Source organism: Delftia sp. ASV31 (genome assembly GCF_016428765.1).
Taxonomy (GTDB): Bacteria; Pseudomonadota; Gammaproteobacteria; order Burkholderiales; family Burkholderiaceae_C; genus Comamonas; species Comamonas acidovorans.
Genome location: NZ_JAELTK010000047.1, coordinates 1 through 46588, shown reverse-complemented (window position 1 = coordinate 46588; position 46588 = coordinate 1). Strand labels below are relative to the sequence as shown.

The 46588-nt window shown below is 69.4% G+C and carries 42 protein-coding genes; 14 read left to right on the top strand and 28 right to left on the bottom strand.

Annotated features, from left to right (window positions below; all coding sequences use genetic code 11):
• A partial coding sequence (locus JHD82_RS17415; protein ID WP_199137782.1) for a LysR family transcriptional regulator occupies positions 1-615 on the bottom strand: 615 nt, incomplete at its 3' end.
• Positions 616-763: 148 nt separating this feature from the next.
• On the opposite strand from JHD82_RS17415, the gene JHD82_RS17410 reads away from it, so the two are divergent.
• On the top strand, positions 764-1747 hold the full coding sequence (locus tag JHD82_RS17410) for an aldo/keto reductase (protein ID WP_043780739.1): 984 nt from the start codon (positions 764-766) through the stop codon (positions 1745-1747).
• A 22-nt stretch (positions 1748-1769) separates the two neighbouring features.
• Here the strand turns inward: JHD82_RS17410 and JHD82_RS17405 are convergent, their stop codons facing one another.
• From JHD82_RS17405 to JHD82_RS17395, 3 genes are read right to left on the bottom strand one after another with little or no spacing between them, the layout of a single operon-like run.
• The gene (locus tag JHD82_RS17405; RefSeq protein ID WP_199137780.1) at positions 1770-2099 is read right to left on the bottom strand and encodes a DUF1840 domain-containing protein; all 330 of its coding nucleotides are present in this window, start codon (positions 2097-2099) and stop codon (positions 1770-1772) included.
• 33 nt (positions 2100-2132) lie between these two features.
• The gene (locus JHD82_RS17400) at positions 2133-3461 is read right to left on the bottom strand and encodes a class I SAM-dependent methyltransferase (RefSeq protein ID WP_199137778.1); all 1329 of its coding nucleotides are present in this window, start codon (positions 3459-3461) and stop codon (positions 2133-2135) included.
• Positions 3462-3485: 24 nt separating this feature from the next.
• Complete coding sequence (locus JHD82_RS17395) at positions 3486-4094, bottom strand: hypothetical protein (RefSeq protein WP_192367323.1); 609 nt, start codon at positions 4092-4094, stop codon at positions 3486-3488.
• A gap of 22 nt (positions 4095-4116) precedes the next feature.
• On the opposite strand from JHD82_RS17395, the gene JHD82_RS17390 reads away from it, so the two are divergent.
• Positions 4117-5400: an aminopeptidase gene (locus JHD82_RS17390; protein WP_199137769.1), complete on the top strand. Its 1284-nt coding sequence runs from the start codon at positions 4117-4119 to the stop codon at positions 5398-5400.
• Here the strand turns inward: JHD82_RS17390 and JHD82_RS17385 are convergent.
• The gene (locus tag JHD82_RS17385; RefSeq protein WP_199137767.1) at positions 5352-6779 is read right to left on the bottom strand and encodes an ATP-binding protein; all 1428 of its coding nucleotides are present in this window, start codon (positions 6777-6779) and stop codon (positions 5352-5354) included. The two genes, JHD82_RS17390 and JHD82_RS17385, sit on opposite strands and share 49 nt — an antisense overlap.
• Positions 6772-7446, bottom strand: a complete 675-nt coding sequence (locus tag JHD82_RS17380; RefSeq protein WP_012203074.1) for a response regulator transcription factor — start codon at positions 7444-7446, stop codon at positions 6772-6774. Before JHD82_RS17380 ends, JHD82_RS17385 begins: the two co-directional genes overlap by 8 nt.
• Before the next feature lie 135 nt (positions 7447-7581).
• Between JHD82_RS17380 and JHD82_RS17375 the strand changes: the two genes are divergently transcribed.
• Positions 7582-9333, top strand: a complete 1752-nt coding sequence (locus JHD82_RS17375; RefSeq protein ID WP_199137765.1) for a phosphoethanolamine transferase — start codon at positions 7582-7584, stop codon at positions 9331-9333.
• Positions 9334-9357: 24 nt separating this feature from the next.
• Here the strand turns inward: JHD82_RS17375 and JHD82_RS17370 are convergent, their stop codons facing one another.
• From JHD82_RS17370 to JHD82_RS17345, 6 genes are all read right to left on the bottom strand, one after another.
• On the bottom strand, positions 9358-9882 hold the full coding sequence (locus JHD82_RS17370) for a nucleoside deaminase (RefSeq protein WP_081816314.1): 525 nt from the start codon (positions 9880-9882) through the stop codon (positions 9358-9360).
• Between the two features lie 14 nt (positions 9883-9896).
• The gene (locus JHD82_RS17365; RefSeq protein WP_012203071.1) at positions 9897-10664 is read right to left on the bottom strand and encodes an ABC transporter permease; all 768 of its coding nucleotides are present in this window, start codon (positions 10662-10664) and stop codon (positions 9897-9899) included.
• Between the two features lie 16 nt (positions 10665-10680).
• Entirely contained in the window at positions 10681-11523 is an 843-nt protein-coding gene (locus JHD82_RS17360) for an ABC transporter ATP-binding protein (protein WP_012203070.1), read from the bottom strand.
• A 68-nt stretch (positions 11524-11591) separates the two neighbouring features.
• Positions 11592-12629: an ABC transporter substrate-binding protein gene (locus tag JHD82_RS17355; protein WP_199137763.1), complete on the bottom strand. Its 1038-nt coding sequence runs from the start codon at positions 12627-12629 to the stop codon at positions 11592-11594.
• Positions 12630-12683: 54 nt separating this feature from the next.
• Positions 12684-13199: a nucleoside deaminase gene (locus tag JHD82_RS17350; protein WP_034390074.1), complete on the bottom strand. Its 516-nt coding sequence runs from the start codon at positions 13197-13199 to the stop codon at positions 12684-12686.
• Positions 13200-13209: 10 nt separating this feature from the next.
• Positions 13210-14238, bottom strand: a complete 1029-nt coding sequence (locus tag JHD82_RS17345) for an ABC transporter substrate-binding protein (protein ID WP_043780730.1) — start codon at positions 14236-14238, stop codon at positions 13210-13212.
• A gap of 606 nt (positions 14239-14844) precedes the next feature.
• Between JHD82_RS17345 and JHD82_RS17340 the strand changes: the two genes are divergently transcribed.
• On the top strand, positions 14845-15867 hold the full coding sequence (locus tag JHD82_RS17340) for an isopenicillin N synthase family oxygenase (protein ID WP_199137761.1): 1023 nt from the start codon (positions 14845-14847) through the stop codon (positions 15865-15867).
• Positions 15868-16094: 227 nt separating this feature from the next.
• Here the strand turns inward: JHD82_RS17340 and JHD82_RS17335 are convergent, their stop codons facing one another.
• From JHD82_RS17335 to JHD82_RS17320, 4 genes are all read right to left on the bottom strand, one after another.
• Positions 16095-16349, bottom strand: a complete 255-nt coding sequence (locus tag JHD82_RS17335; protein WP_012203065.1) for an acyl-CoA-binding protein — start codon at positions 16347-16349, stop codon at positions 16095-16097.
• Positions 16350-16475: 126 nt separating this feature from the next.
• Positions 16476-17255 (bottom strand): ABC transporter ATP-binding protein, encoded by a 780-nt coding sequence (locus JHD82_RS17330; protein WP_199137760.1) that lies wholly within the window; start codon positions 17253-17255, stop codon positions 16476-16478.
• A gap of 61 nt (positions 17256-17316) precedes the next feature.
• Positions 17317-18525 carry a M20 aminoacylase family protein gene (locus JHD82_RS17325; protein WP_043825815.1) on the bottom strand — a complete coding sequence of 403 codons (1209 nt, stop codon included), beginning with the start codon at positions 18523-18525 and terminating at the stop codon, positions 17317-17319.
• Positions 18526-18551: 26 nt separating this feature from the next.
• A complete protein-coding gene (locus JHD82_RS17320) occupies positions 18552-19709 on the bottom strand; it encodes an ABC transporter substrate-binding protein (protein ID WP_013804370.1) in 1158 nt (385 codons plus the stop codon).
• A gap of 197 nt (positions 19710-19906) precedes the next feature.
• Here JHD82_RS17320 and JHD82_RS17315 point away from each other — a divergent pair, with 197 nt between their 5' ends.
• Positions 19907-21985: a molybdopterin-dependent oxidoreductase gene (locus JHD82_RS17315; protein WP_199137758.1), complete on the top strand. Its 2079-nt coding sequence runs from the start codon at positions 19907-19909 to the stop codon at positions 21983-21985.
• A gap of 90 nt (positions 21986-22075) precedes the next feature.
• A complete protein-coding gene (locus JHD82_RS17310) occupies positions 22076-23851 on the top strand; it encodes an AarF/ABC1/UbiB kinase family protein (protein ID WP_199137756.1) in 1776 nt (591 codons plus the stop codon).
• Between the two features lie 206 nt (positions 23852-24057).
• On the opposite strand, the gene JHD82_RS17305 is transcribed toward JHD82_RS17310, so the two are convergent.
• The 3 genes from JHD82_RS17305 to JHD82_RS17295 form a co-directional block, all read right to left on the bottom strand.
• Positions 24058-25032: a tripartite tricarboxylate transporter substrate binding protein gene (locus JHD82_RS17305; protein ID WP_016446620.1), complete on the bottom strand. Its 975-nt coding sequence runs from the start codon at positions 25030-25032 to the stop codon at positions 24058-24060.
• 81 nt (positions 25033-25113) lie between these two features.
• Entirely contained in the window at positions 25114-26127 is a 1014-nt protein-coding gene (locus tag JHD82_RS17300) for a TraB/GumN family protein (protein ID WP_199137754.1), read from the bottom strand.
• Positions 26124-27146, bottom strand: a complete 1023-nt coding sequence (locus JHD82_RS17295) for a fumarylacetoacetate hydrolase family protein (protein WP_034390060.1) — start codon at positions 27144-27146, stop codon at positions 26124-26126. The genes JHD82_RS17300 and JHD82_RS17295 overlap by 4 nt, the downstream gene beginning before the upstream one ends.
• A 126-nt stretch (positions 27147-27272) precedes the next feature.
• Between JHD82_RS17295 and JHD82_RS17290 the strand changes: the two genes are divergently transcribed.
• The 8 genes from JHD82_RS17290 to JHD82_RS17255 all read left to right on the top strand — a co-directional run bounded on the left by JHD82_RS17290 (position 27273) and on the right by JHD82_RS17255 (position 36756).
• Positions 27273-28052, top strand: coding sequence for an IclR family transcriptional regulator (locus JHD82_RS17290; protein ID WP_016446622.1), 780 nt, complete (start codon positions 27273-27275; stop codon positions 28050-28052).
• Entirely contained in the window at positions 28045-29220 is a 1176-nt protein-coding gene (locus JHD82_RS17285) for a DUF3108 domain-containing protein (RefSeq protein ID WP_199137753.1), read from the top strand. Before JHD82_RS17290 ends, JHD82_RS17285 begins: the two co-directional genes overlap by 8 nt.
• 205 nt (positions 29221-29425) lie before the next feature.
• Positions 29426-29719 (top strand): DUF3567 domain-containing protein, encoded by a 294-nt coding sequence (locus JHD82_RS17280; RefSeq protein WP_199137751.1) that lies wholly within the window; start codon positions 29426-29428, stop codon positions 29717-29719.
• A gap of 242 nt (positions 29720-29961) precedes the next feature.
• Complete coding sequence (locus JHD82_RS17275) at positions 29962-31410, top strand: nitrate/nitrite transporter (protein ID WP_199137749.1); 1449 nt, start codon at positions 29962-29964, stop codon at positions 31408-31410.
• Positions 31411-31423: 13 nt separating this feature from the next.
• Entirely contained in the window at positions 31424-32965 is a 1542-nt protein-coding gene (locus JHD82_RS17270; protein ID WP_199137747.1) for an FGGY family carbohydrate kinase, read from the top strand.
• Positions 32962-34644, top strand: coding sequence for a glycerol-3-phosphate dehydrogenase/oxidase (locus JHD82_RS17265; protein ID WP_199137745.1), 1683 nt, complete (start codon positions 32962-32964; stop codon positions 34642-34644). Before JHD82_RS17270 ends, JHD82_RS17265 begins: the two co-directional genes overlap by 4 nt.
• Entirely contained in the window at positions 34638-36188 is a 1551-nt protein-coding gene (locus JHD82_RS17260) for an FAD-binding oxidoreductase (protein WP_199137743.1), read from the top strand. Before JHD82_RS17265 ends, JHD82_RS17260 begins: the two co-directional genes overlap by 7 nt.
• Before the next feature lies 1 nt (position 36189).
• Positions 36190-36756: a glycerol-3-phosphate responsive antiterminator gene (locus JHD82_RS17255; protein WP_012203049.1), complete on the top strand. Its 567-nt coding sequence runs from the start codon at positions 36190-36192 to the stop codon at positions 36754-36756.
• An 8-nt stretch (positions 36757-36764) separates the two neighbouring features.
• Here JHD82_RS17255 and JHD82_RS17250 read toward each other — a convergent pair whose 3' ends face one another.
• The 9 genes from JHD82_RS17250 to JHD82_RS17210 all read right to left on the bottom strand — a co-directional run.
• The gene (locus JHD82_RS17250) at positions 36765-37859 is read right to left on the bottom strand and encodes an AbrB family transcriptional regulator (RefSeq protein ID WP_199137741.1); all 1095 of its coding nucleotides are present in this window, start codon (positions 37857-37859) and stop codon (positions 36765-36767) included.
• Between the two features lie 71 nt (positions 37860-37930).
• On the bottom strand, positions 37931-38509 hold the full coding sequence (locus JHD82_RS17245; protein WP_199137739.1) for a hemerythrin domain-containing protein: 579 nt from the start codon (positions 38507-38509) through the stop codon (positions 37931-37933).
• Positions 38506-40959 (bottom strand): adenosylcobalamin-dependent ribonucleoside-diphosphate reductase, encoded by a 2454-nt coding sequence (locus JHD82_RS17240; protein ID WP_199137737.1) that lies wholly within the window; start codon positions 40957-40959, stop codon positions 38506-38508. The genes JHD82_RS17245 and JHD82_RS17240 overlap by 4 nt, the downstream gene beginning before the upstream one ends.
• Before the next feature lie 55 nt (positions 40960-41014).
• Positions 41015-41692 carry a carbonic anhydrase gene (locus tag JHD82_RS17235; RefSeq protein WP_016451950.1) on the bottom strand — a complete coding sequence of 226 codons (678 nt, stop codon included), beginning with the start codon at positions 41690-41692 and terminating at the stop codon, positions 41015-41017.
• Between the two features lie 14 nt (positions 41693-41706).
• Entirely contained in the window at positions 41707-42528 is an 822-nt protein-coding gene (locus JHD82_RS17230; RefSeq protein ID WP_199137727.1) for a peptidylprolyl isomerase, read from the bottom strand.
• A 91-nt stretch (positions 42529-42619) separates the two neighbouring features.
• Entirely contained in the window at positions 42620-43357 is a 738-nt protein-coding gene (gene narI / locus JHD82_RS17225; RefSeq protein WP_012203043.1) for a respiratory nitrate reductase subunit gamma, read from the bottom strand.
• Entirely contained in the window at positions 43354-44067 is a 714-nt protein-coding gene (gene narJ / locus JHD82_RS17220; RefSeq protein ID WP_199137725.1) for a nitrate reductase molybdenum cofactor assembly chaperone, read from the bottom strand. Before narJ ends, narI begins: the two co-directional genes overlap by 4 nt.
• An 11-nt stretch (positions 44068-44078) precedes the next feature.
• Positions 44079-45620, bottom strand: coding sequence for a nitrate reductase subunit beta (narH, locus tag JHD82_RS17215; RefSeq protein ID WP_199137723.1), 1542 nt, complete (start codon positions 45618-45620; stop codon positions 44079-44081).
• A gap of 18 nt (positions 45621-45638) precedes the next feature.
• Positions 45639-46588: nitrate reductase subunit alpha (locus JHD82_RS17210; protein WP_199137721.1), on the bottom strand; the 950-nt coding region annotated here is incomplete at its 5' end.

Sequence of the window (46588 nt, the reverse complement as noted above, 5' to 3'; positions counted from 1 at the left end):
GGCGGGCAGGTGGGCATGGTTGTCGTCCCAGCCGATGAAGGCATCGCCCTCGAACGGGTCCGAGCCTTGGGTGCCCGCGCTTCCGTTTCCGCCGGCGCGGCCTTGCACGTAGCCGGCCGATCCATACAGGCCGAAGCCCAGCGTACCCAGGCGCCGTATCGTGAGGTGGCCGGCCTCGGGCTGGGTCATGCGCACGGCCAGGTCGGCGTCGCGCCGGTGCAGGTTCAGCGTCTGCACGCCGCTGACCAGCTGCACGCGCAGACCCGGGTGGCGGGCGAACAGAGGGACCAGCGAGGGCGCGATCAGCGGGTTGGCCAGGTTCTCGGCCGTGGCCAGCCGCACCACGCCCGCGACCTGCGCCTGGCTTTGCGCGGCGTCGCCCAGGGCCTGGGCCGCCTGCTCCAGCGCCTCGGCCGGGGCCAGCAGCGCCTGGCCGTCGGCGGTGAGCCGATAGCCGCTCTGGTGGCGGCTGAACAGCGGCATGGCCAGCGCGGACTCCAGCCGGTCCAGCCGGCGCGAGACCGTGGCCACGCCCAGCCCCAGCGCGGCCGAGGCACCGCTCAGGCTGCCGGCGCGGGCAATGGCCAGGAAGATGCGGGCGTCGTCCCACTGCAATGGAATGCTCCTTTGTTTTCGGGAATGTTTTTCGGGAATTTTTTCGGGAATGCTTTCCGAAAATGGAAGATCAAAGCGCGATTTTGTCAGTAGGCAAGGCCGCTTCGGAAAACCATACTGGCCCCTTGTTTCAGCAAGAGGATATGCAATGCAACAACGCACACTTGGCCACGATCTGCAGGTATCCGCCCTGGGCCTGGGCTGCATGGGCATGAGCGAGTTCTATGGTCCGCGCGACGACGCCCTGGCGCTGCAGGCGCTGGACCACGCCGTGGAGTCCGGCATCGATTTCCTGGACACGGCCGATGTCTACGGGCCGCACCACAACGAGGAGCTGATCGGCCGCTTCCTGGCCTCGCGCCGGCCGCGCGTGAAGATCGCCACCAAGTTCGGCATCGTACGCAAGGCCGGCGAGTACCGGCGCAGCATCGACAACAGCGCGCAGTACGCACGGCAAAGCTGCGAGGACTCGCTGCGGCGCCTGGGCGTGGAGCGCATCGACCTGTACTACGTGCACCGCGTCGATGCCACGCGCCCCATCGAAGAGACCATGCAAGGCCTGGCGCAGCTGGTGCAGGAGGGCAAGATCGCCCGCATCGGCCTGTGCGAAGTCAGCGCGGCCACGCTGCGCCGTGCCCATGCCGTACACCCGGTGGCGGCGGTGCAGACCGAGTATTCGCTGTGGACGCGCGAGGTGGAGGAAGAGGTGCTGCCCGCCTGCCGCGAGCTGGGCGTGGGGCTGGTGGCCTATTCGCCGCTGGGGCGCGGCTTTCTCACGGGGCGCTTTCATGGCGGCACGGCCTTCGAGCAGGGCGATTTCCGCGCCAGCCTGCCCCGCTTTCAGCCCGGCAACATCGACACCAACCAGGCCCTGGTGGGCGCCGTATCGGCCCTGGCGCAGCGCAAGGGCAGCACGCCCGCGCAGATCGCCCTGGCCTGGCTGCTGGCCCAGGGGCCTGACGTGGTGCCCATTCCGGGCACCCGGCGCATCGCCCATCTGCAGGACAACCTGGGCGCGCTGTCCGTGGCACTGACCCCCGCCGAGCTGGACGAGCTGCGGCGCGCCAGCGACGAGCTGCCCGTGGCCGGGCAGCGCTATACGGAAGAAGGCATGAAGGGCATCAACGCCTGAAGGGGCCGGTGGGGCCGCCGGCTTACCAGGTGACGTCGCTGTTCTCGGCGGCGCTGCGTCGCAGCATGTCGATCATGGGCGCAGCGCGCTGGCGCAGGCTGACGGCATCGCGTGCGCCCGGTGCGCCATTGTCCTGGTCGCCATCCTGCGCATCCTCTTCCTGGTTGGCCTTGCGGCGGGCGTCGTCGTCGGCGACGGCGGCCTCCAGCGCCTCGATGGCGGCGGGAATCTGCTGCACCGTGATGATGCCGCTGGCGCCGGGCGTCTTGCCGACGATCTCCAGGACCTGGCGGCCGTTGGATTCGAGCATGATGACGTCGGCCGTGGCACGGGACTTGAACTTGTAGAGCATGGCTATCCTTTTTCTGTGTGGCGTGTCATGCACTCAGCGGTACATGTACTCGCGGTTGAAAGCATAGTCCGATTGAGCCCCCACCATGGGTCCCGACTGGAGCCGTCCATCGGGATGCGTGCACAGCATCTGGTGCAGGGCGATCCAGCCGCGCTCGAATCCCATGGCGCAACCCGCCAGATAGAGCCGGTAGGCGCGCAGCACCTTGGCGGCACCTTCGGCATCGGCATGCTGCTCAAGGATACGCTGCGCCTGCGGCAGCCGGGCTTCCAGTGCGTCGGACCAGTTCCACAGCGTGCGTGCGTAGTGGGGCCGCAGGTTCTCCGTGTCCACCATTTCCAGCCCGCTGTGGCCCATGTCGTGCAGCACGCGGCTCACATGCATCAGCTCGCCGCCGGGGAAGATGTAGCGGTCGATGAACTCGCCCATGCCCGCGCCCAGCTCGGTGTTGTCCACGCCGCCCGCCGTGATGCCGTGGATCAGCGCCATGCCGCCCGGGCGCAGCAGGCGGTGCACGGTCTGGAAGTACTCGGGCAGCTTGGCCTGGCCCACATGCTCGAACATGCCCACCGAGCCTATCTTGTCGAAAGGCTGGCCGGGCGCCAGCGCGCGGTAGTCCAGCAGTTGCATGTCCACCTTGCCCTGCAGGCCGCGCTCGGCAATCAGCTGCTGCACGTAGCGGTGCTGGTTGTGCGAGAGCGTGATGCCTGTGGCCGTGACGCCGTAGTGCTCGGCCGCCCACACCAGCAGCGCGCCCCAGCCCGCGCCGATGTCCAGGAAGCGCTCGCCGGGCCGCAGGTCCAGCTTGCGGCAGATGTGGTCCAGCTTGGCCTCCTGGGCCTGGGCCAGCGTCATCTGCGGATCGCGGAAGTAGGCGCAGGAATAGACGCGGCGCGGGTCCAGCCACAGGCCGTAGAAGTCGTCGGAGATGTCGTAGTGGAACTGGATCTGCTGGGCGTCGCGCGCCAGCGTGTGCGCGGCCATGGAGCGCATGCGGGCCATGGCATGCCCCCACCAGTGCGATGTGCCGCGCACCGGATCGGACTGCAGCAGGCTGGCGGCCACCGCCATCACGTCGCGCATGCGGCCATCGATGCGCACCAGCCCTTCCACGATGGCACTGCCCAGTGTCCCTATCTGCCCGGCCGCCAGGCTGGCGATGGCCGACATGGTCTGGAAATGCAGCACCACCTGCGCATCCGCAGGACCAGCGCGCTGGCCGGACGGCAGGATCACGGCCACGGGGACAGGGAGAGACGCCAGCCGCGCCTCGATGGAGCTCAGCACTTGTGTCATGGCGTTCATTTTTGACAGCAAGGCGCACTGCGTCAATCGCAGCCTGGGCTGTGCATGGCGGAGCATGGCGCCCCGCCCGTGGTGCAGTGATCAGGCGATCAGCTGCCTGTAGTCGCGCCGTGTCTGATCTGTCACCGAAGCAAGCACTTGCTCGAAGGGCGTCTTGTGCCGTGCGACCAGCCGCAGGGATGCCACGGCGCGCGATTTGCAAAACCAATGACAGGTGTACTGCATGAGCAACAGCTCGGCCGTCATCGTGAAGGCGCGCGCACGGCGTTCGTCCTCGTTGCGGCTGTCGGCCACGCGCACGGAGGCAATGCCGCGCGCATGCAGTTGCATGGCGTCGCGCAGATCGAAGGACGACGAGGGAAAGAGCCGGTCCAGATAGGGCAGCGCCACGGGCAGCGTGCTCACGCGCGTGAGCTGCGGATCGGCCGTGGCCATCTCCTTGGCAAAGCGCTGGAACTGCTCGGCCAGGTTGGCCTCGGTGTTGTCCAGCACGGTCCAGATCTGGGCACGGCGCTGCTCGTCGCTCTCACCCAGGGCGCGCAGATAGCCTTCGATCAGGCCGCCCATCAGCTTCTCGATCTGGAATCGTCCCAGATACTGGGCCAGCAGCAGGGTATGCCGGCGCTGTTGCTGCGTCTTGAGCAGGTAGATTGCGATGAAGACAATGATCGCCAGCGTGAAGAAGTCCATGAAAGCAGCAAGGGGGCCAAGGGTGCGAGAAGGCTTGAGTGTAGTCAGGCGCGGCCTGCCCGCGATTTTGGTGGGCATAGGCCTGCTGCTGGGCGGCTGTGCCAGCCGTGGGGCCGGTGGCGACGGGCTGGGCTATTACTGGCAAAGCCTGCGCGGGCAAATGCACCTGCTGCAGGCCAGCCGCCCGATTGACGACTGGCTGCAGGACGAGAACCTTGCGCCCGCACTGCGCGAGCGCCTGCTGTCCGCCCGGCGCATGCGCGCTTTTGCCGTGGAGCGCCTGGGCCTGCCCGACAACGCGAGCTACCGCCGCTATGCCGATCTGCAGCGGCCGTTTGCCGTATGGAACGTGGTGGCCGCGCCGCCCGACAGCCTGGAGCTGCACCGCTGGTGCTTTCCCGTGGCCGGCTGCGTGGGCTACCGGGGCTACTTTGCCGAGGCCGACGCCATGGCCCAGGCACGGCAACTGGCCGACCAGGGCCTGGAGTCCGGCAGCTACGGCGTGCCCGCCTATTCCACGCTGGGCTACCTGAACTGGCTGGGCGGCGATCCGCTGCTCAACACCTTCATCGGCTGGGGCGAGGGCGAGTTCGCCGGCCTGCTGTTCCACGAACTGGCCCACCAGGTGGTCTATGTGGCCGGCGACACGGCCTTCAACGAATCCTTTGCCACCACCGTGGAGCGCCTGGGCACGCCGCTGTGGCTGGCCACCGAGGCCGGCCCCGCCGCCCGCGCACGCTGGGATGCAGGCCAGCTGCGGCGCGCGCAGTGGCGGGCGCTGACCGGCCACACGCGCCAGGCGCTGCAGCAGCTCTACCAGGACCCGCAGCAGCGCGGCCCCGCCATGGCGCAGGCCAAGGCGCAGATCTACCAGCAGTTCCGCAGCGACTACGCTGCGCTGCGCGCGCAATGGCGCAGCGCCGATGCGGCCCTGCTGACCACCGATGCCCAGCGCCAGCTCTACGACCGCAACCAGGCGCGGCTGGACCAGTGGGTGGCCGATGCCAACAACGCCAGCTTTGGCGCGCTGGCCGCCTACGACGACTGGGTGCCGGCCTTCACCGCGCTGTGGAAGCAGTCGCAGACCCAGGTGCCGGCCCAGGTGCCGGCCCAGGCCGGCGGCGAGGCCGCCCAGGGCTGGCAGCGCTTCTATGCCGAGGTAGAGAAACTGGCCGCCCTGCCTGCCTTGCAGCGCAACACAAGGCTGTGCGGGCTCATGCCCGCCGATGCGCACCTGCCGCCTGCCTGCGCCCCGGATCAGGACAGTGCGTCGGTATCCACGGACGGGTCGCATCCCGGCAACTGAATGCGCGCCAGCAGGCCGTTGGAACTGCCGGGCAGCGGCGACTGCAGCTCCAGGCTGCCGCCGTGCTGGGCCACGATCATGGACACGATGGACAGGCCCAGGCCGTAGCCCGGCGACGCCAGCTCCCGCACGGTGCCCTGGGGCAGGCGCAGGTCGTCCACATGGCGCACATGGCGCTCGCGCGCGGTGCTCAGCGCCGCCGCATCCATGCCCGGCCCCTCGTCGCGCACCTGGACGGTGTGGCTGTCGCAGACTTCGAGCAGCACCTCCGAGCCATCGCTGTAGCGCAGCGCGTTCTCCACCAGGTTGCGCAAGGCAATGGCCAGCGTGTCCACGTCGCCCGCCACCGGCCCGCAGGGCTGCTCGGGCAGCACCACGTCCAGCCGCAGCTGGGTGGATTCGTCCTGCTGCCAGAACTCGGAGGCCACCATGCTGGCCAGCGCGTCCAGCCGCACCTCGTCCTGCGCCAGCGCCGAGCCCGAGGCCGCGCGCGACAGCTGCAGCAGTTTTTCCGTGCGCTGGCGCAGCCGCTCCAGCGCCTCATAGGCCGCGCGCACATCGGTGTTGTCCACGCCCCTGTCCAGGGCCGTCTGCAGGCGCAGCGTGGCCACGGCCAGCGGCGTGCGCAATTCGTGGGCCGCATTGGCAGCCATGGAGCGCTCCACCTGCACGGCATGCGACAGGCGCTGCATCAGGTGGTTGATGCCCCGGCCCAGGCGCCACAGCTCGCGCGGCATGGCGTCCAGGTCCAGCGGCTCCAGGTTGGCGCCGCCGCGCTCGCTCAGTTGCAGCTGCATGTCGAGCAGCACGCGCAGGCGCCGGCGTGCCGTCGCGCGCAGCACCCAGCCCATCAGGGTCAGCATCGCCAGCATCACCAGCACCAGCGCCAGCAGGGCGCGCTGCAGCGCCTCGCTGCGTTCGGCCAGGGGATCGGCCAGCACCAGAAACAGCGGCAGCCGGGGATGGGCCACCACGTACATGCGCCAGCCCTCGCGCTCGTAAAACCCGTCGCGCATGGGAACGGGAAAGGCCACCACGGGCGCCGCCTGGGTGCGCAGCAGCACATTGCCATGCCGGTCCTGCAACTGATAGACCAGACTCTCCGCCCCGTTGCCGGGCTCCAGCGCCACATGGGGCAGGGGCAAGCCTTCGACCGAGTGGTCCTGCTGCTCCAGCTGGTGCACGGCCACCTCCAGCATGCGGTGGGCACTGTCGATCATCTCCTGGTCGAAGTTGCGGTGCACGATGTGGCTGACATACCAGGCCAGCGCCAGCACGCAGGCCAGCCAGACGGCGGCCAGCGCCAGCGTCAGGTCGCGGGCCAGCTGGTCGGCCAGCCGGGGCGGCAGGCCGGGCTTCTCCCGGCGCCCCTCAGCCATGCTCGGTCACCAGGCGGTAGCCGGTGCCGCGCACGGTCAGGATGCGTTCGCGCCCGAGCTTGCGGCGCAGCCGACTGATGAAGACTTCCAGCGTGTTGCTGTCGGCCTCAGCGTCGAAGCCGTAGAGCGCATCGAGCAGATGCTCGCGCGTGTACAGGCGCCCCGGATGGACCGTGAGCACGCGCAGCAGCGCCCATTCCTTGGGCGTGAGCAGCAGGGTGCGGCCCGCATCGCGCACCATCTCGCGGGCCAGGTCGATCTCCAGCGTGCCCATGCGCAGCACCGCGTCCTGCCCGGCCTGCATGCCGCCGCCGCGCCGGCTCACGGCGCGCAGGCGGGCCAGCAGTTCCTCGGGGTCGTAAGGCTTGACCAGGTAGTCGTCGGCCCCTGCGTCCAGCCCGCGGATGCGGTCGCTGACCTGGTCGCGGGCCGTGAGCACGATGGTGACGGGCGGCTGCTCCAGCCGGCGCAGCGTGGGCATGAGCGCCAGGCCGTCGCCGTCGGACAGGTGCAGGTCCAGCAGCACGGCCGCGTAGCTGGCGCCGGCCAGGCAGGCGCGCGCCTGGGCCAGAGAAGGCACACTGTCGATCAGAAAGGCCTTGGAGCGCAGATAACTGCCGACCGCCTGTGCCAGGGCCTCATCGTCTTCGACCAGCAGGATTCGCATGGGAGGTGGGGCCTTCGCACATCAGGATGCGCTCCGCACATGGGCGGAACAGAGGGGACGGGAGAGGTTCAAGCTGAACGGAGTCTGAACGCGGGGTTCAGATGTTCTTAAGCTGCGAATTCTACGCTCGCGGTCATGCCCGAACGCCTGCTCGCACACCCCCCTCTGGCCAGTTCATCCGCCACCGGCACGGCCTCCTCGTCTACCCAGCCCCCCCACACCAGCCTTGCGGCGCGGCTTCGCATGGCCTGGAGCGCCCCGCGCTCGCCCCAGGCCGTGGCCCTGGTGCTGGCGCTGTGGCTGCTGGCCACCGCGAACTGGGCGCTGTGGCTGCGCCTGCCCCACCTCGAAGGCTATGACGGCAGCCTGGCCACCCTGGTGCTGCGCCTGCTGCCGCTGGGCCTGGGCGGCATCCTGCTGCTGCTGTCGCTGACGGCCTGGCCGCGCGGCATGAAGCCGCTGTGGATCGCCCTGCCCTGGATTGCCGGCTCGGCCCAGTACTTCATGACTGCCTACGGCACGGTCATGGACGGCGGCATGATCAACAACATCCTGCAGACCGACCTGCGCGAGAGCAGCGACCTGTTCAACCCCCAGTTGCTGCTGCAGCTGCTGCTGGTGGCCGGCCTGCCCACGGCCTGGCTGCTGCGGCTGCGCATCATCCGCCCGCGCCGCAGCATGCAGACGGTGCTGCGCACGCTGGGGCTGCTGGCCGCCTCGGTGGTGCTGCTGGCGGCATCGGTCTTTGTCTCGTACCGCGAGCTGGCCCCCGTGATCCGCAACAACCTGTGGATGCGCCACATGCTCAACCCCGTGAGCCCCGTGCTGGCCTCGCTGGACGCGGTGCTCAAGCCCATCCTGCGGCCCAAGCGCCCGTTTGCCAGCATTGCGGCTGGTGCCACGCTGGGCGCCACCTACGCGGCCGAGCGCAAGCCGCCGCTGTTCGTCATCGTGGTGGGCGAGACGGCGCGCGCCGCCAACTGGGGCCTGAACGGCTATGCCCGCGACACCACGCCCGAGCTTGCCAAGCGCAAGGTGCTCAACTGGAGCAACGTGACCTCCTGCGGCACCAGCACGCGCGAATCCGTGCCCTGCATGTTCTCGCACCTGGGCCGCACGGGCTTCTACAAGAGCAAGGTGGACTACGACAACCTGGTGGACGTGCTGTACAACGCCGGCCTGGCCGTGCTGTGGGTGGACAACCAGGCCGGCTGCAAGGGCGTGTGCGAACGCATTCCCAACGCCAGCACGGCCGACCGCCTGAACACGCCCGACGGCAAGGCCCTGTGCTCCAGCGACGGCGAATGCCTGGACGGCATCCTGCTCAGCGGCATCGACGAACGCATCGCCGCCCTGCCGCGCGAGCGCCGCGAGCGCGGCGTGGTGCTGGTCATGCACGAGATGGGCAGCCACGGCCCGGCCTACTACAAGCGCTCCACGCCCGAGACCAAGGTCTTCCAGCCCGAATGCCTGACCAATGCACTGTCCAGCTGCACGCGCGAGCAGGTGGTCAACGTCTACGACAACTCCATCCGCTACAACGACCATTTCCTGTCGCAGACCATCGACTGGCTGGCAAGCCAGCAGTCGCACTACCAGACCGGCATGGTCTACATGTCGGACCATGGCGAGTCGCTGGGCGAGATGGGCATCTACCTGCACGGCATGCCCTACGCCATGGCGCCCGAGGAGCAAAAGCACATTCCCATGATTGCCTGGCTGGGCAACCTGGGCGAGCGCACCGGCGTGTCCGAGCGCTGCGTGCGCGGCCAGCTGGACACGCCGCTGTCGCACGACAACCTCTACCACACCACCCTGGGCCTGCTGGACGTGACCAGCCCCACCTACCAGAAGCCCCTGGACGCGCTGGCCGGCTGCCGCAGTTGAGCGGGCGCGGGGCGCAGCCGCCGTTCAGCGCTGCTGCCAGAAGCCCCGGTGCGGCTCCAGCATCTCTTCGTGCAGCGCAGGCACCGGGCCGATGACCTGCACGGCGCGCTGCCCGCGCGCGAAGACCTCGCGGCAAGGCAGGGACAGCGTGGGATTTTCGGGATGGTCGCCCGTCAGCGCCAGCAGCGCCGTTTCCTCGGCGCCGTAGAGCACGCGGCCTATGCCGGCCCAGTAGATGGTTCCGGCGCACATGGCGCAGGGCTCGAAGGTGGTGACCAGGGTGCACTGCGCCAGGTAGGCACCCGGATAGTTGGCGGCCGCCGTGCGCGCCAGCGTGGACTCGGCATGGTTCACCGTGTCGATGTTGCCCTGCTCGGCCAGCACGGTCTCGCCGTCGGGCGCCAGCAGCAGCGCGCCAAAGGGGTGGCGGCCCATGGCCATGGCCCGCCCGGCCACGGCGCCTGCGCGGCGCAGCTGGCGGGCCGCCTGTTCGTCGGTCAGGGGCGTCATGGGCGTCATGGAAGGCGGCGTCGTGGGTGCGGGCATCATGGCCGGATTCTCACTCACTCGCCCTGCGAGCCGCGCCGGGCCCAGCCGGTGGTGCGCTTTTCGATGGCGCTGAACAGCTCGTACATGACCATGGCCATGGCGCCCACCACGATCAGGCCGGCAAAGGCCAGGCCCATCTGCATGGACGAGCCGGCCGACACCAGCAGGTAGCCGATGCCTTCGTTGGCCGCCGTCATCTCGCTGACCGTGGTGCCCACGAAGGCCAGGGTGATCGCCACCTTCAGTGAGCCGTAGAAGTAGGGCATGGAGCGCGGCAGGCCGACCTTGATCAGCACGTCCCAGCGCCGGGCGCCCAGCACGCGCAGCACATCCTCCAGCTCGGGCTCCAGCGTGGCCAGGCCGGTGGCGATGTTGACCATGATGGGAAAGAAGCTGATCAGGAAGGCCGTGAGGATGGCCGGTCCCGCGCCGATGCCGAACCAGACCACCAGGATGGGCACGAAGGCCGCCTTGGGCAGCGCGTTGAAGGCCGTCATCAGCGGATAGAACGCCGCATAGGCCAGGCGCGAGGAGCCGATCAGAAAGCCCAGCAGCACGCCCACCACGATGGCGATGCCAAAGCCCGCCATCGTCACCCAGTAGGTGCGCCAGGCGTGGGCGGCGATGATGCCGCTGAACTCGGCCAGCTGCCGGCCGATGGCCCAGGGGCTGGGGAAGATGAATTCCGAGACCTCGAAGGCCGAGCAGATGACCTGCCACAGCAGGATGACCGCCAGCAGCAGCACCCAGGGCGCCCAGCGTTCCGCGTATTTCTTGTGCATGTGAATCTCCCCCGTTCTATTGTTGGATGGCCGCGCCGGTCTTGCGCATGGCGCCGATGTGGCCGCGCAGCTCGTGCACGATGTCGGTGAATTCGCGCGTGTAGGTCAGCTCCAGCTCGCGCGGGCGCGGCAGCTCGATGTCGCGGCGCACCACGAAGCGGCCCGGGCTCTTGCTCATCACATACACGGTGTCGGCCAGGAAGACGCTCTCGCGCAGGTCGTGCGTGACCAGGATGACGTTGAAGCGCTGCTCGGCCTGCAGGTCGCGCAGCACGCACCACAGCTCCTCGCGCGTGAAGGCGTCCAGCGCGCCGAAGGGCTCGTCCAGCAGCAGCATCTGGGGCTCGTGGATCAGCGCGCGGCAGATGCTGGCGCGCTGCTGCATGCCGCCCGACAGCTGCCAGGGGTACTTGTCCTCGTAGCCGCCCAGGCCCACCTTCTGCAGCAGGGCGCGCGCACGCGCCTCGTACTCCTTGCGCTTTTGGCGGAACAGCGAGCGGTGCGGCTCCACGATCTCCAGCGGCAGCAGCACGTTGTCCACCGTGGTGCGCCAGGGCAGCAGCGACGGCGCCTGGAAGGCCATGCCCGAGATCTTCAGCGGCCCGGTCACGCGCTCGCCGTTGACCATGACGCGGCCCATGGAGGGCATCTTCAGCCCCGTGGTCAGCTTCATGAAGGTGGACTTGCCGCAGCCCGAGGGGCCGACGATGGCGATGAACTCGCCGCGCCGCACCTGCAGGTCGATGGCCTCGACCGCGAAGTGGTTGGCGCGCAGCAGCTCCTCGTTGTAGGCAAGCCAGACGTCGCGGAACTCGACGAAGAAGGCGTCGTCATCGCCGTGGGATGTGGAGGAATTCATGGCAGGCAGCAGGCAAGGGCCGGCGCGTCGCCCGCTGGCGCACGCGCACGGTGTCAATCACTTTGTCGTCACTTCTTGGGCAGGATGTTCAGCTCGGCCGCAGACGGCAGGAAGCTGCCGTTCCAGACCTCGGCCGGGTTCACGCGCGTCTTGGTGGCGTAGACATCGGAGACCTGCGACGCCATCAGCGACAGCCGCGTGGGCACGACCTGGCCAAAGCCCTCGGCACGCGCGTCGGCGCTGTTGACCACGGTGTCGATGGCCAGTTGCAGGCGGCGCGTCTCCAGCTGGGTGTTGACGATGCCGTCGCGCTCCTTCACGTAGGCAATGGCCGCGCCCGGGTTGGCGATGACTTCCTTGGCACCCTTGGCGAAGGCCTGCAGGAAGGCCTTGATGGCGCCCGGGTTCTCCTTGATCAGCTTCGGGCTGGCGATGATGGCGTTGCCGTACAGCTTCACGCCGAAGTCCGCATAGGGCATGACCACCACATCGGCGGCCTTGATGCCGCGCGCCTCCAGGTTCAGCAGCGAGGTGAAGGTGAAGCCCGTGATGGCATCCACATCGCCGCGCACCAGCATGGTCTCGCGCAGCGGCGGGTCCATGGCCGTCCACTGCACGGTGCCGACCTGGTTGGCCTTGGCGAACAGCGGGAAGGCGCGGCGGCCCGCATCGAACACGGGCGCGCCCAGCTTCTTGCCGGTGAGGTCGGCCGTCCTGGCGATGCCGCTTTTCTTGAGCGCCATCACCGAGGCCGGCGTGTTGTTGTAGACCATCATCACGGCCACGGGCTTGTTGGGCATGTCCGGGTTGTTGGCCTGGAACTCCATCAGCGCCGCGATGTCGGCAAAGCCCAGGTCATAGGCGCCCGAGGCCACGCGCTGCACCACGCCGCCCGAGCCGCTGCCGGCATCGACCGTGACATCCAGGCCCGCGTCCTTGAAGTAGCCCTTGGCCACCGGCTGCAGGAAGAAGGCGGCCGGCCCCTCGAAGCGCCAGTCCAGCTGGAACTTCAGCGGCGTGGCCGCGTGGGCCTGTGTCTGGGCCGTTGCCAGGCCCGCGCTGGCGGACAGGGCCAGGACGGTGTGCAGGAACAGTCGTTTTTGCATGGTGGGCTTCCTCTCTGGTGGTCAAAAGAAACGGGGGGACGGAACGGGGCCGGGTCAGCTTTTCCAGGCGCCCTGGTGCGAAGCGGCGGCCTCGCCGATCAGCGCCGGGCCTATGCATTCGATGGCGTGGGACGAGGCGGCGAACACATCGCGGCAGGACAGCTCGGCATCCTTCTGGTCCAGGCGCTCGCCGCGGAATTCGCGCAGGCGCACGGCATCTATGCCGTAGACCACGCGGCCTATGGCCGACCAGAAGATGGCGCCCGCGCACATCACGCAGGGCTCGGCCGATGAATACAAGGTGGCTGCGGACAGCGCCTCGCGGTCATGCAGCGGGCTGGCCAGGCGGATGGCCGACAGCTCGGCATGGGCCGTGCAGTCGCCGCTCTCGCCATTGGCGTTGGAGGCCTCGGCCAGCACGCGGCCATCGGCGGCCACGATGAGCGCGCCGAACGGGCGGTTGCCGCGCTTGCGCGCGCGGTCGGCCATGGCGATGGCGCGACGCAGGTACAGGCCGTCGCGCTCGTCGAGCGAGGCCTCAAGGGGCAGTGAAACGGTGGCGTGGTCCATGTGCGATCCCTCAGGCCTTGGCCATGCGCGCGGCCAGCGGCGGCAGCAGGCTGCGGTTGAACAGCGCATCGGCCGACACGGGTGCCTTGAGGCCGAAGGCCTGGCTGACCTGCTCGGCCTGGCGGGCCAGCAGCTGCGGGTCGATGTCGCCCAGGCCGTGGCGCTGCGTATCGGGCGCGGCCAGGTACTGCGAGGTGATGGCCCAGCGCGCCAGTTCCAGCTTCTCATCCAGGATGGGCTCGCGCTGGCGCACGGCGGCCACGGCCAGCGCGGGCTGGGCCAGGCATTCGATGAGGGCGCGGTTGCTGGCGCGCAGGAATCCCGCCACCAGCGCCGGCTGCTCGGCCACCAGCGCGCTGGAAGCCAGGATGGCGTTGCCATACAGCTGCACGCCCGCATCGGTATAGCGCAGCACCGACAGCTCCTCGGGCTTGATGCGTGCGAACAGCGACACGGCCGAGTCATGGAAATAGGTGGCCGCATCCACATCGCCGCGCACCACCACGTTGTCGCGCGCCGAGAACTCCGTCGTGGTCCAGGCGAACAGGTCGGCCGGCAGGTTCTGGCGCTGCGCGACCAATGGCCAGACGCGGCGCGTGGACTCCACGGCGGCGGCGGCCACCTTCTTGCCCTTGAGGCTGGCGAACTCGCCCGTGATGCCCCGGTCCTTGCGGCCGATGATGGCGAACGGCGCGCGGTTGTAGTACTGGTAGACGGCCTGCACGCGCGCGGCACCCGCGTTCTGCGCCTGGAACTCGATCAGCGAGCTGATGTCGCCCAGGCCCAGCTGGTAGGCGCCGCTGGCCACCCGCGTGATGGATGCCACCGAGCCCGAGCCCACGTCGATGCTCACGTCCAGCCCCTCGTCGCGGTAGTAGCCCTTTTGCAGCGCCACGAAAAAGGGCGCGGTCTGCGAGGTCACGCGAAAGTCCAGCGTGAACTTCAGCGGTGTCAGCGCCTTGCCCTGGGCGAAGGCACCGGGCATCACGGCACTGGCAGCGGGAAGGGCGGCGGCGGCAAGGAAATGGCGGCGTTGCATGGTGGAACTCTCAGTCGCTATCAACATGGGGACCGGCCGCTGGCATGGGGCCGGGCGGCTGGCGTGACATGAGCAATTTCCGGGCAACGCGCACTGGGCGCGTGCTGAACGCTTCTACTCAGTGATGCTTGTATGCAAATGGCGTACCACCCCCTGAGCGGCTGCGCCGCTTCCCCCTCTCTACTTGCTTCGCAAGGGAGGGGAACGACGCCCTCGCCGCGAGGCGGCTCTTGCTCGGCGTCCCTGGCTTTTGGCCGCGCCGGTTTTGAAGGAAGCGGGCTGCATGCATCACCTTGGTGCACCACCAACGAGATACGGGCATGCACCGCGATTTCGGTGGACGGCTGCACCACGATGGAACGCAGGTGGCCATGAACCGGCCTGCGCGGGCTGGCGCGCTGTTTGCTTGGGTGGTTGGCAAGAGTAGAAGCGTTCAGCTTGCCGGCCTGTGCCGGCGCGGGTCATTGCTCTTGAAGCGGGTGCGGGAGCGGCGTGGCTGCGACCTGTGCCCTGTCAGCCACTTCAAGAGCGACGTGCGGGATCGGTGTCTTTTTGCGCCGGCCGCTGCGTGCCTTGCCACTGCCTTTGCGGCAAAGGAAACAGACCATGAACATGCTTGCCAACCCCACCCTGCCTTCGGCACCGGCTTCAGATTACGCCTTGGGTGAACTCGCCAAGGAGGCCCGCATGGGCGGCCAGGGGCAGGAGACGCGCGCACGGGAGGTGCGGGTGATCGATATCTCCGACTTTGACCGCCGCAAGGCCGAGATTGCCGATGCGATCTGGCAGGCCTCGGTGGAGATCGGCTTCTTCCAGGTGTCGGGCCACGGCATTCCCCAGCCCGATATCGATGCGGCCTTCGAGCGTGCCGAGCAGTTGTTCGCCCTGCCGCGCGAGGTGAAGGCGCAGTGGCCGCTGTCGCGCAATGCGGGCTGGGAGCACAAGGCGCAGATCCGGCCTTCCACGCGCACGCCCGACCAGAAGGAGTCCTACCAGATGACGCGCCCGCGCATGGCCGGCCTATGGCCCACGGAGCAGGAGCTGCCGGGCTTTCAGCAGGCCACGCTGGGCTTTGAGCGCCAGTGCTGGCAGGTGGGCATGCAGCTGCTGTCGTGCTTTGCGCACAAGCTGGGCTTTGATGCGGACTTCTTCACGCGCGCCCACGACCCTTCTGTGCCCGCCTACCAGAGCACGCTGCGCATGCTGCACTACTTTGCGGTCGATCCCGCGCTCAAGGACGAGCTGGGCCTGTGGCGCGCAGGCGCCCACACCGACTTCGACTGCCTGACCCTGCTGTTCCAGCGCGCAGGCCAGGGCGGCCTGCAGGTGCTGCCGGGCAAGGAGATGGAAGGCCAGCAATGGACGCCCGTGGACCCCGTGGAAGGCGTGATCACCTGCAACATCGGCGACATGCTCACGCGCTGGAGCGACGACCAGTTGCCCAGCAACTTCCACCGCGTGCGCAATCCCCTGCCCCATGAATACCAGGGCGCGCGCTACAGCCTGGCCTTCTTCTGCCAGGCCAACGAGGACGCGGTGATCGAGGGCCCGCAAAAGAAGTACCCGCCCATCACGGGCGCGGAGTACCTGCGCCAGCGCATCAGCGCGAACTTCTCCAACAAATATTGATCCCCCTGAGCGGCTGCGCCGCTTCCCCCTTCTCGCTTCGCGGAGGGGGACGACGCCTTCGGCTGGGCGCCCCCGCCGCGAGGCGGCTCTTGCTCGGCGTCCCTGAGTTGGGCCGCGCCAGTTTCCAGCGCTCCACTCTTTGACATAGTGTGGTGTGGCCTGGCCGGAAACGACAAGGCCCCGGAGTCCGGGGCCTTGTCTGTGTCTGCGATCGGTGGTGGTGTTGATCAGCGCAGCGACTCGATCAGGTCGATGTACTGCTGCTTGGCGTCGTCGGCCGAGGTGTCCTTGAGCTTTTCCCAGGCGTCCCACTTGGCGCGGCCGACCATGTCGGTGAAGCTGGGCTTCTTGGCCTCGTTGTCGCCTTCGGTGGCCTGCTTGTACAGCGCGTAGAGCTTGAGCAGCGTGGCGTTGTCGGGGCGCTCGCTGATCGAGGTGGAGTTCTTGACGGCGGCCTCGAAGGCGGCATTCAGATCGGACATGGCGGGTCTCCTGGTGGGCGGTTCGTGTAGCGGCACAGTGTAGCCAAAAAAGCAGGAATTTAGAACGACCGTGCTTTTTTCTCCGTCAGCCGCACCGAGACCGGCCATGCCGCCCCCATGCCGTCCCTACGCTGCGCTGCACAGGTGCCCGGCCACGGGCCATCGGTCGGCCCCGCAAGGCGCGGGGGCCGGCGCCTGGCCCCGGGCGCTGCCCGGTTGCAGGATGCGGCCGTGCTCCATCACGACCACGCGGTCGGCGACGGCGAAGGCCTGCTGGCGGTCCTGGGTCGCATAGACGGCCGTACAACCCAGGCTGCGCAGCAGCCGGGGAATTTCCTCGCACAGGCGCTCGCGCAGGTTGCCGTCGAGGCCGGACAGGGGTTCGTCAAGCAGCGCCAGGCGCGGGCGCTCCACCACGGCGCAGGCCAGCGCCGCACGCTGCTGCTGGCCGCCCGACAGGCTGCCGGGAAGGCGCTCGCCCATGCCCTGCAGCCCGACCAGGCCCAGGGTCTGCTGCACCCGCTCGTGGATCTGCGCGCGGGGCAGGCCGCGCATTTCCAGCGCGAAGGCCACGTTGGCCTGCAGGCTCATATGGGGCCAGAGCGCATGGTCCTGGAGCACCATGCCCAGCTCGCGCCGCTCGGGCGGCAGGGACTGCGAGGCGCTGGCCACGCACTGCCCGCCCATCCAGACTTCGCCGCGGCTGGGCTGCTCCAGCCTGGCCAGGATCTTGAGCAGGGTGGTCTTGCCGCAGCCCGAAGGACCCAGCAGGGCCAGCACCTCGCCAGGGGCGATCTGCAGGCTGATGTCCTGGAGCACGGCGCGCTCGCCGTGGATGCGCTTGAGCTGCCGGGCTTGGACGGCCACGCCCTGCGCGGCGGCCGAGGAGGATTCGATGGAGGTCACAGGGACCGCATGCTAGGTGCGGTGTGTGACATGCCAGTGTCGGCCGGCCCCTGCAAGGGCCTCAGCGCGTGGGCTCGCTCAGCCAGCGCTGGGCCAGCTTCACCCAGAACGTGGCGCCCTGCGGGATCAGCTGGTCGTTGAAGTCGTAGCTGGGGTTGTGCAGCGTGCAGGGACCGCCGCCGTGGCCGATGGCGCGGTGGTCGCCGTCGCCATTGGCGATGAAGCAGTAGGCGCCGGGCTTTTCCAGCAGCATGAAGGCGAAGTCCTCGGCGCCCATCGAGGGCTCCTGGGGCAGCACATTGGCCTCGCCCACGACCTCGGCCATGACGCGGCGTGCGAACTCGGCCTCGGGGGCGGAGTTGATGGTGGGCGGGTAGTTGCGCACGAACTCGAACTCGCAGCGCGTGTCATGCGCCGCACAGATGCTCTCGGCCAGGGTCTTCATGCGCCGCTCGATCAGGTCCAGCACCTCCAGCGTGAAGGTGCGCACCGTGCCCTGCAGCTCCACGCTGTCGGGCACCACGTTCGTGGCCTCGCCCGCGTGGACCATGGTCACCGAGACCACGCCCGCCTCGATGGGCTTGACGTTGCGGCTGACGATGGTCTGCAGGCCCAGGATCAGCTGGGCCGCCACGGGCAGCGGGTCGATCACCATGTGCGGCATGGCCGCGTGGCCGCCCTTGCCGCGCACGACGATGCGGAATTCGTTGCTGGACGCCATGGCCGGGCCCGGGCCCACGGCCATGGTGCCGGCCTTCATGCCCGGCCAGTTGTGCATGCCGAACACGGCCTGCATGGGGAACTGGGTGAACAGGCCGTCCTCGACCATCTCGCGCGCCCCGCCGCCGCCCTCTTCGGCCGGCTGGAAGATCAGGTGCACCGTGCCCTCGAAGCTGTCGCGGTGCGCGGCCAGGTACTGCGCGGCGGCCAGCAGCATGGCGACATGGCCGTCATGCCCGCAGGCATGCATTTTTCCGGCGTGGCGGCTGGCGTGCTCGAAGGTGTTGAACTCCTGCATGGGCAGGGCATCCATGTCGGCGCGCAGGCCGACGGCGCGGCCGCTGGCGCCGCCGTCACGGCCGTGGATGGTGCCCACCACGCCCGTGCGGCCCAGGCCGCGGTGCACGGCAATGCCCCATCCCTCCAGTTGCCGGGCCACGAGGTCGGCGGTGCGGATCTCCTCGAAACACAGTTCGGGATGGGCATGTATGTCGCGGCGCAGCGCGGTGATCTCGGGTGCGCGGTCCAGCAGTTCCTGCAGCAAGGCCATGGGGTTCTCCTTCTAGAGCTGCAAGCCTACACCCGGACCTTGCCGTCGCCGGTCAGCATGGACAACTCCACGAAGCGCGGCTTGCCGGACTGCGGCTTGAAGACCAGCGGGAAGCCAGCCACCTGCTGGCCGTGCATGGCGTCGAGCGCGGCCACCAGGCCGTCGCGCGTGGGCTTGCCCGAGGCCGAGGCCTGGCGCAGCGCATCGGCGAACACGCGCGCCGCCAGATAGCCTTCCATGCTGGAATAGTTGGGCGTCAGCTTGCCGCCGCCCTTCTGGATGGCCGCCAGGAAATCGCGCGTGATCTGGCGCGAGGTCTGGAAGGGCGAGGGCACGACCTGGGTGACCACCACGCCTTCGGCATCCTTGCCCAGCGTCTCCGACAGCGCCTGGGCACCCACGAAGGACACGTTGTAGAACTGCCCGCCAAAGCCTGCCTGGCGCGCCGCGCGCACAAAGGCCGCGCTGGCCGAGTAGGTGACGATCTGCACGATCACATCGGCGCCCAGCGGCACCAGCGTCTTGACGGCCGCCGCCACATTGTTCGAGTTGCGCTCCACCGTGGCCGCGCCCACGGGCTCCAGCCCCTTGGCGGCCAGCGCCGCCTTGACACCGGCCAGGCCCGACTCGCCATAGGCATCGTTCTGGTGCAGCACAGCCACCTTCTTCAGGCCCAGGCCCGTGAGGTGGCGCACCATCAGCGCCGTCTCGTCGGCATAGGAGGCGCGCACGTTGAAGACCAGGTGGGCCAGCTGGGGCTGGCGCAGCGCGTCGGCGCCCGTCAGCGGTGCGAACAGGGGCACGCGCGCCTTTTGCAGCAGCGGCAGCGCGGCCATGCTGGTGGAGGTGCCCACGTAGCCGAACAGGGCGAACACGTCGTCGGACAGGAAGCGCTGGGTATTGGCCGCGCAGCGCTCGGGCTCGTAGCCGTCGTCCATCACGCGCAGTTCGATGTTGCGCCGGGCAATGCCCCCCTGCGCGTTGAGCTGTTCGAAGTACAGCTTGGCGCCTTCATGGAAGGGCTGGCCGATCTGCGCTGCAGACCCGGTCAACGGGCAGGACTGGCCCAGCACGATGGTGCCTCCCGCGTCCTGGGCGCGCACTGCGCCGGTCCAGGTGGCGGCAGCAGCCGTGCTGGCTGCGATGAACTGTCTGCGGCTGAACGCCGTCTTGGGTCGGAGCATGAACTTGCCTGTTTTTGTCGCTGGAATCGGCGCCGTTGCTGCGTGCAGCCGGCTGCAAGGGTCCGCATAATAAAGACAAGCGGCGATTGCGGCATGCAAGACCGGCACCGCCCCTTGCCCGTGACGGCCTTTTCCCGTTTTCCCGGCTTTCACGGTTTTTTCGCAAAGTACCCACCCTGTCCGAGACCGCTGCCACCATGTCCTCCGCCACGCCCCCACTCCAGGCCACCTCACAGGTGCTGGGCGCCTGCCCCCATGACTGCCCCGATACCTGCTCGCTGGTGACCACGGTCGAAGACGGCATCGCCAAAAGAGTCCAGGGCAACCCCGACCATCCGCACACGGGCGGCGTGCTCTGCGCCAAGGTCAGCAAATACACCGAGCGCAGCTACCACCCCGAGCGCGTGCTCACCCCGCTGCGCCGCGTGGGCCCCAAGGGCTCCGGGCAGTTCGAGCCCGTGGGCTGGGACGAGGCGCTGGCCGACATCGCCGCCCGGCTGCACGCGCTGGCGGCGCGCGACCCCGAAACCATCCTGCCCTACAGCTACGCAGGAACCATGGGCCTGGTGCAGGGCGAGAGCATGGACCGGCGCTTCTTCCACCAGCTCGGCGCCTCGCTGCTGGACCGCACCATCTGCTCCAGCGCCGGGGGCGAGGCCCTGAACCTGACCTACGGCGGCAAGCTGGGCATGCGCGTGGAGCATTTCACCGAAAGCCGGCTCATCCTCATCTGGGGCAGCAACAGCATCGGCAGCAGCCTGCATTTCTGGCGCTATGCGCTGGAGGCCAAGCGCAACGGCGCACGCCTAGTGTGCATAGACCCGCGCAAGACCGAGACCGCCGACAAATGCCACGAGCACCTGCAGCTGCTGCCCGGCACCGATGCCGCCCTGGCACTGGCCCTGATGCACGAGCTGATCACGCACGGCTGGCTGGACCATGACTACATTGCGCGCCACACGCTGGGCTGGGAGGAACTCAAGGCCCGCGCCCTGCAGTGGCCGCCCGAGCGCGCGGCCCAGGTCTGCGGCCTGCCCGTGGAGCAGATCCGCCAGTTGGCGCGCGACTACGGCACCACCACGCCCGCCGCCATCCGCCTGAACTACGGCGTGCAGCGCGCGCGCGGCGGCGGCAATGCCGTGCGCGCCATCGCCTGCCTGCCGGCCCTGGTGGGCGCCTGGCGCCACCGTGCCGGCGGCCTGCTGCTGTCCGCCTCGGGCGCCCTGCCCGCGCAGCGCGCCCGACTGCAGATGCCGCACCTGCTGGGCGAACGCCGCCCGCGCACCATCAACATGAGCACCATCGGCGACGCCTTGCTGCACGAAGGCGGCAACGGCTTCGGCCCGCGCGTGGACGCCATCGTGGTCTACAACAGCAATCCCGTGGCCGTGGCGCCCGAGTCGGCCAAGGTCGTGGCCGGCTTTGCGCGCGAGAACCTGTTCACCGTGGTGCTCGAGCAGTTCATGACCGACACGGCCGACCTGGCCGACTACGTGCTGCCGGCCACCACGCAGATCGAGCACTGGGACATCCACGGCAGCTACGGCCATACCGACGTGCTGCTCAACCGCCCCGCCATCGCGCCGCTGGGCCAGGCGCGCAGCAACGGCCAGATCTTCCGCGACCTGGCCGCGCACATGGCGCGGCATGACGACACCTTTGCCGCCGCCCATTTCCAGACGGGAGACGAGCAACTGTGCCGCGAAGCCTTCGAGGGGCGCGGCGTGGACTTCAACGAGCTGATGGACAAGGGCTTTGCCACCCTGTCCCTGCCCGAGGCCCCCTTTGCCGAGGGCGGCTTCGCCACGCCCTCGGGCCGCTGCGAATTCACCAGCGCCGAGCTGGCGCGGCGCGGCATGGACCCGCTGCCTGACTACCTGCCCAACTACGAAACCGCCGAAACGGATGCGCGCTACCCGCTGGCCATGATCTCGCCGCCGGCACGCAACTTTCTCAACAGCAGCTTCGTCAACGTCAAGAGCCTGCGCACCATGGAAGGCCGCCCGCTGGTGGAGCTGCACCCCGACGACGCCGCCCCGCGCGGCGTGGCCGAGGGCGACCGCGTGCGCGTCTTCAACGACCGGGGCAGCTACGAATGCCACGCCACCCTCAACGGCCGCGCGCGCCGGGGCGTGGTCAACGGCCTGGGCATCTGGTGGCGCAAGCATGGCGACAACGGCACCAACGTCAACGAGCTCACCCACCAGCGCCTGACCGACCTGGGCCGCGCGCCCAGCTTCTACGACTGCGCGGTGCAGGTGCAGCGGCTGGCCTGAGCCCCGCCCCGGAGACGGGCGATTCCTGCGCAATGGCGTCTGGCGCATCGGCACAATGGACCGCATTGCCACCACCGACAGGAGATGCCCATGCTGCAAACCGCCGTGGTCGCCGTGCGCGACCGTGCCCGGCTGCAGGAAATCGTCGGCGTGCTGCTGCGCTTCGGGCTGGCCGACCTGGTCGACACGCTGGGCCTGGCCCGCTTCGCGCCGCGCGGCAGCCAGCCCCATCCCGAGCATCCGCTGGATGCCAGCCGCCCCGAGCGCCTGCGCATGGCCCTCGAACACCTGGGCCCCAGCTTCGTCAAGCTGGGCCAGATCATGGCCACGCGCTCGGACCTGCTCTCGCCCGAATGGACGGCCGCACTGCAGCAACTGCACAGCCACGCCGCCCCGCTGCCCTGGGAGACGGCCCAGCCGCTGATCGAGCAGTCGCTGGGCCTGCCCGTGGAGCAGGTGTTCACGCATTTCGATCCCGTGCCGCTGGCCTCGGCCTCCATGGCCCAGGTGTACCGCGCGCGGCTGCCTGCGGCCGAAGACCGGGATGACCGGGATGACCGGGATGACAGGGAAGACCAGAAAGACGGCAGCGGCAGCGACAGCACCCCTGCGGCCAGCGCTGCCGACATCGAAGTCGTGGTCAAGGTCCAGCGCCCCGGCCTGCGCCCCCAGATCGAGGCCGACCTGCGCCTGCTCGAGCACCTGGCGCTGTTGGCCCAGGAACAATGGCCGCAGCTGGCACGCTACCGCCCGCGAGAAGTCACGCGCCAGCTGGGCCAGGCGCTGCGCGAGGAACTGGATTTCACCGTCGAAGCCCACAATGGCGACGCCGTGGCGCGGCACTTCGCGGCCCAGCCCGAGATCGTCGTGCCGGCCATCCACTGGGCATTGAGCGGGCCGCGCCTGCTGGTGCAGGACTTCGTGCCGGGCGTGCCGGCCTCGGCCGTGGGTGCGGACCCCGCGCTGGACGGCCCGCTGCTGGCGCGCCGTGGCGCCTGCGCGTTTTTGCAGATGGTGCTGCGCGACGGCCTGTTCCACGCCGACCCGCACCCCGGCAACCTGCTGGCCCTGCCCGGCAACCGCGTGGGCTTCATCGACTTCGGCATGGTCGGGCGGCTGTCGCCCCAGCGCCGCCGCCAGGTGCTGGGCCTGATGCGCGCCCTGGTCGAGGGCCAGGGCCGCAGCCTCTCGGGCGTGCTGCTGGAATGGGCTGCCGAAAGCGAAATGCCCGGCCGCGCCCCGCCCTCGGCCGCACGCATCGAGGCCGCCGTGGACCGCTTCGTGACCCGCCATGGCCCCGGCGCCAGCAACGGCCGCCTGGTGATGTCCCGCGCGCTGCAGGACTTCATGGCCCTGGCCCGCGAAACCGGCGTGGCCCTGCCCGCCGACATGGCGCTGCTGCTCAAGGCCCTGATCACGGCCGACCAGGTGCTGCTGCAGCTGGACCCGCAATTCGACGTGGTGCAGACGGCCACGCCCCTGGTCAAGGCCCAGCTGCTGCAGCGCTACTCCCTGCGCAGCCTCGCGCGCCAGCGCCGCGCCGCCATGGCGCAGTGGCTGGAACTGGCCGACGACGCGCCGCACACCCTGCGGCTGGTGATGCAAAGACTGCGCTCGGGCCGACTGCAGGCCGACCTGGACATACGCCACATCGACCGGCTTTCACTGGCACTGGAACGCGCCGCCACCCGCCTGGCCCTGGCCGTGGTCTCCGGCGCCTTCATCCTGGGCCTGGCCCCCGGCCTGCTGACCATGGGCCCGCGCCTGTGGGGCATCCCCCTCTTCGCCGCCCTGGGCGTGGCCGGCGCCGCCGCCAGCCTGGCCGTTCTTTTCACCACCATGCGCAGGCAGAAGGCGCTGGATTGATGGCTGGATTGGCGATGAGCAACGCCCAAAGGTACCGCCAGCACACCAGCGCCCAAACCCGCCACGGCCCAACCCAGAGACACCGAGGAAGGGCCTACGCCGGCCGCGCCGCCCCGCACCGAGGGTGTCGCCGGCTGCCCGTACGCCCCCTCCGCGAAGCGAGAAGGGGCGACGTGCAACGGGAAGGCGCGCAGCGCCTCAGGGGGTCAGTCCAGCTTCACGCCCGCGCTCTTGATGATGGCGCCCCAGCGCTTGGATTCCGCGCGCGACATGGCCAGGAACTGCTCGGGCGTGCCGGGCAGCGCCTCCATGCCGAAGTCCTGCATGCGCTTGACCACAGCGGGGTTGGCCAGCGCCTTGTTGAGTTCGGCGTTCAGGCGCTGCACCACGGCGGGGGGCATCTTGGCCGGGCCCAGGATGCCCTGGAAGGCATAGACCTCGGTGTCGGGCACGCCGACCTCGGCCAGCGTGGGCAGCTCGGGCAGGCTGGGCACGCGCTTGCCCGTGCCGATGGCCAGGGCGCGCACCTTGCCCGACTGGATCACGGGCAGGCCAGAGGCCAGGTCCAGGAACATGCAGGGCACCTGGCCGCCCATCACGTCGGCCAGCGCAGGCGCCGCGCCGCGATAGGGGATGTGCGTCAGGAAGGTGCCCGTGCGGTTCTTGAACATCTCCATGGCCAGGTGGTGGGGCGAGCCGTTGCCGGGCGAGGCGTAGTTGACCTGGCCCGGATGCGCCTTCACGTAGGCCAGGAATTCCTTGAAGGTCTTGGCCTCGAAGTTCGGGTTCACCACCAGCGCCATCGGGAAGCGGCTGATGCCGCCGATGTAGGTGAAGTCCTTTTCGGGGTTGAAGGACAGCTTGCTGAACAGGTGCTCGTTGTAGGCCAGCACGGCGTTGTCGGCCGACATGATGGTGTAGCCGTCGGGCTTGGCCGTGGCCACGATCTGGGCGCCGATGTTGGTGGAGGCGCCGGGGCGGTTGTCCACCACGATGGTCTGGTTCAGCGTCTGGCGCATGGCCTCGGCCACGGTGCGCGCCAGCACGTCGGTGCCGCCGCCGGGCGGATAGGGCACGACCCAGCGGATGTTGCTCGCGGGCCAGTCCTGCGCCTGTGCAAAAGGCGCGGCCATGCCGGCGGATGAGGCCGCCACGGCGGCCAGGAATTGTCTACGGTCCATTGTTGTCTCCTGTGGGATGGGTGTGGATGGGTCCTGGCCGCGCCCTGTAGCTCTTGTTCATGGAGGCGGCGGCCGTGTGTTTCAGGGCGGGCTGGCTTCGGGGAACTCCACGCGCTGCACCTTGAAGCCCTGGGCCGCCAGCAGCGCCGGCAGGCCGCGCGTGCCCACCATGTGCAGGGCGCCCACGGCGGCGAACACGCTGCGGCCGGAGCGGATCTGCCGCGCCACTTCGCGCGCCAGGCCGGGGTTGCGGCCATAGACCATGCGGTCGTAGTCGGCGCGCTCGGCGGCATTGGCCATGCAGTCGCACCAGTCGGGCAGGCTCTCCAGCAGGTGGATGCGGCCATCGGCCCAGACGCGTGCGATCAGGCCCAGCTTCTGGGAGGCGATGCCGCTTTCCAGCTGGCGCAGGCCGGACTCCACCGTCTCGGCCACGCGCGCGGGGTCGTCCGAGACCAGTTCGCGCAGTTGCAGCTCGGGCGTCTCCAGCGACAGCACGGGCTTGCCCAGGGCCAGCGCCACGCCGGCCAGCGAGAAATCGATGCCATAGGACGCGTCCAGCCCCTCGCTGCGGCCGGCCAGCGACAACAGGGAGATCACCTGGGCGTCGGGGCGCAGCAGGGCCAGCTCGGGGCCGGCGCAGGCCAGGCGCCTTTGCTCCTCAAGCCGGCGCTGGAGATCGCCGCGCAGCGGCGGCGCATCGGGCCGCGCCTGCATGCCTGCGAACAAGACCCTCATGACCTCGGGATCGAGGATGTTCAGCTCCAGCGCCAGGCTGTCGGAGGCGCGCAGCGCGTCCGCCACCGTGGGGCCGGGCACGCTCCAGTCGAGCTTGGCCGCGTGCATGGTCCCGTAGAGCCAGCTGGTGCGGCCCCGGTGCTCGATGCGCCACAGCAGCCCGCGGTCCTGCGCCTTGCGCTGCATGGCGCGGATCTCGTCCGGGCCGGGCATGCGCGCCTCGGGCGGGCAGGTGACGGGGTCCGCGGCCGGGGGCGCCGCGAATGCCCCCGCCAGCGGCGACAGCGCCAGCGCGGCCAGGCCGGCGCGCAGCGACCTGCCCGCCAGGCGCCACCAGGGTGCGCAGACGCGGCTCATTCGGCAGGCTCGACGATGTTCTGGTCGATGGCGCCGAAGATGCTCTGGCCGTCCTTGCCCTTCATCTCGATGCGGATGGTGTCGCCAAAGCGCATGAACTCGGTCTTGGGCGCGCCGTCCTGGATGGTCTCTATGCAGCGCTTCTCCGCAATGCAGCTGTAGCCCTTGGGCCACTCCATGCGCCGGTTCTTGCCCTTGCCGCTTTCCACGCCCTTGTTGCTCACGGTGCCGCTGCCCACGATGGAGCCGGCGCGCACATTGCGCGTCTTGCAGATATGGGCGATGAGCTGGCCGAAGTGAAAGCTCATGTCCTCGCCCGCATCGCACATGCCGACCTTGCGGCCGTTCCAGGTGGACTGCAGCGTCAGGTGCAGGCGGCCGCCCTTCCAGGCGTCGCCCAGCTCGTCCAGCGTCACGGCCACGGGGCTGAAGGAGGTGGCAGGCTTGGACTGGAAGAAGCCGAAGCCCTTGGACAGCTCATTGGGGATCAGGTTGCGCAGGCTCACGTCGTTGGCCAGCATGACCAGGCGCACGCCGCCCAGCGCTCGCTCGGGCGTGGCGCCCATGGGCACGTCGGCGGTGATGACGGCGATCTCGGCCTCGAAGTCGATGCCCATGGACTCGCTGGGCACCACCACATCGTCGCAGGGGCCCAGGAAATCGTCGCTGCCGCCCTGGTACATCAGCGGGTCGGTGTAGAAATTGGCGGGCACCTCGGCGCCGCGCGCCTGGCGCACCAGCTCCACATGGTTGATGTAGGCCGAGCCATCGGCCCATTGGTAGGCGCGCGGCAGCGGCGCCATGCACTGGCGCGGATCGAAGGCAAAGGCATGGACCGCCTTGCCGCTGTTGAGCAGGTGGTACAGGTCCTGCAGCTGGGGCGCCATGTAGCTCCAGTCGTCGAGCACCTGCTGCAGGCGGCTCGCTATGCCGGTCGCATAATGGGCCTGACTCAGGTCGCGTGACACCACGACCAGTTGCCCGTCCCGCGATCCGTCCTTGTATGTGGCAAGTTTCATGCTGCTCCCCCGTGCCGCCGCCGCGCGCCACGGCATCCGGGCAGCGGCCTGGATACCCATGGCGACGCAGCCACGAATTACGATAAGTTAAATTGATTTAACTAAACAAAACCAAATTCTATTGCAATGGACAAGGAACGCGCAGGGATTCAATCGGTCGAGGTCGGTTTTACATTGCTGGAGGCGCTGACGCGCGCCCGGGGCCCGCAGATGCTCAAGGACCTGGCGTCCGACGCCGGCATGAGCGCCGCCAAGGCCCACCGCTACCTCGTGAGCTTCCAGCGCATCGGACTGGTCACCCAGGACGCGCGCACCTCCCGCTACGACCTGGGCCCGGCCTCGCTCAAGCTGGGCCTGGCCTCGCTGGCGCGGCTGGACCCCGTGCGGCTGGCGCGCGAACGCATGCCCGCACTCATGGAGCGCATCCACCACACGGCGGCCATCGCCGTCTGGGGCAACCACGGGCCGACCATCGTGCACTGGGAGGAAAGCGCCCAGTCGGTCACCGCCAACCTGCGCCTGGGCGACGTCATGCCCATGCTGGCCTCAGCCACCGGGCGCTGCTTCGCAGCCTGGCTGCCGCGCGAGGTCACGGCCCCGCTGCTGGAGCCCGAAGTGGACAAGGCCCGCCGCATCCAGCGCAAGGACCTGCCGCTCACGCCCGAGGCCATAGACGCCATGCTGGCCGAGGTGCGCGAGCGCGGCACCGCCCGCGTGGTCGATACCGTGCTGCCCGGCATCGTGGCCTTTTGCACGCCGGTCTTCGACTCCTCGGGCCATATCGTGCTGGGCCTGACCACGCTGGGCTCGATTGCCACTTTCGACCCCGAATACGGCGGCGCCATCGACGCGCCCCTGCGCGAGGCCTGCCTCCAGCTGTCCCAGGACCTGGGCTGGAATGCCTGAAATGCACCTGCGCCAGCGCGCCCTGCCTGCCCTCACCGCCGTGGTGCTGGGCGTGCACGCCCTGGCCCTGCTGGGCCTGCCGCTGTGGAGCCAGGTATCGGCGCCGCACACCGAGGTGGCAGCCATGCAGACGCGGGCGCTGTCCCTGCCCGAGCCACCCGCCCCCCCGCCTGCAGCGCCCGTACCCGCACCGAAGGCGCCTGCGCCCAAGCCGCAGCAGCCTCGCCCCAAGGTCCAGCGCCCGACACCCGCCGCACCCGCGCCCACGCCCGAACCGCTGGACACGCCCATCCGCGAAACCGTCGAACCCTTGCCGATGGCCGCAGCACCGGAGCCTGCCGCATCGGACGCATCGGACGCATCGGAAACCGCCGCTGCCGGCAGCGGGCCAACCCCGGCCACGCCGCCGGCGCCGCCTGCTCCCAAGCCCGAACCCGAAACACCGCCCACGCCCTCGGCCGGCCCGGCCCAGGGCATGGCCATCACCTCGCCCGACGGCACGCCGCTGGCCTCCGACGCCCCCGTCCCCGTGCAACTGCCCGATCCCGCGCGGCTGTCGTTCGCCGTCACCGGCCAGGCCAAGCGCTTCAACTACTCGGCCAGTGCCGAGCTGGTCTGGCGCCATGCCAACGGCCAGTACCAGGCCAGCCAGGAAGTCAGCCTGTTCCTGCTGGGCTCGCGCTCGCAGACCAGTGAAGGCCGCATCACGGACAGGGGCCTGGAGCCCAGCCGCTTCAACGACAAGGCACGCAAGGAGCAATCGGCGCAGCTGGCGTTCGACCAGAACCTGGCGCACTTCAGCACGGGCGCGCCCGATGCCGCCATCGCGCCCGGCGCGCAGGACCGGCTCAGCGTGTTCCTGCAACTGTCGGCCCTGCTGGCGGCGGCGCCGCAGCGCTACCCGGCGGGCACGCAGATCAGCTTCATCACCGTCAGCGCACGGCGCGCCGACCGCTGGACCTTCCGCGTGGGTGAGACCGAGACGCTGGACCTTCCCTCGGGCAGCACGCAGGCGCTGCGGCTGGACAAGATCGCGGCGGCCGGCGATGACCAGCAGGCCTCGCTGTGGCTGGCGCCGTCCATGCAATACCTGCCCGTGCGCATCCGGCTGGCGCAGGACAACGGCGACTTCGCCGACCTGCAGCTCAAGGGCCGCCAGGCACCCTGATCGCGGGTAGGCCGCCACTTGCAGGCGCCGCTGCCGCCCGCCTACCACAGCGCGGCCTGCGTCGCACGCCGCCGCGCATGCCAATCCGTGGAATACTGCATGCAAGTGCCTGTGATAGATCGGGACCCCCACGGTTCTTGAAATCCGGCGCTTCGCAGCCATGTAGGCTGTGCGACGCCCGGCAACGGGCCAGAAAGGGAACACCATGCAAATGCTTTACGACTCCGAATCTTTTGTGGTGCTCCATCTGCGTCCCGACATGGATCCGGATGCAACGGCTGGCAATGAGGCAGTCGATCCCGCCCGCCAACTGCCACGCCACGGCTTCGAGATCGTGGACAAGCGCTCGGGCAAGGAGGTCTACCTGGACGGTTCCTGGGCCGAGATGTTCCAAAAGCAGATCATTGCCTGGCAGCTCGACGCCCCCACCGAGGAAGAGGTGGAAGACGCGCTGGATCGCTACGCCGGCCTGGCCCAGCAGCCCGTCGTGGTCCACTGACAGCACACAGCGCACGGCCCCCCTGAAGGGGCTGCGTGCCAAGCCCGCCGCAGGTTCTCTGCGGCGGGCTTTTTCTTTGGGCGCGGCCATTGCGCGGACCCTGGTGCTTTCACCGATCCGCAGCCTGCGCCTCCTGCCTAGAATCCTGAGCGCAGGTTCAAGATTTGAAGACCATCTGTGAGATGGTCTTGTCACGCCTGTGTGGTGTGCGCCGGCCTCTTGCAGACAACCAGGAGGCAGCGATGCAAACCACAGGCCACAGCATTCGTGGCGTTCAGGATGTCATCTCGTACATCGACGCACGCCAGGGCATTTCAGGCCGCGCCGGCACCATCTGGTGGCTGGCACTCGGCGGCCTTTTCCTCGACGCCTTTTCCAACTCCGCGCTCAGCGTGGGCCTGGGGCCCATGACGCGCGACCAGCAGCTCACGCCGGCCGAGGTGGCCTGGATGACGTCGCTGGCCTCCTGGGTGTCCATCGCCTTCAACCCCATCGGCGGCTGGATGGCCGACCGCTGGGGCCGCATGCGCCCCCTGGTCATCGCCAAGGTGCTGGCCGTGGCCGGTGCGCTGCTGGTCAGCATGGCGCCCGACTACGCCACCATCCTTTTCGGCCGCTTCTTCGTGGGCGCGGCCTATGGCATCGACTTCGCCATCGCCATGGCGGTGCTGGCCGAGTTCACGCCCGCACGCCTCAAGAGCCGGCTCAATGTCTGGCAGGGCATGTGGTACATGGCCGTGTGCAGCAACCTGGTGCTGGCGCTGTGGTTCCACTCCTGGGACGTGGGCGATTCGCTGTGGCGCTACTCGGTCGCGGCCACCGCCGTGTTCGGCGTGTTCATCCTGGGCCTGCAGGCCGCGCTGCTGGTGGAAAGCCCGACCTGGCTGGCACGCAAGGAGCGGCTTGACGACGCGGCCCGCGCCATGACGCGCATCTATGGCCAGACCTTCATGGCAGCGCCCCTTGCCGAGCGCCTGCCCGTGCTCAACCCGGCCCGGCGCGGCCTGGCCAATGTGCTGCTGATCTTTCGCGGCATCTACCTGCCGCGCACGCTGCTGGCGGCCACGGTGCAGATAGGCCAGTCCATCCAGTACTTTGCCGTGGGCTGGTACCTGCCGCTGATCAGCGCCTCGCTGTTCGGCAAGGATTTCCGCGAGGCCACGCTGGGCGCGCTGGTGTTCAACGTGTTCGGCATCGTCGGCGGCTTCCTGTCGCCCGTCATCGGGCGCCGGCTGGGCCTGCGGCGGGCCTCGGCCTTCGGCTTTGCGCTGGTGTTCCTGATGCTGCTGGTGCTGGGCCTGTTCAACGGCCGCATGCCCATCTGGCTGGCCGTGGCCGTGCCCTCGCTGTTCATCCTCTTTCACTCGGGCGGGCCCGGCGCCAACGGCAAGAGCCTGTCCACGCTGTCGTTCCGCAGCGAGCTGCGCGCGGGCGCCAATGGCGTGATCGGTGCGCTGGGCGCCATGGGCGCGGCGCTGGGGCTGCTGGTGTTCCCGCTGTTCCGCCAGCAGTACGGGCTGGAGAACACCTTCCTCATCCTGTCCGTGGTGCCGCTGCTGGCCAGCATCGTCTGCTTTTCCATCCGCTGGGACCCCACGCGCACCACCGTGAACCCCGACGACGAGCCCGGCGCGCCCCAGTTCGCGGACGACGCCGCCCTGCCCGCCAAGATCGCTCAAACCACCGCCTGAAAGAGACCACCCCATGCACCATGAAGCCGTGATCCTTTGCATAGACGAAGGCACCTCGGGCACGCGCGCCGCCGTCGTGGGGCGCGACGGGCAGGTGTCCGCCCAGGACTATCTGCCGCTGGAAATCCATTGCCCGCGCCCCGGCGTGGTCGAGCAGGACGCCGACCTGCTGCTGGAGCGCACGCTGGACGTGTGCCGCCGCGCCATTGCCCGCGCCCAGGGCTGCGGCCAGCAGATCGTGGCCCTGGCCATTGCCAACCAGCGCTGCTCGGCCGTGCTCTGGGACACGGCCACGGGCCGGTCGCTGGCCCCCATCATGGTCTGGCAGGACTCGCGCCACCGCGACGAACTGGCCCTGCTGGCCGGCGACTGGGATGCCTGGCTGATCCGCCACGCGGGCCGGCCCGTGGGCGTGCGTTCGCCCTACCTGTGGGCCGCGCGCAAGCTGCGTGAGGATGCTGCCGTGGCCCGTGCCTGGCAGCAGCGCCGCCTGGCCTTCGGCACCATCGACTCCTGGCTGCTGTGGCATCTGTCGGATGCGCGCGCCGTGGTCACCACGCCCACCAATGTGACCTCGGGCAACGCCTATGCGCTGGGCGATCACCGCTACCTGCAGGACTGGCTGGACGCGCTGGAGTTTCCCGCCGAGCTGCTGCCCCGCCTGTGCGAGGACGTGCAGGACTTCGGCCGCACGCGCACCGAGCTGCTGGGCCTGGCCGTGCCCATCCTGGCCTGCGCGGGCGACCAGCATGCGGCCGCCGTGGGCCTGGGCTGCCTGGAGCGGGGCCAGGCGCTGTGCGTGCATGGCACGGGCAGCTTCGTCGATGTGCTCACGGGAACAAAGCTGCCCGCGCATGACGCGGCCCATGAAAGCTCGCTGACCATGACCGCGCGGCGCATGGGCGGTGTCTCGCGCTATGCCATCGAGACCTATGTGCCCACCACCGGCTCGGCGCTCAACTGGATCTGCGAGAAGCTGCAGTGGTTCGACAACCCGCAGCAGATCAGCACCCTGGCCCGTGAGGCCGAGACGCCGGCCGACCTGGTCTTCATCCCCGCGCTCACGGGCCTGCGCCTGCCGGCCATGGAGCCGGGGGCGCGGGCCTCGATCTCGGGCGTGTCCATGGCCACCTCGCGGCCGCAGTTGGCGCGCTCCATCCTCGAAGGCATTGCGCATTCCGTGGCCTCCTGCGTGCAGGCGGACGAGGCGGCCTCGGGCACCGAGGTGGGCGAGCTGCTGGTGGGCGGTGGCCTGTCGGGCAGCGATGCGCTGCTGCAGATCCAGGCCGACCTGGGCGGCCTGCCCGTGCGCCGCCTGGCCGATACCGACAAGGCCAGCCTGCGCGGCATCGCCTTCATGGCCGGCAGCGCAGGCCTGCTGTGGGACGGGCTGGAGCAGGCCTGCGCCACGCTGCGCACCGAAGCGGTCTTCACCCCGCGCATGGCGGCCGACGAGCGCGGCGAGCGCCGCCGCATCTGGCGCGCCCGCGTGGGCGACGAACTGGCCCGCGCCCGGGCCCCCGGCCGCAGCGCCGCCCTGGAGGGCTGCGCATGATGCAATGGCCCTTTGGCAAGGAACGCAGGGATAGCGCCGCACTGACCCAGACCGCGCCGCTGCAGCTGCAGCGCGCGGACCAGCTCGCGCGGCTGGGTGACGAGGCCTTCGACCTGCTGGTCATCGGTGGCGGCATCACCGGCGCCTATGCGGCGCTGGACGCCAGCCTGCGCGGCCTGCGCGTGGCCCTGGTGGAGAAGGACGACTTCGCCTCGGGCACCTCGTCCAAGTCCTCCAAGATGGTGCACGGCGGCCTGCGCTACATCGAGCAGGGCAACCTGGGGCTGGTGCGGCACTCGCTGCTGGAGCGCCAGCGCCTGCGCCGCAATGCGCGGCACCTGGTGCAGCGCCTGCCCTTCCTGTTTCCCGTGATGGAGCGCGACGGCGTCTTCGACGCCCGCCTGGCCAAGGCCTTCGGCAGCCTGCTGTGGACCTATGACCTGGCCGGCGGCTGGCGCGAAGGCATCCTGCACCGCAAGCTCGGCAAGGCCGAGGTGCTGTCGCACTGCCCGAGCTTTCGCGAAGAGCAGCTCCTGGGCGGCTACATGTACTTCGACGCGCGCGTGGACGATGCGCGGCTCACGCTGGCCGTGGCGCGCACCGCGGCCTTCCATGGCGCGGCCGTGCTCAACCACTGCCAGGCCACCGCCGTCACGCGCAACGCCCACGGCCGCGTGGATGGCGCCATCGTCCAGGCCGATGGCCGCGAGATCACGGTGCGCGCGCGCAGCGTGGTCATGGCCACGGGCGTGTGGCTGCGCGACTGGGATGGCCGCAAGCCCGGCCAGGAACCCCGGCTGCATGTGCGCCCCGCCAAGGGCGTGCACGTGGCCATTCCCTGGCTGCGCATACGCAACGACTGCACCGTCACCATTCCCGTGCCGGGCCGCAGCCGGCGCGCCACCATCACGCGCTGGGGCGATGTCTCCTACCTGGGCACCACCGACGAGGACTACGCAGGTGGCCTGGACGATGTGCACTGCACGCGCACCGAGCTGGACTTCCTGCTCGAAGGCGCCCGATCGGCGCTCAAGGTGGACCTGTCGCCCGAGGATGTGGTCGGCTCCATCGCCGGCTGCCGCCCCCTGGTCGGCCCGCCCGGCGGCAAGACCGTGGAGATGAAGCGCAACCACGAAATCCATGTGGCGGCCGACGGCCTGGTCACCATCGTGGGCGGCAAGCTCACCACCTCGCGCCACATGGCCGAGCAGACCGTGGACGCCGTGGAAAAACTGCTGGGCCGGCGCACGCGCTGCACCACCACCTCGGCCTTTGTGCTGGGCGCGGCTGGCTACGACGCCCAGGCCATCACGGCCACGGGCGGCCTGTCGGCCCACCTGGGCGAGCGCTACGGCACGGAGGCGCGCTTCGTCAGCGACCTGCTGGCCGTGCGGCCCGAACTGGCCCGGCCCATCGTGCAGGGACTGCCCCATACCGAGGCCGAAGTCCTCTACGCCGTGCGCCACGAAATGGCGGCCAGCGTGGACGACGTGCTCTCGCGCCGCCTGCGCGCCCGCCTCATGGCGCGCGATGCCTCGGCCCACGCCGCGCAGCGCGTGGGCGACATCCTGGCCGATGAACTGGGACTGACACCCGCGCAGGTCGCGCAACAGGTCCACGACTACCGCCGCGCCGTGGAGCGCGAAAAACAGATTTTGATGGGAGACATCCAATGCTGAGCAAAGACGCAATCGCCCGCGGCTACAACCGCCGCAAATACGTGGTGGGCGCCCCCACGACACCGGGCTGGGCGGCGCAGGCCGCACCCGCAGCCGACCGCCCTGCCTCCGAAGGTCCTGCCTGCGGCCTGCAGCACGAACCCGTGGCCGTGCCCGAGGCCGCGCTCGCCGAGCTTCGCGCCGCCTGCGACCGCGTGCAGACCGAGCGCGCCGACATCGTTGCCGGCACGCGCGACTGGTGGGCGCGCACCATGGTGGCCGAGACCTCGGGCCACCCGGCCACGCCGCAGGCCGTCATCGCCCATGCATCCACCGTGGAGCAGGTGCAGGCCGTGATGCGCATTGCCGACGCGCACGCCATTCCCGTCACCGTTTCGGCCGGGCGCAGCAACGTCACGGGCGCGGCCCTGCCCCTGCGCGGCGGCATCGTGCTGGACCTGTGCGAACTCAATCGCTTCATCGCCATGGACGAGCAAAGCCAGATCGTCGAGGTCGAGGCCGGCATGTTCGGCGACGTGTTCGAGGAAACCATCCAGCGCCGCCACGGCATGACCATGGGCCACTGGCCCTCGTCCTTCGGCATCAGCACCGTGGGCGGCTGGGTGGCCTGCCGGGGCGCGGGCCAGCTGTCCACGCGCTACGGAAAGATCGAGGACATGGTCCACGGCATGGACGTGGTGCTGGCCGACGGCCGCCTCGTCACCGTGGGTGGCTACGCGCGCGCGGCCATCGGGCCGGACCTGCAGCAGCTGTTCATCGGCTCGGAAGGCACGCTGGGCGTGATCGTGCGCATCCGCTTCAAGCTGCACCGCCTGCCCGACCACGGCCGCGCCATCGCCTATGGCTTCGCCAGCTTTGCCCAGGGCCTGGAGGCCTGCCGACAGATCCTGCAGCAAGGCGCCAACCCCGCCGCGCTGCGGCTGTATGACGCGCTGGAAAGCGGCGTGCAATTCGGCCGCAGCGACCTCAACGTGCTGCTGATCGCCGACGAAGGCGCGCCCGAGATCGTCGATGCCGTCATGGCCATCTGCGAACGTGTGTGTGCACCCTTGGGTGAACGGCTGGACGGCGCCGCCACCCTGGAGCGCTGGCTGGACACGCGCTACCTGACCGGCAAAAGCGCCGAGGGCTTCAAGAAAGGCCCGGGCTTCGTCGCCGACACGCTGGAGATGTGCGGCCCCTGGAAAGACCTGCCGGCCATCTACGAGGAAGTGGTCGCCGCCCTGCAGGCCATCCCCGGCACCCTGGCCGGCTCGGCCCACCAGTCGCATGCCTATGTGGATGGCGCCTGCCTGTACTTTTCGCTGCGCGGCGAGGTGGCCGTGGACCAGCGTGCCCAGTGGTACCGCGCGGCCTGGGACGCGGCCAACGCCGTGCTGCTGCGCCACGGCGCCACGCTCAGCCACCACCACGGCGTGGGCCTGCTGCGCGCGCCCTACATGCGGCAGTCGCTGGGCCCGGCCTTTGCCCTGCTGGAGGCCACCAAGCGCATGCTGGACCCCAAGAACCTGCTCAACCCCGGCAAGCTGGGGCTGGACCTCTGACATGGGCCGCCCGGACAACTCCCTGGGCGCGCGGCTGGCGCGCCGCCCCGTCATCGCAACCCTGTACGGAGCCGAGCAGATGGACGCGCTGCTGGCCAGCCAGGCCGAAGTCGCCATCGTCGCCAACATCGAACTGCGCCGCCTGCGCTCGGTGATCTCCACCATCACCGGGGCGGGCAAGATCGCCATCGTCAACATCGACAGCTGCGACGGCATCTCGCCCGACAAGGGCGGCGTGGACTACCTTGTGGACCTGGGCGCCAGCAGCCTGCTGTCCACGCGCGTGGCCACCATCCAGCGCGCCAACAAGGCCGGGCTGCTGACCATGCAAAAGGTCTTCGTCACCGACCGCTCCACCTGGCCGCGCAGCATCAAGGCCGTGGAGCAGAGCGACCCCAACCTCGTGCAGATCATGCCCGCCCCCATGCTGGCCCACATCACCGAGGCCGAGCGCCGCATCCTGCCGCCCCTGGTGGCCTCGGGCTTCGTCTGCAGCCAGGAGCAGGTCCAGCAGGCGCTGGCCGGGGGGGCGATTGCGGTATCTACCAGCGACAGTGGGCTGTGGTGAGGTGGGCCCTAGGCCGTGCGCGACGCGGCCGGCCCGCGCGCCTCCACCCAGCGGAACAGCGGCGCCACCAGCAGCAGCACGACGATCAGCCGGCAGACCTGGAAGGCCGTGACCACGGGCACGCCCAGCTGCAGCACCTTGGCGGTGATGGCCATCTCGGTGATGCCGCCCGGCGAGGTGCCCAGCAGCAGCGTGACCCAGGGCAGGTCCACGGCCAGGTGCAGCAGCCAGGCAAAGCCCGCGCAGATCGCCATGAGCCCCACGGTGCCCACGGCCACGGAGCCCAGCCAGCGCGGCGCGGTGTGCAGGAATTCGCGCTTGAAGCGCACGCCCAGGCTGATGCCGATCACCAGCTGCGCCGCATTGACCAGGGCCTGGGGCACGGCCGACAGTTCCTGGCCGCACATGGTAAGCAGCATGGACACCAGCAGCGCGCCCAGGAACCAGGGGTTGGCCCGCTTGAGCCGGTCCATGGCCCAGGCGCCCAGGCCCGTGAGCACGGCCAGCAGCGCCAGCCCCGGCCATTCGACGATGCGGATGCTGGGCGGCGTCAGCCCCTCCAGCCCGTGCAGGCCGCTCCACTGCAGCGCGAACGGAATGCTCACGGTGACGATGACCAGGCGCAGGCTGTGGCTGGCCGCCACCAGGTCGGTGCGCGCGTTCTCGCGCTCGGCCAGCAGCGTCATCTCCGACGCCGCGCCAATGGCGCCCGCGAAATAGGTGGTGGCGCGCATCTCGCCAGCCGGTATCTGCGGCATGCGCGGCGCATGCACGCGGTACAGCCAGGCGCCGAAGCCCCAGCCCAGCAGCAGCGCCCAGACGATGGCCACGGCAATCGCCCACCACAGCCCCGCGATCAACTGCACCACGGCCGGCGTGAAATACAGGCCCAGCGAGGCGCCGATGATCCACTGCCCGCCGTTGCGCAGCCGGCCCGCACTGGCCGTGGGCGCGCCCAGGATGGAGGCCAGCGAAGTGGCGATCAGCGGCCCCAGCATCCAGGGCAGCGGCGTGCGCAGCCACAGGCACAGCTGGGCGGCGGCAAAGGCGCCCAGCAGGGTCAGTGCGATGCGAAGCAGGAAAATGTGGCGGCGCTCGGGCATGGCAGGCGAGGCGGGGCAGGTTCAAAGCCTGCGAGTATCGCCGCGCCGGCTCCCGCGCGCTGCCGGCGGCGCTATCTCCGTGACAGGTCCGCGCCGCGCCGCACGGCCATCTCACGGCCCATGGCCGCCTGCGTTGCCTCTGGCAGCAGGCCGCGCGCCTGGGGGTAGGCCAGCCGCTCTTCATTCTCGACATGGCTGGCATAGCAGGCCGCGAAGCGTTCGAACACCGCCTCGTCAGCCGCGCCAAAGCCCTGGGACCGCCCCTCGGCCATGTCCAGCAGCGGCTGGCGCGCCAGCGCCCAGTCGGCGCTCATCAGGCCATGCTCGCGCTGCAGGCGCTGCACCAGGGCCACGGTCTGCGCATCGCCCTGCTCCAGCAGCGGCGGGAAGACATGCAACTCTTCGTCCTCATGGTGCAGCGGCGCCGCCTGATCGAAGTAGCGCAGGATGTCGCGCGCCGCCTGGCGTGCGCTGTCGTCGCAACCTTTGGTCCGGAGATGCACGCGCAGCCGGTCCAGCAGCGCCAGCATGCGCAGAACGCGCTCGTGGCAGGCTTCGAGCATCTCGAAGGGCTGGTCGAAGCCCGTGCCGGGCGCGCGCCAGCCGGGCACGGCATCGCCCTGCGGGCGTGGGGCCACGGCAACTTTCACCCGCAACTCCCCAGATGGCCGCAGGCCGTGCAGTACTCGCAGCCGTCCTTGCGGATCACGGCATGGGCGCCGCATTCCTCGCATTTGCGGCCGGCCATGACCATGGGGTCGGTGGCAAGAGCTTCGGGCTCGGGCAGCGGCGATGGGGCGGGCGGTGCGCCGCTGCCGCGCCGGGCCAGGATGTTCTGCACCGCATAGGCGATGGCGGCCACCTCGGAGTCGTGCCACATGGGCACGCGCGTGCCGTCGTCGCGCTGGTGGGTGCCCAGGCGCACGGGGCCCCGGTCCCAGGCCACCTTGCGCATGTCGCTGAGGGCGCGCTCCAGGAAGCCGCCGCGCGCGGCCAGTGACAGCAGGCGCATGCTGGAGGTCACCCATTGCTGGGATTCGCCGCTCTGGCCCACGGGCATGAAGAATTCGATGGCGCGGTCCACCGTGCGGCCATCGGGCAGGACCACGGGCAGGAAGGAGACGACCAGGTACAGGCGCTTGGGGCCCTGCTGGGTCCAGTACTCGATCTTCTCGGCCACGGCATCCAGCGCGCCCTGGGGGCGGCTTTCTATCACGGTGCGCAGCGGGTCGGGTGCGGAAGCCGCCGCTCCCGCCGGCGCGGGGGAGGCCGGCTTTTCAGCAGATTCGGGCGCATGGGTCTCGAGCACGGAGCCCAGGATGGTGTTGGGCCGGTAGGTGGCCAGGCCCTTGAGGCCGGCCTTCCAGGCCTGGCGGTACAGGTCCTTGAAGTCCTCGTAGGGATAGTCGGCTGCCACGTTGACGGTCTTGGAGATCGCCGTGTCCACGAAGGGCTGCACGGCCTGCATCATGGCGATGTGGCCGGCCGCAGGCATCTGCAGCGCGCTGACGAAGTACTCGGGCAGCTGCTGCACGTCGCCGCCCAGCGAGCGGTACAGGCGCCAGGCATGGTCTTCGACCGCGTACTCGGCGCTGCCGCCATCGGCCGTGCGTTTCTTGCGCTTGTAGGTCCAGGAGAACGGCGGCTCTATGCCGTTGGAGGCGTTGTCGGCAAAGGCCAGGCTGACCGTGCCCGTGGGCGCGATGGACAGCAGGTGGCTGTTGCGTATGCCGTGCGTGCGTATGCGCTGGCGCAGCGCCTCGGGCAGGCGGCTGGCGAAGGTGCCTTCGGCCAGGTAGCCATCGGCGTCGAACTTGGGGAAGGCCCCCTTCTCGCGCGCCAGCTCCACCGAGGCGCCATAGGCCGCATCGCGCATGCGCTCGGCAATGCGCGCGGCCATGGCCCGGCCCTCGGGCGCGTCGTAGCGCAGGCGCAGCATGGCCAGCGCATTGCCCATGCCCGTGAAGCCCACGCCGATGCGCCGCTTGGCCTCGCTTTCCTCGCGCTGCTGCGGCAGCGGCCACCAGGTCAGCTCCAGCACGTTGTCCAGCGCACGCACCTGCACGGCCACGGCGCGCTCGAAGGCCTCGAAGTCGAACGCAGGCTCGCCCGCGAAACCGAACGGATGGCGCACGAAGCGCGTGAGGATGACGGGGCCGAGGTCGCAGCAGCCGTAGGAGGGAAGCGGCTGTTCGCCGCAAGGATTCGTCGCCGCGATCTCCTCGCAGTAGCGCAGGTTGTTGTCGTCGTTGATGTGGTCCAGGAAGAGGATGCCGGGCTCTGCGAAGTCGTAGGCCGAGCGCATGATGGTGTCCCACAGCGTGCGGGCGGGCAGGGTCTGGTAGACCCACTGGCCGTCTTCGCGCTGGTACACGCTTTGAGGGCCCTGCTCCAGCAGGGCGGTGCCGGGGCGGGCGCGGTGCACCAGGTGCCAGGGCTGGTCTTCGGCCACGGCCTGCATGAAGGCGTCGCTGACGCCGACCGAGACGTTGAAGTTGTTCCAGCGGCCCGGCGTGCGCTTGGCGGTGATGAATTCGAGCACGTCGGGGTGGTCGATGCGCAGCACGCCCATCTGGGCGCCGCGCCGCGCGCCCGCGCTTTCCACGGTGGCGCAGGACTGGTCGAAGACGTTGATGTAGCTGCACGGGCCCGAGGCCAGCGAGGCGGTGGCGCGCACCTCGGCGCCGCGGGGGCGGATGCGCGAGAAGTCGTAGCCCACGCCGCCGCCACGGCGCATGGTTTCGGCGGCTTCGCGCAGGGCCTCGTAGATGCCGGGGTAGCCGCCGTCGTCCACGCCCTGGATGCAGTCGCCCACGGGCTGCACGAAGCAGTTGATCAGCGTGGCCTGCAGGTCGGTGCCGGCCGCGCTCATGATGCGCCCCGCGCCTATGGCGCCGGCCTGCAGGTTGGCCAGGAACAGGGCTTCGCATTCGGCGCGGCGCGCCTCGGGCTCGACCGAGGCCAGGGCGCGGGCCACGCGGGCGTAGAGCTCGCCCACGCCGGTCTCGCCGTCCTTGAGGTATTTCTCGCGCAGCACATCGAGGCTGATGGGCTGCAGATCCGCCGCGTCCTGCGCGCGGCCCAGGTTTTCGCGATGCATTGGCATGGCTCCCGTGTTGACTTGCCTGCCGCCGTCCCTGGCACTTGCTCGGGCCTCAGTCGACAAGCACTTGTCCATCATGCTCCACGTAGGGCGGGTACGGCCCGGTGCCGCTGTGCGGAGCTTGAGATGCCGCAACAAAGCGGCCGGTCTGGACATCGAAGACATGGACTTCGCCGTCTTCGATGACATAGTGCCATCCGTGCAGGCTGAGCTGCCCGGCCTCTACCCGCGATCGCACCATGGGATAGTCCATCAGCCGTTCGAGCTGCAGCACGACGGCGCGCTGCTCGGTGCGGCGCAGCGCCTCGGGGCCGGCCTGCACGGGCAGCACGGCCTCGCGGCCCAGGTCCAGCCAGCGCTGCAGGTTGCGCGCCTCGGGCGAGACTTCTCCATACAGGGCCTTGATGGCCCCGCAGTGGCTGTGGCCGCAGACCACGATACGGCTGACCTGCAGGTTGAGCACGGCGAATTCGATGGCCGCCGCCGTGCCGTGGTGGCCGTGCGATCCGTCGTACGGCGGCACGAAGGCGCCCACGTTGCGCACCAGGAACAGCTCGCCCGGCGGCGCCCCCGTGAGCAGGTAGGGCACCAGGCGCGAGTCCGAGCAGCCGATGAACAGCGTAGTGGGATGCTGGCCCTCTTCGACCAGGGTGCGGAACTGCGCGCGGTACTGCGGGAAGGCGTGCTCGTGGAAGCGCCGCAGGCGCTGCAGCAGCTCATCGTCGGGCATGGGCACGTCCCCCGCTATTGCACCAGCGGCGAGTCGGCCGCAGCGATGCGCACGCCCACCACTTCGGACTGGCCGGCCAGCAGCTGCAGGTACTGGTGGAGCGCGCTCACCCAGGTCTGCTGGTGCAGGGCCTGGGCGACGGCCGGGCGCGCCTGCTGCCAGTCGGGCAGAACGCCCGCCTCGCGCGCGCAGACCTCGACCACGTGCAGGCCGAAGCGGCTGTGCACCAGGCGCGGCAGCACGCCGATTTCCTGGGAGGCAAAGACATCGCGCGCGAATTCGGGCGCGCAGTCGCTGCGGCCCAGCCAGCCCAGTTCGCCGCCGTGCTGGCCGCTGGGGCAGTTGGACCATTGGCGCGCGGCCTCGGCAAAGCGCAGGCCGGCGTCGTCGGCGCAGCGCAGCTCGATCAGCAGGGACTCGGCCCGCCGGGTGAGGGCGCGCACGTCCACGCCGGGCGTGACGGCAAACAGCACGTGGCGCAGGCGCACGCGCTCGCCCTGGGCGAAGCGCGCGGGGTTGGCATCGAAGTGGCGGCGGCAGGCGTCCTCGCCAGGCTCGGGCAGGTGCAGCGATTGCTCCAGCAGCTGCTCTATGGCCTGGGAGGCGCGCTCGCTGATGACGCCGTCGTCGCCGGCCGCATCATCGGCGCCCAGCAGGCCTTCGCGCTGGGCCGCCTGGCGCAGCAGCTCGGTGCAGGCGCGCTGGCGCAGTTCGCGCTCGGGCGGGCGCTGTCCGGGTGCGTGCAGCGGCGTGTTGTTGATGCGGGCCACCTCGGCCCCGGCCTCGCCCACGGGCTGGAAGGCGGGCACTTCGGGGATCTCTGGAAGATCCCCCATCGGGGCAGAAGAAGTAGAAGAAGGGGTTGAAAACGCGCAGCCGCAGTGGCCGCCGCCCGATCCGTTGCATCCATGTTCCATGTCGATCTCCTCAATGGCCGGGCTTGGCATCACGGCGTGCCGACGATGCGGGCAGGCCCAGGCGGCGCGAGCGCACCAGCTGGTAGGGGCGCAGCAGGTAGACCAGGGTGCCGAAGCCGCTCCAGACGTGGACCAGGCGCGTGAAGGGGAAGACCAGGAAGATGCTCATGCCCAGGAACATGTGGGCCTTGAACACCCAGCCGGCCTCGGCCAGCAGTTCGGCCGCGCCGCCACGGAAGGTGACGATGCGCTGCGCCCATTCGGCCAGGGCCATCATCATGGAGCCGTCCATGTGCTTTGCCGACAGCGGAATGGTGGCCAGGCCCAGCAGCAGCTGCAGCCACAGCAGCCAGAGGATGGCGATGTCGCTGAACCTGGAGTGGGCGCGGATGCGCACGTCCGACAGCCGGCGGTGCAGCAAGATGGTGAGGCCGATGAAGCCCAGCGTGCCCGCGATGCCGCCGCTGACCATGGCCAGCAGCTGCTTGGCGCCTGCGGCCATGAAGGGCTCGTAGACGAAGTGCGGCGTGAGCATGCCCACGGTGTGGCCGAAGAACAGAAACAGCACGCCGATGTGGAACAGGTTGCTGCCCCAGCGCAGGCTGCCGCTGCGCAGCAGCTGCGATGAATCGCTCTTCCAGGTGTACTGGTCGCGGTCGAAGCGCAGCCAGCTGCCGATGAAGAACACGGCCAGGCAGATGTAGGGGTAGAGGCCGAAGAGCAGGTGGTCTATCCAGGAGGGGGTCATGTCAGGCTCCTTTGGCGGGTTCCTTGGGCTTGGGGCGCCGCCGTGCGGCGCACGAAATGCACGGGCTGCTCGGCGCCGGGGCGCGATTGGCCCTGGCTGCTGCAGCCGTCGAAGGCGGCGGGTTCGGCCCAGGCCTCGTCCATGGCGGGCTCGGGGCGGATTTCCACGCGCTCGGCCCTGTGGCCGGTGATCTCCAGCACGGCCGCGATCACGCTGGCATAGGGGCTGTCGCGCCGCGCCAGCGCCGTGAACAGGGCGTTGAGGATGTGGGCCATCTCGCCCAGGAATTCACGGGCGATGGCCGGCGGCTGGGTGGAGGCGAACTCCAGCACCACGGCCAGGTGGTCGGGCAGTTCGTCGGCCTCGAAGGCCAGGCCCGCGCGCTCGTAGGTCTGCTGCAGGTCGATCAGCGCCGGGCCCCGGTCGGCCGAGTCGCCGTGCACATGCTCGAACAGGTGCAGCGAGGTCTGGTGGCCCCGGTCGAAGGTGTCCACGTAGCGGGCCTCGGCCTCGAAGGGGTCCATGGACTGCAGCTGCTCGGCCAGCTGCTGCAACTCGCGCAGCCGCGCGGGCGCCACGGATTGCTCCAGGCGCAGGGCGTCGATCAGGCCCGGCAGCAGGGCGCGCAGCTCGGCGCCGGGGTAGCCGATGAGGCAGGCCAGCGCGCGCAGCGTCAGGCGCACGGGGGTGGAGGTGTTGTGATTGAACATGGCGGCAGTCTTCACATTTGCGCGCGGATGGGGATGGTGCGCGGCTTCTTGCCGCCGAACAGGCTGGCGTCGGTGCTGCCGTCGGAGCAGCCGTTGCCGAACGAGAAGCCGCAGCCGCCGCGCAAATCGAACGCGCTTTCGGCGTATTCGCGGTGGGCCGAGGGGATGACGAAGCGGTCCTCGTAGTTGGCGATCGCCATGGTCTGGTACATGTCCTCGACCTCGTGCACCGTCAGTCCCGCGTACTGGAGCACTGCCAGGTTCCGTTCCTGGTCCACGTGCTTGCTGCGCTGGTACGCGCGCATGGCCAGCATGCGCTCCAGCGCGCGCACCACGGGCGTGGTGTCGCCGGCGGTGAGCAGGTTGGCCAGGTACTGCACGGGGATGCGCAGCTGCGAGACATCGGGCAGGTCGCCATTGATGGGGCTGCGGCCGACACTGTCGAGATGCCCGGCGTTCGCCGCCGAGGTGATGGGCGACAGCGGCGGCACATACCAGACCATGGGCAGGGTGCGGTACTCGGGGTGCAGCGGCAGGGCCACCTTCCAGTCCACGGCCATCTTGTAGACGGGGCTGGACTGGGCGGCCTCGATCCAGGCGTCGGGGATGCCGTCGATGCGGGCTTGGCGGATGACCTCGGGATCATTGGGGTCCAGGAAGATGTCCAGCTGCGCCTGGTAGAGGTCGCGGTCGCGCTCCACGCTGGCCGCTTCCTCGATGCGGTCGGCGTCGTACAGCAGCACGCCCAGGTAGCGGATGCGGCCCACGCAGGTTTCGGAGCAGACGGTGGGCTGGCCGGCCTCGATGCGCGGGTAGCAGAAGATGCATTTTTCGGCCTTGCCGCTTTGCCAGTTGTAGTAGATCTTCTTGTAGGGGCAGCCGGAGACGCACATGCGCCAGCCGCGGCACTTGTCCTGGTCGATGAGGACGATGCCGTCCTCCTCGCGCTTGTAGATCGAGCCCGAGGGGCAGGACGCCACGCAGGCCGGGTTCAGGCAGTGCTCGCACAGGCGCGGCAGGTACATCATGAAGGTGTTCTCGAACTGGCCGTAGATGTCCTTCTGGATCTGCTCGAAGTTCACGTCATGGCTGCGCTTGCTGAATTCGCCGCCCAGGATTTCCTCCCAGTTCGGACCCCATTCGATCTTCTCCATGCGCTGGCCCGAGATCAGGCTGCGCGCGCGCGCCGTGGGCGCGGCCTTGCTTTCCCTGGCCGACTGCAGGTGCTCGTAGTCGTAGGTGAAGGGTTCGTAGTAGTCGTCGATCTGGGGCAGGTTGGGGTTGGCGAAGATGCGCATCAACAGGCTCCACTTGCCGCCCTGGCGGGGCGCGATGGAGCCGTCCGTGCGGCGCATCCAGCCGCCGTTCCACTTGGCCTGGTTTTCCCACTCGCGCGGGTAGCCGATGCCGGGCTTGGTCTCGACGTTGTTGAACCAGGCGTATTCGACGCCGGGGCGGCTGGTCCAGACGTTCTTGCAGGTGACGGAGCAGGTGTGGCAGCCGATGCACTTGTCCAGGTTCAGCACCATGCCGATCTGTGCGCGGATTTTCATCGTGTTTCTCCTTGTTGTTCAGGCATGGGCGGCTGCGCCGGCCTCGGCTTCGTCGTCAAGCCAATCTATGCGGCGCATCTTGCGCACCAGGACAAATTCGTCACGGTTGGTGCCGATGGTTCCGTAGTAGTTGAAGCCGTAGCTGTACTGCGCGTAGCCGCCGATCATGTGGGTGGGCTTGAGCACGATGCGCGTGACCGAGTTGTGGATGCCGCCGCGCGTGCCGGTGATCTCCGAGCCCGGCGTGTTGATGGTCTTCTCCTGCGCGTGGTACATCATCACCATGCCCGGCTTGACGCGCTGGCTGACCACGGCCCGCGCCGCGATGGCGCCGTTGGCGTTGTACAGCTCCACCCAGTCGTTGTCGGCGATGCCGGCGCTCTTGGCGTCGTCCTCGCTGAGCCAGACGATGGGGCCGCCACGCGCCAGCGTGAGCATCATCAGGTTGTCGCCATAGGTGGAGTGGATGCCCCACTTCTGGTGCGGCGTGATGAAGTTCAGCGCGATCTCGGGGTGGCCGTTGGGCTTTTGGCCCTGCACTTCCTGCAGCGCCTTCATGTGCACGGGCGGGCGGTAGCTGACGAAGCCTTCGCCGAAGTCGCGCATCCACGGATGGTCCTGGTAGAACTGCTGGCGGCCGGTGAGGGTGCGCCATGGGATCAGCTCATGCACGTTGGTGTAGCAGGCGTTGTAGCTGACCTTCTCGCTTTCCAGGCCCGACCAGGTGGGCGAGCTGATGATCTTGCGCGGCTGCGCCTGGATGTCGCGAAAGCGGATCTTCTCGTCCTCGCGGTGCAGGGCCAGGTGGGCGTGCTCGCGCCCCGTCTGCTTCGACAGCGCCTCCCAGGCCTTGACGGCCACGTGGCCGTTGGTCTCGGGCGCCAGCATCATCACCACCTCGGTGGCGTCGATGTCGGTGACGATGCGCGGGCGGCCCTGGCTCACGCCTTCCTCGCGCACCAGGCCGT

Coding starts and splice junctions, on each gene's coding strand:
- JHD82_RS17410 (WP_043780739.1), top strand. CDS start 764: ATGCAACAACGCACACTTGGCCACGATCTGCAGGTATCCGCCCTGGGC.
- JHD82_RS17405 (WP_199137780.1), bottom strand. CDS start 2,099: ATGCTCTACAAGTTCAAGTCCCGTGCCACGGCCGACGTCATCATGCTC.
- JHD82_RS17400 (WP_199137778.1), bottom strand. CDS start 3,461: ATGCTCCGCCATGCACAGCCCAGGCTGCGATTGACGCAGTGCGCCTTG.
- JHD82_RS17395 (WP_192367323.1), bottom strand. CDS start 4,094: ATGGACTTCTTCACGCTGGCGATCATTGTCTTCATCGCAATCTACCTG.
- JHD82_RS17385 (WP_199137767.1), bottom strand. CDS start 6,779: ATGGCTGAGGGGCGCCGGGAGAAGCCCGGCCTGCCGCCCCGGCTGGCC.
- JHD82_RS17380 (WP_012203074.1), bottom strand. CDS start 7,446: ATGCGAATCCTGCTGGTCGAAGACGATGAGGCCCTGGCACAGGCGGTC.
- JHD82_RS17375 (WP_199137765.1), top strand. CDS start 7,582: ATGCCCGAACGCCTGCTCGCACACCCCCCTCTGGCCAGTTCATCCGCC.
- JHD82_RS17370 (WP_081816314.1), bottom strand. CDS start 9,882: ATGATGCCCGCACCCACGACGCCGCCTTCCATGACGCCCATGACGCCC.
- JHD82_RS17365 (WP_012203071.1), bottom strand. CDS start 10,664: ATGCACAAGAAATACGCGGAACGCTGGGCGCCCTGGGTGCTGCTGCTG.
- JHD82_RS17360 (WP_012203070.1), bottom strand. CDS start 11,523: ATGAATTCCTCCACATCCCACGGCGATGACGACGCCTTCTTCGTCGAG.
- JHD82_RS17355 (WP_199137763.1), bottom strand. CDS start 12,629: ATGCAAAAACGACTGTTCCTGCACACCGTCCTGGCCCTGTCCGCCAGC.
- JHD82_RS17350 (WP_034390074.1), bottom strand. CDS start 13,199: ATGGACCACGCCACCGTTTCACTGCCCCTTGAGGCCTCGCTCGACGAG.
- JHD82_RS17345 (WP_043780730.1), bottom strand. CDS start 14,238: ATGCAACGCCGCCATTTCCTTGCCGCCGCCGCCCTTCCCGCTGCCAGT.
- JHD82_RS17340 (WP_199137761.1), top strand. CDS start 14,845: ATGAACATGCTTGCCAACCCCACCCTGCCTTCGGCACCGGCTTCAGAT.
- JHD82_RS17335 (WP_012203065.1), bottom strand. CDS start 16,349: ATGTCCGATCTGAATGCCGCCTTCGAGGCCGCCGTCAAGAACTCCACC.
- JHD82_RS17325 (WP_043825815.1), bottom strand. CDS start 18,525: ATGGCCTTGCTGCAGGAACTGCTGGACCGCGCACCCGAGATCACCGCG.
- JHD82_RS17320 (WP_013804370.1), bottom strand. CDS start 19,709: ATGCTCCGACCCAAGACGGCGTTCAGCCGCAGACAGTTCATCGCAGCC.
- JHD82_RS17315 (WP_199137758.1), top strand. CDS start 19,907: ATGTCCTCCGCCACGCCCCCACTCCAGGCCACCTCACAGGTGCTGGGC.
- JHD82_RS17310 (WP_199137756.1), top strand. CDS start 22,076: ATGCTGCAAACCGCCGTGGTCGCCGTGCGCGACCGTGCCCGGCTGCAG.
- JHD82_RS17305 (WP_016446620.1), bottom strand. CDS start 25,032: ATGGACCGTAGACAATTCCTGGCCGCCGTGGCGGCCTCATCCGCCGGC.
- JHD82_RS17300 (WP_199137754.1), bottom strand. CDS start 26,127: ATGAGCCGCGTCTGCGCACCCTGGTGGCGCCTGGCGGGCAGGTCGCTG.
- JHD82_RS17295 (WP_034390060.1), bottom strand. CDS start 27,146: ATGAAACTTGCCACATACAAGGACGGATCGCGGGACGGGCAACTGGTC.
- JHD82_RS17290 (WP_016446622.1), top strand. CDS start 27,273: ATGGACAAGGAACGCGCAGGGATTCAATCGGTCGAGGTCGGTTTTACA.
- JHD82_RS17285 (WP_199137753.1), top strand. CDS start 28,045: ATGCCTGAAATGCACCTGCGCCAGCGCGCCCTGCCTGCCCTCACCGCC.
- JHD82_RS17280 (WP_199137751.1), top strand. CDS start 29,426: ATGCAAATGCTTTACGACTCCGAATCTTTTGTGGTGCTCCATCTGCGT.
- JHD82_RS17275 (WP_199137749.1), top strand. CDS start 29,962: ATGCAAACCACAGGCCACAGCATTCGTGGCGTTCAGGATGTCATCTCG.
- JHD82_RS17270 (WP_199137747.1), top strand. CDS start 31,424: ATGCACCATGAAGCCGTGATCCTTTGCATAGACGAAGGCACCTCGGGC.
- JHD82_RS17265 (WP_199137745.1), top strand. CDS start 32,962: ATGATGCAATGGCCCTTTGGCAAGGAACGCAGGGATAGCGCCGCACTG.
- JHD82_RS17260 (WP_199137743.1), top strand. CDS start 34,638: ATGCTGAGCAAAGACGCAATCGCCCGCGGCTACAACCGCCGCAAATAC.
- JHD82_RS17255 (WP_012203049.1), top strand. CDS start 36,190: ATGGGCCGCCCGGACAACTCCCTGGGCGCGCGGCTGGCGCGCCGCCCC.
- JHD82_RS17250 (WP_199137741.1), bottom strand. CDS start 37,859: ATGCCCGAGCGCCGCCACATTTTCCTGCTTCGCATCGCACTGACCCTG.
- JHD82_RS17240 (WP_199137737.1), bottom strand. CDS start 40,959: ATGCATCGCGAAAACCTGGGCCGCGCGCAGGACGCGGCGGATCTGCAG.
- JHD82_RS17235 (WP_016451950.1), bottom strand. CDS start 41,692: ATGCCCGACGATGAGCTGCTGCAGCGCCTGCGGCGCTTCCACGAGCAC.
- JHD82_RS17230 (WP_199137727.1), bottom strand. CDS start 42,528: ATGGGGGATCTTCCAGAGATCCCCGAAGTGCCCGCCTTCCAGCCCGTG.
- narI (WP_012203043.1), bottom strand. CDS start 43,357: ATGACCCCCTCCTGGATAGACCACCTGCTCTTCGGCCTCTACCCCTAC.
- narJ (WP_199137725.1), bottom strand. CDS start 44,067: ATGTTCAATCACAACACCTCCACCCCCGTGCGCCTGACGCTGCGCGCG.
- narH (WP_199137723.1), bottom strand. CDS start 45,620: ATGAAAATCCGCGCACAGATCGGCATGGTGCTGAACCTGGACAAGTGC.